The following is a 57,671-nucleotide window of genomic DNA, read 5'->3' as shown; positions in this document are numbered from 1 at the left end:
ATTTAAGCGGTCCACTTTATCTTGAATATCTTCAGTTAAGCGGTTAGCTTTGTGAAGTAAGTCTGTTGATTCACGAGTAATCCCTTGTACTTGACCTTCGATTCCGTCAAGAGTTTTAGCAACATAGTCTAAATTTTTCTTAACAGATACTAAGACTAGCACAATTCCGATTACTAAAACTAAAAATGCTAAAGCTGCAATTAGACCTGCTACAGGTAAAATCCAGTCCATTAAAAACGCCTCCTAAATAGCTTATGTCTTATTTTTTTAAAATACCCAAAGCAAAAATAGTATAAACATTTTAAAATTCATTTGTTACGCCATTTTGCTCCATATAAGCGCGTTCGATTTTTTGAATATCTCCAGCACCCATAAATAAAATAACAGCATTATCAAATTCATTCAATATATTTACATTTTTTTCGCCGATTAATTGAGCCCCTGGAATGCGGTCAATTAAATCTTGGATAGTCAAGCTGCCATCATGTTCTCTGATAGAACCAAAGATATCACATAAGAAGACACGATCAGCTTTGCTCAAGCTGTCTGCAAATTCTTCTAAGAAAGCTTTAGTTCTTGAAAAAGTATGAGGTTGAAAAACAGCAATGACTTCTTTGTTTGGATATTTTTTTCTTGCTGTCTCAATTGTAGCATTAATTTCACGTGGATGGTGGGCATAATCGTCAACTAATACTTGATTATGTAACTTTGTTTCATTGAAGCGTCTTTTTACCCCTCCAAATGTTTCTAATGCTTCTTTGATATTCTCAATATCGAGTCCTTCTAAGTGACATACCATGATAACTGCTAAAGTATTTAAGATATTATGGTCTCCGTATTGAGGTGATAAGAACTGATCAAAATATTTACCATCAATATATACATCAAATTGTGTTCCATTTTCTGTAATTTGAATATTATCTGCATAAATATCTTCATCTTTTTCTAAACCATAGTAATAAATCGGAACATCTGCTTTAATTTTACGTAAATGCTCATCTTTACCCCAAGCTACTATACCTTTTTTCACATTGTGCGCCATCTCTTGAAAGGCACTTGTCACATCATCTACATCTTTAAAGTAGTCAGGATGATCAAAGTCAATATTAGTCATAATTGCGTAATCAGGATGATAGCTTAAGAAATGACGTCGATATTCACAAGCTTCAAAGGCAAAAAATTCACTTTGCGGAATTCCTAATCCTGTGCCATCTCCGATTAAGAAAGAAGTTCTTTTATCACCATTCATTACATGAGATAACAGACCAGTCGTAGATGTCTTGCCATGCGCCCCTGTAACGGCGATTGAAATGTATTGTTCAATAACGTGGCCTAAGAATGTTGGATAATCAATCACTTCCAATCCTAACTCATGAGCACGAACAATCTCTTCATGTGTATCTGAAAAGGCATTCCCTTGAATTACAGTCATCCCTTTTTCTATATTATCAGGGTTAAATGATAATATTTTTATTCCTTTATTTCTTAATGCTTTTTCTGTGAACACATATTGGTCTATGTCGGAACCTTGTACTTCATGACCCAAATCATGCATAATCTGAGCCAAAGAACTCATTCCGGAACCTTTAATTCCGACAAAATGATAGTGTGTCATATTAACATTCCTTCTTTCTTATTCCTCATTTAATTCAGCTGAGGTTAAATAAACCTCTCTTGGTTTAGAACCGTTAGAGCCTGAAATATATCCCAATTCTTCTAATTGGTCAACAATTCTTGCTGCTCTGTTATACCCAATTTGGAAATGACGTTGAATTAATGATGTTGAAATATTTCCTTCTGACACCATAAATCTGCATACTTCATCAAACAAATCATCTTTCGATTGAGCTTTTGTTTGTTTCAATAACTCTTTTTCTTCAAACAAATATTCTGGCTGACGCTGTGCTTTAATATAATCTACTACTGCATCGATTTCATCATCCGATACAAAGCTGCCTTGAACGCGAATTGGTTTATTCATACCATTACCTAGGTACAACATATCCCCGTAACCTAATAAGCGCTCTGCACCGCCACTGTCAAGAATTGTTCTCGAATCCACACTCGATGATACCATAAATGCAATACGCGTAGGAATATTTGCTTTAATTAATCCTGTAATTACATTTACAGATGGTCTTTGTGTAGCGACTAGCATATGAATACCGCAAGCACGGGCTTTTTGAGCTATACGTGCAATAGATTGTTCTACTTCTTGAGGTGCCATCATCATTAAATCGGCTAACTCATCGATTACGATAACAATTTTAGGTAAGCGTTGATCATAAGCTGCTTTTTTATTAAAGGCTGTAATATTACGCACATGATATTGAGCAAATAGTTTATAACGTTTTTCCATTTCGTCTACTGCCCATTTTAAACTTTGAGTGGCAGCTTTGACATCTGTAATCACGGGTGATACAAGATGCGGTAATCCATTATAAGGCGCTAATTCTACCATCTTCGGATCAATCAACAGCAATTTCAACTCTTCTGGGTGATTTTTATATAACAATGAAAGCAACATGCTGTTGATAGCCACAGATTTACCTGAACCAGTCGCTCCGGCAATTAAGGCATGCGGTGTTTTAGCTATATCCATTAGTAATGGTTCGTTATTAATTCTGTTACCCATTGCGACAGTCAATTTAGATTCTGCATTTTTGAATTTAGGACTTTCAATAATGGATCGTAAGTTAACTTTAGTAGGCGACACATTAGGCACTTCAATTCCGACTAAACTTGTTCCTGGTATTGGCGCTTCGATTCTTATATCTTTCGCAGCTAATGCCATTTTCAAGTCATCTTGCAAGGCTGTGATACGAGAAACTTTGACACCTTTTTCTACAGATAATTCAAAGCGCGTTACACTTGGTCCTTCAGTCACATTTTTAACTTCTGCGGGTACATTGAAATAATAAAATGCATCATTCAATTCTTGTTTTTTCTCTTCAATCCATTCTTCATCTATTTCATGAACTTCTGGAGTATCTAATAAATCAATACTTGGCAATTTCAAGTTAGGACCTTTTCTAATGCCCTCTTGCGGCGAATGAGTATCTTTTTCAGTATTACGAGTATTTTTAGCATCTGAAACTTGCGATTGATTGGATGCTTGCGACTCTGTCGCAGTTTCATTAGATTTATTCTGACTCATATGCAATTGATTTACATTTTGTGTGATGTGGCCCGCTTCATTTTGAGTTTCTTGTTCATTTGTTGAAGGGCTGTCATTATTTTCAGGATTAGCGTGACTTTCTGTGCCGACACTTTGCGCATATGCTTGAGTATTATCTGCTTCACTGCTTGTAAGATTCTGAGTTGTTTTATTCTTTTCAACCGCCGTATTTTGCACAGGTTGATTTACTTTTTCAGAATCAGTTTTAGTTGCAGAGATGGCTTTATTTTTTTGTGCTTTTTGCATTCTTCTCTTATCAGAAGGCGTCATCATTACGTTAACGGGCTTAGCACCTTTACGAATAGGACGTTTCTTCTCAGGTTCTGCTTCCGCTTTGACCGGACTCGCTTCTTTATTTTCTTTGTTGTCTTGCAACTCAGCAGGTTCAGTTTCAGATGATGATTGGTCTGATAAGTCATTTGGTGCCCAAGTTTCTTCTTTTTCCTCAGCCGACGATGCTGTTGAATTATTTTCAGGCGTCAGTTTCGGCTCTAAAGACTGTTTGCTTACATCGTGTTTCTCAGATGTTGTTGTTGAATCTGACTTTTCATTCACCTTCGAATCTGTTTCAGAAGTAGGTTCTAACTTCGGTTCCAATGATTCAGAATGAATTTTGAATGCGCTGCTGATTGACTCTGTTTCTGATGCAGTTTTGTCATCTGCAAAGTTTTCAGATTGCGTCTCTGGTGTTAGTTGAGGTTCCTCTACTGAATTCTGCGTTTGACTAGTTTCAAGATTACTATCAGTATGCTCATCTACATTCACAGGTTCTGCTGGTGCTTCTTCCTCGTTATAATCCGACGTTTCGTTGCTCTCTTCTTTTTCTGAATCATCTGTTTGAACTTCAGTATACTGCGCTTCACTTATTTCCGTTTCAGCGTGTTTCAATGGTTCATCAGTATGTTCAATCGATTCAGTATGATTATTCGTATTTTCTACACTGGAAGCAGCTTCGTCTTCTTGTGAAGATGTATAATCATTTACGATTTCCACGTCTTTGTTATTCACTGATTGTACTTGTTGAACGTCATCTAAATTGATTTCTTCATAATCAAATTCTGAATTTAAATCAGGTTCAGCTTCATAATCATTTTTGCTGGCTGCTTCTTCAGTAGTATCTTGTGCCTTGTCTGAATCAACGTGTTCATCCATATCTTCACTTGCTTCCACTGGAGACGCTTCATGAAAGACAGGTTCTTCTACATATTGCTTGGCTTGTTTAGCATACATGTCATCGATGGCCTGTTGAATGGATCCAGTGTCTTCTTGCTCACGTTTTTGTTGCAGTGCTTCTTTGAATTTCTTACGCTTCAAGAACTTGCGTTCACGTTCTCTGCGAATTTCTTCGACAATTTGTGATGCATAAATATTATTAATATTAATTGTATTATCCGTAGATGAATAATTAGGTGTTTCTTTCATCGTATGTTTTATTTCATCTGGCTTTTCAGAATGAGAAGTTTCACTATCTTCATTTTGAGAAGATGATGGTTGTGATGTTGTATTTAATTTATCTTGTTTTCGTGCTCCATTTAACGGATCAGTCGGAATACGTTCTTGTCTTTCATCCGCTTCCTCATTTTTAATAGTACCGTCGCTTTTAATCACGCCATTCTCTAATGGATGGCGTTTCTTAGTTCCAAAGATTGCAGAAGGTACTTCTTCTGCCTTGAATTCACCGCTTCTATAATAGATATCTTTCGTATCATAGGAAGAAGTATAATTTTGAACACGACGCTTTGATGATGTATAAGATGTTTCCTTTGGTGAATGATGATGCTGATCATTATTTTGTTTTCGCGTGCTGCGAGATGAGCGAAAGGCATTTTCATCTTGATTGCTGCTCGTATCAAAGTTGCGACGTCTTCTATGGCGTCTATTATCTTGTTGTTGGTTCACAGCATATGCCTTTTCATCTGCATGAGAAATTTGTGAGTCAGAGTCAGCTGAGTCAAAGTCATCTTCGGCCTTTTCTGTATTATTCACATGCATTGGAAAGCGAAAATTACCTTTCGGACGATTATATATATCATTATTTTCAGGAAGTAATGATTGACGATGACGTTCTTTTTCTTCTAATTTTTGTCGACGTTGACTATATTTCCGCTGATATACCTCTTCGTCATCTCCATCACTAAATAGTTTATCGAACCAGCTCATAAATTCACTTCCTTCCCAAATTTAATTATTCTTCAAAAAATGGTTGTCCAACTTGATATTCATCAGATAAAACTAAAATGCCTTTTTCTTTTGGTGCGTTTGGTAAATTCAATTCTTTCATTGAGCAGACCATACCGCTAGAAGGTACGCCTCTTAATTCAGCATCTTTGATTACCATTCCGCTCGGCATTACAGCGCCTACTTTAGCAACCACTACTTTTTGTCCAGCTTCAACATTTGGTGCGCCACAAACAATTTGTAAAGTATCGTTACCGACGTCAACTTTCAGCACACTTAGTTTATCAGCATTCTGATGTTTTTCTTTAGATTCAACATACCCTACTACAAACTTAGGGGATAAGTCAGAATCTAATTTATCATCAATACCCGCTTCATTGATAGTTTGTTGCAGTTGTTCTACCAATTCAGGTGTTAGTTTAATATGGCCGTTACCATCTAAAGATAAATGTTGTGAAGCGTTGAAAATATTATAGCCGGTAACTTCATTATCTTGAGTAATTCTTACGACGTCGCCGAATTGATGATAGTCAAATTCACCTTCTGCAGGATCTAATTGTAAAAATGCGACATCTCCGACACCATTTTTATTATAAAATAAATTCATTTTTATTTCTCCTTACTTTTTGTCGTTTTTATTGTTTTTATTCTTTTTCACAGCACTTAGTTCTTGCACTACGTTAGGGCTATTTTCTTGCTTAGCTTTATTATTTTTGGCCAAGATAAAGATAGGTTCAAAGTGCCCTTTATCATATGCAAATGATAAAGATGTAATCGGAACAAGTCCATTTGTAAAGAACTCCATTGTAAGATGTGCCATCACATCATATCCTGTTTTATTACGGATATCTGCAATAATCAACACATCTTGATGGGGAATGGCTACTAACATTTCACCTTCACACTGTTCTTCAAATTGGTTGAGAAGCGGTGTATTTAATATTCTGCTGGCATCGTAACCATCATTAGTATTGATGAAATAAAAAATGTTCCCTTTTACTTCGTCAGTTTTATATGCTGTATCTAGCTTACGAACATTAAATAACGCCATTTCTTTGACTTGTTGTGCAGTAGCATTCATTTGTTTCAACATAGATTCATCTATCAGACGATAAGACTTACCTAAGTCTAATGCATAATAAATATTAGTTTCTGCAGTATGTTGATCTATCACAAATTTATGCCCTTCTTTGGTTTCTTTTTCGAAACTTGCTGCACGCATGACAGGCATAATTTTTAAATTCTGAATATCCTCTTGCGCTTGGTCGCTCATTTGTGCAATCGTTTCGTTGACATAATATACGATTTCATCAACAATTGTTTCTTTTTTATCATTATATTTAGCTACAATCGGTGTTAATCTGATTGTTACGCCTTTACCATTATCTTTTCTGGCAATACGCAACGTATCTTCATCACGATTAAATGAAAAATTCACATTTAAATGATTTAAACGTTCTTTTAATTTATCTCTCATTTGAAAGACATTCATATTTAACACTCCTAATTACATACCTTTATATAGTTTACCGTAAAAATACCCTTAGGAACAGAAAAAATGCGTAATTTCCTAAGGGTATTTTGATTTAAATATTATTGATAAATTCATCTATTTGTTCTATCGTTTTGCGGTCTTTACTGACATAACTGCCTACTTGTTCTCCATTTTTATAAACTAGGAAACTTGGAATCCCCATAATGCCGAGTTCCACACATAAATCAATAAATTTATCTCTATCAACTGAGACGAAGTTATATTCTTTATGTTTTTCTTCTAATTCAGGCAATCTCGGTTTAATAAAACGACAATCTACACACCAATCAGCTGTAAACATAAAAATAGTATCATCTTGTTTTAATTCGTTAAATTCTTCTACAGATTTTAATTCTCTCATTACTTTCACTTCTTTCTTGATATTATGAGTATTGCAAATGCTCTATTTGTTTATCATCAAGTGCTTGAATCGACTCGAACAACAACTGACGCGCAGCATAGTAATCACGGATATCAAATACAGAATCTGAACTATGAATATAGCGAGCACAAACGCCAATCACCGCTGTTGGTATGCCACTGTTGGCTTTGTGAATTTCTCCGCCATCTGTGCCTCCAGGTGAAATATAGTATTGATGCTTGATATCATGTTGATTACACAATTCTAAAAGATAATCTCTGAAAGCAGGTTTCAATAACATCGTTCCATCTTTAATACGTATTAAAGTTCCTTCGCCCAGTTGTCCTGAAAGTTGTTGAGCGCCTTTCATATCGTTAGCTGGTGAACAATCAACGACGAAAGCGACATCAGGATCTATTTGCTCAGCTGCTGCTCTTGCGCCACGTAAACCGACTTCTTCTTGCACATTTGCACCCACATAAAGTTCGACATCTAATTGCTTATCTTTAAATAATTTTAAGATTTCTATAGCTAATAAACAACCGTAACGATTATCCCAAGCTTTCCCAGCAAATCGTTGTTCAGAAAGTTGGATAAATTCAGTATCAGGAACAATTGAGTCACCTATTTCAATACCGCGTGCACGTACTTCTGCTGCAGATGCACTGCCAATATCTAACATTAAGTCTTTAATTTCAGGCAAACCTTCATTTCCTGTTCTAAAATGTTTCGGTATACTTGCCACCACTCCAGTGATAACTTCATTATTACGATTTTTTACTTTTAATCTTTGACCTTGCCAAATATCTGCTGCTACTCCACCTAGGTTAGTAAATTGAATCATACCATTATCAGCAATATGTGTAATCATAAATCCAACTTCATCCATATGCGCTGCAACCATTACTTTCTTCGCATTAGGATTCTTTGAATGTTTAACTGCGTAAAAACCGCCCATTCGATTATAAATAAAATCATCAGCATAAGGTTCCATTTCACTTTTTATGTATGCCTTTAAATCACTTTCAAATCCAGGAGCACTATGAAACTCAGTTAGTGCTTTCATGTGCTTTAAAGTTTCTTTTTTAGTCAAATCCATTTAGGGTTCCTCCTTAATTATTCATTAATGCCCTTCACTTATGATAGAATATTAATATAACTTAAGTGGAGGTATTAATTGAGATGTCTCGAAAAAAAATTTGGTTATTGTTAGTTTTACCAATCACACTTTTGGTGAGTGGTGTATTAGTTTACCTCACTATTCTCAGCACTAAAAAGTACGACCCGTTCAAACTCATTGAAGAGGTGAAAAGTTACTTTATGAATGTAACAGGGTCATACATCGTCTCAGAGCCTCAGCCTTTTGAACAAGACGGTATCGCGTATGAAGTATATCGCGGCGGGGTAACGACTGAAAACCATGGTAAAGTCAGCAACTATGAATTTGTGGCTGATGCAACGAATGGTAAAATTATTAATATTAAAGAAGTTTAATATGAGTGCTTAATTTCAAAATAATTTGCGATACTTCCGTTTGAGGAAGTATCGTTTTTTATTATCTTTTTATAGCTGACTGAATTGTTTTTTGCTGTGAATCATATTTAATCGCAAAGTAATCTGCATCATGATAAAACAAGAACCAAAAATCATTATAAATGAAATAAGGTATCAGTCTTTCTTTTTCACGAATACTTTGCATCGGATAATCATCATAAGCTGTGACCCATAAAGGGTTGAAATGTGCATGTGATGGGAAGATATCAGCCATATGCACTGCACGTTCTCCATTGCTTTCAATAGTAATGATACTGTGACCGTAACTATGGCCACCTGTATGTTGCATTTTGATGCCAGGGTAAGGTTCAATTTCATTTTCAAACAAAATCATGTGTTCTTGATAATCGCCTTGATTTTGAGGCCAGTAGGTCGCTTTGCTGCGAAGATTAGGTGCCAGAAATTCCTGCCATTCGTCTTGTTGAATGTAATGGACTGCATTAGGAAATTGAGCATGTCCATCGTTGTCTGCTAAACCTGCTGCATGATCAAAATGCATATGCGTCATCAATACGATATCAATATCTTCAGGTGTAAGATTATAAGCAGCAAGATTTTCTTTCACATAACTTTCATTCTCGACTCCTGAATGTTGTTTTTGTTTATCAGTTAATTTACCCATTCCTAATCCTGAGTCAATTAAAATATTTTTATCCTTTGCAATAATCAAGATAGGATGTGTCGACATTCTCACTTGATTCTTATCATTAGGTTTCAATTTGCGTGACCATAAGACTTTTGGCACTGGACCAAACATTGTCCCGCCATCCATATTTGTCATTCCACCATCAAGATAATAAATTTTTAAATCCCCTAAATTCATTCTACCCCTCCATTTCAGTGCTTAATAATTAGTATAGGTCTTGTCAGAATGAATATCAAATCAACCTCTATTAAAAAAACCGCATTCCTATGAATGCAGTTTCTTCTCTTAATGGAACTTTGCTTCCATGCGATAAATGCGTGAACCTTTATCAGCAAATTTCCGTTCGTATTCAGTTTCAATATTATCTTCATCATCTTCATCATGAAGGTTTAAATTGATTTTTGTAAAATACATTCCAAACTGCGACATGCTTTCTAAGCTATACGCAAAGAGACCACGATTATCTGTTTTAAAATGTATTTCCCCTTCTTCTTTTAAAATCGCTTTATATAAGGCTAAAAAAGAATGATACGTTAAGCGACGTTTCGCATGTCTGTTCTTTGGCCACGGATCTGAGAAATTTAAATAAACACGATCTACTTCACCATCTTCAAAGTAATCGGTTAATTCCATTGCATCATTACAAATCAACTTGATATTCTGCAATTGTTTCTCCAATACCTTGTCCAATACGCGAATCATAACATTCTTATCTCTTTCTAAAGCAACAAAATTAACTTCAGGATGTCGGCTTGCAAGTTCTGTAATAAACTGTCCCATGCCTGATCCAACTTCTATATAAATAGGCTGAGTTTTATCAAACCACTCAGACATTTTTTTAGCATGAGTGCCATCAATGTCTACAACTGTATCATGTTTTCGCAAATAATCCTCTGCCCAAGGTTTATTTCTTAATCTCATTTGATATTTCTCCTCAAATAAATACGTTGCTGTTCATAACTTCATTTAAGAATTTCAGCCAAATATTCATATCTTTATAGCGTTTTTGTTCTTCATTCCACTCTACTAATCCGATTGCTTGAATGACTGTATACCATTTCATACGTTTGCTCAAATCTAAAGATTCTTTCGCACCGTACTTTTCAAGCCATTCAGACCATTCGTTTTGAGGAACGTAATTGTAAAGCAGCATTCCGATATCAATTGCTGGATCTGCCAACATCGCACCTTCCCAATCTACAAGGTATAACTCGTCATGATCAGATAGCAACCAATTATTATGATTCACATCACCATGAACGACAGTATAAAAGCGAGGATCCAATTCAGGTTTGTGTTCTTCAAGATAAGTCAATGCTTTACGCACCACATGATGTGTCAACACTTGTCTGGAAAGCGATGTATTTATTTTTTGATATAATATATCCGGAGTAATGGGTTCCATTTCCATGCGCTTCAACATCGTCAAAAGTGTTTTAGAGCTATGAATCTTTTTGAGCAATTTTGCTACTCTTGTTTGATTCATCTCTTCAAAAGTAAGTTCTCTGCCATTTTTCCAATGTTGCGCGGTTACAACCTCTCCGGTTTCAATACGCTTTGTCCACACTAATTTAGGGACAATACCTTCTGCAGATAATGCTGCAATAAAAGGATTTGAGTTTCTTTTTAGAAATAATTTTTGACCATCTTGCTCAGCCATATAAGCTTCACCCGATGCACCGCCAGCAGAATCCAATGTCCACCCTAACTGATAAAACTGCTCCAACACGTTCACCTCGCTTTCAATTAGAAAATGGCTCAAGAATAGTGTTTCAAGAGCCATATTTTACATTTTGTTAATTACTTTTTAAACGCTTCACGCCTTTAGCACTCATTGTTAATTTTATAGTTTTTAAAAGCTTATTTCAACCAAAAATGAGAAACTAAAAGACACATTTTACCTTCTGAGAGACTATCTTTTCAAAGGCTATTTTATGTTTAAACAGCGTTTTAAAACTGTTTTAATTTCGATACGCACTCATAAATAATCATTATCTTAAGTGCAGCGACAATTTAAAATTATAACACAGTTTAGGTGTTAAAGTTGGATATTATGTGCATTTATTAAAAATTTATTTATTGTGACTTTCTTCAATTTTCTGACTAAATCCTTCTTGCAACTTACGTGTTATTGAGCCGACTTTACCGTCTCCTACCGCTTCACCATCTAACTTGATCACAGGCATGACTTCCACAGATGTACTAGAAACGATAATTTCATCTGCATTTTTTAAGAAGTCTACAGTGAATGTCTCTTCTTTGAATGGAATGTCCGCTTCTTCTGCCACATTCTTAATAACCTGACGTGTAATACCGTTAAGAATATAGTTATTAATCGGATGTGTATAGATTACTCCGTCTTTAATTGCATATACGTTACTTGATGCCCCTTCTGTGACAGTTTCACCACGGTGTTGAATCGCTTCAGCCGCATTATATTTCACAGCATATTCTTTCGCTAATACATTTCCTAATAAATTCAAGCTTTTGATATCACAGCGTAACCAACGAATATCTTCAACAGTTACGGCATAAATACCGTTTTCTAATTCTTCAAACGGTCTGTCATAGCTTTTTGTGAATGCCATAATCTGCGGTTTAACGTCTGGACCTGGAAATGCATGGTCTCTTGGTGAAGCCCCTCTAGTTGCTTGAATATAAATACCGCCATTTTGAACATCATTCTCATCAATTAAAGATTGAACTGTCTGCGTTAGAGATTCAACGGTTTCCTCTAAATCGATATCGATTTCTGCAGCACTGCGCAAAAATCTTTCGAAATGTTCTTTAACAGTAAACAAGGTTCCGTCATATACACGAATATATTCATATACGCCGTCTCCGAAGTTATATCCTCTGTCATTATATGGAATCTTTGCGTCTTTTTCGTCTACAAACTGGCCGTTCAATAACACTTTATTTGTCATAGTCATTCCTCCACACATAATGCGTATAGCGCTTCTAAATAGATGCTAGTTGCATTAAATAATTGTTTTTTAGTGATGTATTCATTTCTTTGATGCATTAAGTCCTCTGAGTCGCTGAACATCGCTCCGAATGCTACTCCTTTGTCTAGATTACGTGCATATGTGCCTCCGCCGATAGTATACGGTTCTGTCATGTCTCCTGTTTGATTACGATATGCTTGTACGAGTGTTTGTACAAACGGATCATTTTTATCAACATAATGCGGACGTTGCACTTTACCTAAATCTAATTCAAATCCCAATTCTTGAACTTCATTTGTAAAACGTTTAATTGCATCGTCAAATTCAAAGCCTTCCGGATATCGTAAGTTAATACCATATTCTCCCCCGTTTGCTTTTGAATAAGCAATAATACCGATATTAGTAGTTAAATCTCCCATTTTATCAGTATGGAACTTCATTCCCATCTTCTCACCAAAGTGTGATTCAAATAAATATCTTTCGCTTAAGTCTGTAAATTTAGCGGCTTGCTTATCTAAATTTAATTCGCTTAAGAAATGGATTAGGAATAATCCCGCATTTAAACCAATAGATGGGTCCATACCGTGTACTGCTTTCCCTTTCAAACGCAATACCAAAGTATCTTCGTCTAATTCGCTTGTACCATTTAAATCATGTGCTTCTAAGTAATTTTGGTATAACTCAGTCACATCGAGATTTTCGTCTTTTACAGTCAGATGTGCTACCGCTTCATCCGGTACCATATTATAACGTTGACCGGATTCAAATGATTCCAATACAACTGCTGCTTCTTTTTCATCCGCAGATTTATTTTCTTGTTTGATATCGAATGTAGTAATTCCTTTTTCACCGTGAATAGCAGGGAATTCAGCATCTGGAGCAAATCCTAATGCCGGCATTTCTTCAGATTCAAAGTATCGATTCACTCCGATCCAATCTGATTCTTCATCAGTACCTACAATGATATGCACACGTTTCTTCCAGTCTACGTTCATATCATTTAAAATTTTTACTGCATAATAAGCTGCAATAGTCGGCCCTTTATCATCTAAAGTTCCTCTCGCAATAATTGCATCATCTGTTACAGTTGGTTCGAATGGCGGAGTATCCCAGCCTTCTCCGGCAGGTACCACGTCAACATGGCAAAGAATGCCGAATAAGTCTTTGCCTTTGCCTACTTCGATTCTTCCAGCAACATGATCTACATCATGTGTGGCAAATCCATCACGTTCTGCGAGTTGATACATATAATCAAGCGCAGCTTTAGGTCCTGGTCCGAGCGGTGCATCCGATGTAGCTTTACTATCATCTCTGACACTTTCGATTGATAGTAAACCGCTTAAATCAGCTATAATTTGATCTTCATATTCTTGCACTTTTTCTTTCCACATTCGTGATCAACTTCCTTCTCAATTTTTAGTTCATGTTCTATTTTACCCTAACTATTTATGAAACAACAGTAGTAACCCTATAAATTTTCTGTCAATTTTGTTCATTATTGATATGACAGGGCGGATAAATTTAAATTTAATTCTCACTATGTAAAAAAGGCGGGACAGAAATAGCATCAATGAAAAAATCATTTCTCCCTGCCGACCCCTCATAACTGTCTGAATTCAAAAGCATCTTTCTCTTCAGCTAGCTAATGTCAGTTTAGAAAACAGGAGCTGAAACACAATAATGTCTCAGCTCCTGTATATAATAATTATTATTTATTATCTTTATTAGATTGATTTTGATTAGAAGATTCGTTTCCATTTTGTTTCAAATCTTCATCAGTTACAATTCTGATATTATGTTGAGGTTCATCAGATTGTTTAGCATCATCTAAAGTTGGAGCTGCAGCATCTTGATTATTGTTGCTGAAACGCTCTTTTTGTTCTTGGACAAAAGCTTTCGGATCTTGTTTTACTTTATCCGCATAACCTTTAGGGTCTTGCTTCACTTCGTTAAAAGTTTGAGAAGCATTTGAAGCAATTTGAGAAGCTAAATCTTTAGCATTTTGCTTATATGATTCTGGATTCTCTTTGTATTTATCATATTCATTTTTTAATTTATCTCTACTATCTTTTCTAGTTAATAAAACTGCTGCAGCTGCTGCACCGATACCTACAACTGCTCTTAATAAATTACCTGATTTTGCCATAATTATCACCTTCACTTTTTTATTGTTGAACTAATTCTATTTCTTCTGTCGTCAATTCTCGATAGTCGCCTTCCGAAAGACTAGAATCTAGCTGTAGTTGTCCAATTTGAACCCGCTTTAATTTCAGTACCTCATTATCAATGGCATGAAACATCCTTTTTACTTGATGGAATCGACCTTCTTGGATAGTAACGTATACAGTCTTGCTCTCTTCTGTACATTTTAATTCTGCAGGTTGCGCTTTACCATCAGATAACTCAACTCCGTCAGCAAATATTTCAATATCCTGTTGACTTACGGCTTTCTCCGCTTCGACACGATATATCTTGGAAACATGCTTATTGGGACTCATAATGTCGTGGTTAAACTGGCCATCGTTAGTTAACAATATCAATCCTGTAGTATCTTTGTCTAATCTCCCGACTGGAAAAATATTTAAATTTTGAAAGTCATCAATTAAATCAAGGACTGTCGAATGTTCATTATCTTCAGTCGCCGAAATGTATCCAGCTGGTTTATTTAACATTATATAGACTTTGTCGACATATCTTATAAAATCGCCATTAACAGTAACTGTATCTTCTTCTGGATTAATTTGAGCTTTACTTTGTTTTTCATTTTTACCATTAACTTGTACTTGATTTTTCTTTAATAGCTGTTTGACCTCACTTCTAGTACCGACGCCCATATTAGCTAAAAACTTATCCAGTCTCATTATGAGATTCTCAACTTTCTACGGATTTTGCCAGGCAAGTCTCCTAAAAATTGATCAGCTAATCTTGTTTTCAAAGTAATACCTCCATAAATTACTACACCGACAAGTACTCCAACTACAACAATAATTAAGCTGCCGACTTTTGAGGCCGGTGAGATAACCATTTGCATTAACCAGAATGATAATTCAACGCCTACCATCATAATGAAACCATAAATGAATATTTTAGCAAATTGAATAAATGTTTCAGTAAATGTAAATTTCGCATATTTTTTCAAAATGAAGAAGTTACAAATATTTGCAACCAACAAGGCAATTGCCGTACTTAAAATTGCTCCTGCTGTATGGAATGCTACTATTAAAGGAATGTTTAATACTACTTTCAAAGCAACTGCAGCAACAATTACAAAGACTGTTAATTTCTGTTTATCAATACCTTGCAGCATCGAAGCTGTAATACTTAATAACGAAATTAAAATCGCCACTGGTGCATAATAGAACAATAACATACTGCCGTCACCGTTATAGCTGTAGAACACTGTGTATAACGGAGATGATAAGGCCATTATTCCTAAACTGGCAGGTACAGTAATAAACATCAATACACCTAAAGATGTTTGAATTTGTCTGTGCATTTCATGTAATTCACCTGATTCATATGTCTTAGTGATATAAGGAATCAAGCTGACTGCAAAGCCTGCAGCTAATGAAGTCGGAATCATTACAATTTTATTCGTTGTCATATTAAGTATAGTAAAGAAATAATCGTGTAGTTGTTGTGGTACACCCGCTATATCCAACGCGTTGTTATGTGTAAGTTGGTCAACAATATTAAATAATGGGAAATTCAAACTTACAATTACGAATGGAATACTATAAGAAATAATTTCTTTATACATTTTAGTATATGAAACATCGATACCTGTATGGTCTGATGCAGTCATTTCATCCATAAACGGCTTTCTTTTTCTCCAATAGTACCAAAGAGTTAAAATACCTGCTATTGCGCCCACCGCTGCAGCAAATGTGGCTACACCGTTTGCTAACAATACAGAGCCGTGGAATACATTCAATACAAGATAACTGCCGGCCAAAATAAAGATAATACGGGCTATTTGCTCTGTTACTTCGGAAACTGCAGTAGGTCCCATTGATTTATACCCTTGGAACACCCCACGCCATGTAGCGAGTAATGGGATAAAAATAACTACCATACTGATAATTCTGATGATCCAAGTAATATCATCAATGGTCCAGCCGCCTTTAGCATTAGATTCATGTGCTAACGTTACTGTGGCAATCATTGGTGATAAAGCATACAAGATAATAAATCCTAAAACACCTGTAATACTCATTACGATAAAGCTAGAGCGATACAATTTCTGACTGACGTGATATGCACCTATGGCATTATATTTAGCAACATATTTAGAGGCCGCTAAAGGAACACCTGCTGTCGCTACTGCGATAGCAATATTATATGGCGCATAAGCATAGTTGAATGGGGCCAAATTCTCTTCTCCGCCGATTATTGCATAAAACGGAATTATGAAGAGCACACCAAGTACTTTAGTAATCAGTATACTTAGTGTTAATAGAAAGGTCCCTCTTACAAGTTCTTGACTTTCATTCATGACAATCTTCCTATCTGATATTAAAATTTAAGTATATTTTACCACCAACAATTGTTGGCAACTACTTTTTTTCATTAGTATTATAGCCTAAAATAGCCTTAACAGAAATGAAATTTCAAAGATTTAAACAACAGTTTTGACTATGCCATAATATTACAGTAAAGTAAATCAATTATACATTTGAAAATTTACGTTAACGCACTTTTACAAGAAAAATCAAACTTTAAGGAGGAAATATGCACATAATCAACGTTTTACAGAAAATGTGCATTAACTAAACATGTACCAAACTATAGTTATCGGCGGCGGGCCTAGCGGATTGATGTCTGCTGCTGCAGCCAGCCAATATTCTGATAAAGTATTATTAATTGAAAAGAAAAAGGGTCTGGGCAGAAAATTAAAAATTTCTGGCGGTGGCCGCTGTAATGTAACCAATCGACTGCCTTATGATGAAATTATCCGTCACATTCCGGGTAATGGCAAGTTTCTCTACAGCCCTTTTTCCGTATTTGATAATGAATCTATTATTGAATTTTTTGAAACACGCGGTGTGAAGTTAAAAGAAGAAGATCATGGAAGAATGTTTCCAGTTTCAAATCGGTCTCAAGATGTTGTAGATGCACTGATTAAAGAATTGGCAGTTAATCATGTTGAAGTAAAAGAAGAAACTGCTGTCCAAAACATTCAAAGAAATTCAGATCATTTCATAATTACAGATGCAGAGGGCAATGAATATAATTCTAAAACAGTAGTTATTGCGACAGGAGGCACGAGTGTCCCACAAACCGGTTCCACTGGAGATGGTTATCCCTTCGCGGAAAAATTCGGTCATACTATTACTGAACTTTTCCCGACTGAGGTGCCTATCACTTCAAAAGAACCATTTATTATTCGTAAAACACTTAAAGGATTAAGTTTGAAAGATGTGTCTTTATCTGTTTTGAGAAAAAATGGAAAGCCGCGCATCACACACCGTATGGACATGTTATTTACACACTTTGGTATCAGCGGTCCTGGAGCTTTGAGATGCAGCCAATTTGTGTATAAAGAACAAAAATCTCAAAAGAAACAAGAAATTCTAATGAAACTGGATGTTTTTCCCGATGAAAAAGAAAATGAATTACAACAAAGAATTAAACAACAAATTCATGCTGCACCTGATAAATACATTAAGAATAGTTTGCGCGGTATGATAGAAGAACGTTACCTTAACTTTATATTAGAACAAGCAGGTGTAAGTGAAGAAACAACGGGACACCATATTTCAAACCAACAGATATTAGAAATCACTCGTTTGTTTAAAGGTTTCATCTTTACTGTCAATGGCACTTTATCAATTGAAAAAGCATTTGTAACGGGCGGCGGTGTTTCAATCAAAGAGATAGAGCCACATACGATGATGTCAAAAATTACTCCTGGATTATTTTTCTGTGGAGAAGTTTTAGATATTCATGGATATACAGGTGGCTATAATATTACGAGTGCCTTAGTTACTGGACGGGTGTCAGGCATGAATGCTGGTATCTATCAAAATTAAAAAGCATATAAAAATGAGCCGGGTCAGCTGTTAACTGACTCGGCTCAAATTTCAATTATATACTATCTATTTCTAAACCTTCGTCTCCCCATGCATTCATGCCGCCTTCGACATTTACTGCATGCACTTCAGGTTTATGTTGATTGAGATATTCTACTACTCTGCCGCTTCGAACACCAGCTGCACAAACAAAATAATACGTATCATTTTCGTTAAATTCATTTAAATTATCTGGAATTTGATCCATAGGAATTGTAGTGGCATCTGGAATAATACCAGTTGCAGTTTCTTCATCTGTTCTGACATCAACAATGTGTACAGGAGAATGATCTAGAATTTTCTTTTTTAATTCATCCGTTGTAATAGATTCCATAGTAATTTCACCTTCCTTTATTATTTCGCAACAATATTGACTAATTTTTGAGGAACGGCGATGACTTTCTTGATGTCTTTATCCCCAATATCTAATTTAACATTTTCATTTGTCAATGCAATCTCTTCCATTTGTTCTTTTGAAGCATCTTTAGGGATAAATGCTTTTGCTCTAACTTTACCATTAACTTGGATAACAATTTCCACTTCATCGTCCACAAGGAAAGCTTCATCATAATCTGGCCATGGTTGATACGTAATTGTTTCATCATGACCAAGTTTAGACCATAATTCTTCTCCTAAATGCGGTGCAATCGGTGCAAGCATTTTTACAAATCCTTCTACGTATGGTTTGTAGAGCTGCTCAGCTTTATATCCTTCATTTATAAATACCATCAATTGGCTGATTGCTGTATTGAAGTTTAAGGTATCAAAGTCTTCAGTTACTTTTTTAACTGTTTGGTTGTATACTTTTTGCAATGATTTATCATCAGTTTCTACAACTTTAGATGTTAACGTGCCGTCTTCATTAATCAGTAATCTCCATACACGATCTAAGAAACGGCGAGAACCGTCTAAACCTTTCTCACTCCATGCAATCGCTGCATCAAGCGGTCCCATAAACATTTCATATAATCTTAAAGTATCTGCACCATGTGAACGCACGATATCATCAGGGTTAACGACGTTACCGCGAGATTTACTCATTTTTTCATTACCTTCACCCAAAATCATGCCTTGGTTGAATAGTTTTTGGAATGGTTCTTTCGTTGGAACAACACCCATATCATACAATACTTTATGCCAGAATCTTGCATACAATAAATGTAGTACGGCGTGTTCCACACCACCGATATATAAATCAACTGGCAACCAATGTTTTAATTTTTCAGGATCTGCAAGCATTTCATCATTATGCGGATCGATATAACGTAAATAATACCAGCAGCTGCCTGCCCATTGTGGCATTGTATTTGTTTCACGACGACCTTTCATGCCAGTTTCAGGATCCACAACATTTACAAATTCATCGATATTCGCTAAAGGTGATTCACCTGTGCCTGAAGGTTCAATTGAATCTGTTTCAGGAAGCAATAATGGCAATTCGTCAGTCGGTACAGTAGTCATTGTACCGTCTTCCCAATGAATAATCGGAATTGGTTCACCCCAATAACGTTGGCGGCTGAATAACCAATCACGCAATTTATAGTTGACTTTCTTTTCACCTGCGCCTTTTTCTTCAAGTAATTGAATAGCGCGTACAATAGCTTCGTCATTGTACAGACCGTCTAAATCCCCAGAGTTCACATGAGGACCGTCTCCAGTGTAGGCTTCTTTAGAAATATCTCCGCCTTCAATAACTTCTTTGATTGGCAAATCAAATTTTTGAGCAAATTCATAGTCACGTTCATCATGTGCTGGAACAGCCATAACCGCGCCTGTACCATATGAAGAAAGTACGTAATCAGCAATCCAGATTGGCAATTTCTCACCTGATAAAGGATTGATAGCATAGGCGCCTGTAAATACACCTGATTTATCTTTAGCTAAATCTGTACGTTCCAAATCAGATTTCATCGACGCCTCTTTTTGATATGCTTGGACTTCTTCTTGATGTTCGGGAGTCGTAATTTCGTTTACTAAATCATGTTCTGGACTCAACACGGCAAATGATGCACCATAGATTGTGTCTGGACGAGTTGTGAACACTTCAATTTTTTCATCACTATTTTCAATATTGAAAGTGACTTTAGCACCTTCTGAACGACCAATCCAGTTACGTTGCATATCTTTGATAGACTCAGGCCAATCTAAATCATCTAAATCTTCTAACAAACGGTCTGCATAATCAGTAATCTTAAGCACCCATTGACGCATTGGTCTGCGATATACTGGATAACCGCCACGTTCTGAAACGCCATCCACTACTTCTTCATTAGAAAGTACAGCTTTCAATTCAGGACACCAGTTTACCGCCACTTCATCTACATATGCTAATCCTTTGTTATATAGTTGGATAAAAATCCATTGTGTCCATTTATAGTAATCAGGATCAGTCGTATTCACTTCTCTGTCCCAATCATAACTGAAACCTAATTCTTGAATTTGGCGTTTAAATGTTTGAATATTTTGGTTCGTAAATTCACGTGGATTGTTGCCTGTGTTTAAAGCATACTGTTCTGCAGGCAAACCAAATGCATCCCACCCCATCGGATGCAATACATTATATCCTTGCATACGTTTATAACGCGAAATAATATCTGTCGCTGTATAGCCCTCTGGATGCCCTACATGCAATCCTGCTCCTGATGGATATGGAAACATATCTAAAGCATAAAATTTCTTTTGACCTAGATTATCATTCGTTTTAAAAGTTTTGTGTTCTGCCCAATAATCTTGCCATTTCTTTTCAATTTCTTGATGATTAAAACTCACTTTGCTTTCCTCCTAATCAATAAAAAATACAACTCAAACTATTATGATTTTGTCTTATGAAGGACGACAAGTGCCGCGGTACCACCCTCATTCGTATTTCTACGCACCTCATACATAATAGCTCGAGCTGTATTATTCATAAATTTATTCGCTGGTAAGTTCACCTAAAATACTCAACTGGTTCGCACCGACCACCAGCTCTCTTAGCGAGTCCTTTAGATTACTACTCCATATACATCTATTACTATATTTTATTATTAGTCTAAATGCAAGTTCTAGACGCTGTAATTTAAAGCATATACCTTCTTTTTAATGGTTCATTTCATGTTTCTTGAGGTTTTTATCATAGGTAAACAAGAAAACAATAGAAACAACTAATAATCCCATCATTGTTAAGAACATGGCTTGCATATTAAAGGTATCTACTAATATACCGCCAATTAGCGGTCCAAATGCTTTTCCGACAGTCGAAGCGGAATTTACAATTCCTTGATAGGAGCCTTGACGACCTTCTGGTGCAAGTTGATTTGCAATTGTCGGTACAGCAGGCCAAACAAACATTTCACCTAGTGTCAGAATAATCATACCGACCATGAATATTGAAAACTGCTCGGCAAAACTTGTGACAAAGAAAGATAATATAAAGATTAAAATTCCAACTAACATCTGCAACTTCAAGTTGCCTTTCAATAGTCTGATAATCGGATAAATTAACGGTTGTGCTACGAGAATCATGATGCCGTTTACTGTCCAAAGCAAACTGTATTGTCCCATAGTGATATTTAATTCTTGTGTAAACGAAGCAATCGTACTTTCCCATTGAATGTAGGCAATCCAACAAATCGCAAACATAACACACAATAATAATAGTGCAATGAATCTTTTGCGGTACTTCTTAGCCGCCCATTCATTTGTATCTGGAATTTTGACTTTCCCTTTATACTTAATATTGAATTGAGTTACAGCGACAAAGAAGAAAGCAACGTACATTAATAAATTAGCAATAAAGATATAATTAAAGCTTAATTCTGCAACAAAACCTCCCATTGCCGCGCCGAAAGCTACTCCGATATTTTGCGCAAGATAAATTGCATTAAAAGTTTGTCTTCCCCCATTCGGCCATACGACACCTGCCATCGCGTAAATCGCAGGAATAATAATACCGCCGCCGAAACCAAGCATTACTAACCAAACAGCATACCAAGGCCATCCATGAAAGAAGTTAAGCAATGTCGTCGCACATAAACATGTGATAGTGCCTAACATAATAGTTCTGAATCCACCTAATTTATCAAACAAAGTTCCGCCTAATAAGTTTCCGATGACCATTCCTAATGAATTAATCATCAAAACGATTCCGGCAGTCGTTAAGCTTTTGTGCAGTTCATGACTCATATAGATAGTGTTTAACGGCCATAAAAAAACTTGCTCCAGTAATATTAATTGCCATACCGATGACCAGCCACCAGACCTCTTTCGGCATATTCATTGTGCAACACCCGCTTTCTCTCTATTTTTTATTTTCAAAGTCTATTTTCTTTAAACCAAATAAAATTTCCGCAACCCTTTAGTCAGAGCGGCGAAAATTTTAAACGAAAATAGCATGATATGAATTTTTGCAACTAGTAAATAATACTACACTTACTATAGGATTTAAACCCATAAAAATAAAACTATAGAAACATAACTGTTTAAATTATGGTAAAATCTTACAATGGATTAATTTTAGAAAGGAAAATGTCATATGGGTCAATATTTTACGTATGCATTTGAAGATAAACGATATCATACATGGAATTACCATTTAAAAAATAAATTTGGTCATAAAATTTTCAAAGTAGCTTTAGATGGCGGTTTTGACTGTCCAAATCGTGACGGAACAGTTGCTCATGGAGGCTGTACATTTTGTTCGGCAGCAGGAAGCGGTGATTTTGCTGGGAACAGAGCTGATCCGATTGATGTGCAATTTAAAGAAATCAAAGAAAAAATGCATGAAAAATGGCACGAAGGACAATATATCGCCTATTTCCAAGCCTTTACAAATACACATGCTCCAGTAGAAGTATTAAAAGAAAAATTTGAACCTGTCCTTAAAGAACCCGGAGTAGTCGGATTATCTATCGGTACTCGACCGGATTGTCTACCTGACGATGTAGTAGAATATTTAGCAGATTTAAATCAGCGCACATATTTATGGGTGGAACTTGGACTGCAAACCGTTCACCAAGAAACTTCAGACTTGATTAACCGCGCTCATGATATGCAAACTTATTATGAAGGTGTAGAAAAATTAAGAAAACATAATATTAATGTATGTTCTCATATTATTAACGGATTGCCTGGCGAAGATTATGACATGATGATGGAAACAGCGAAAACAGTAGCTCAAATGGATGTGCAAGGTTTGAAAATTCATTTATTGCATCTATTAAAAGGTACACCAATGGTCAAGCAATATGAAAAAGGTATGCTGAATTTCATGTCTCAAGAAGAATATGTCAATTTAGTATGTGATCAATTAGAAATCCTGCCTCCAGAAATGATTATTCACCGTATTACCGGAGACGGCCCTATTGATTTAATGGTAGGTCCTATGTGGAGTGTTAATAAATGGGAAGTTTTGAATGCAATCGATGCCGAATTAGCAAGACGTCATTCTGCTCAAGGCCAACACTACAAGAAAGAACAGGAAGTCAATTAATCAAATGAAAGTAGAACGTATTTTACCTTTTGCTAAGTCGCTTATACTTTCTCATATCGATGAAAAGAGTACAGTAATCGATGCAACATGCGGTAACGGCCATGATACTTTGTTTCTAGCCGAACATGTGCCAAATGGGAAAGTTTACGGATTTGATATTCAAGAAGACGCAATTGAAGCTGCACGTGAGAAAGTTAAAGATTGTCAGAATACCATTTTGATTCATGATGGCCATCAAAATGTAAAGCAGTATGTCGAAGCCGCTGATTGCCCTATTGATGCAGCGATTTTTAATTTGGGTTATTTACCTAAAGGTGATAAACATATTGTGACTGAAGCTGCTACAACTATTCAAGCAATTGAAAATATCTTTGAAATGCTTGCACCAGAAGGCATTATTGTGCTTGTAATTTATCCAGGGCATCCTGAAGGGAAAATCGAAAGCGAAACAGTTTATCACTATCTAGAAAATTTTGATCAGCAACAAGCACACATTTTACAATACGGCTTTATTAATCAACGCAACAATCCACCATATATTTGCGCTATTGAAAAAAGATAAATAAATGCAAGAGCTTCTGCTAGTAAGATTATAATGAGCTGAGACATTAATGCCCCAGCTCATTTTTTTATTTTAATTATTGAAATAATTTATCTACACTTTTAGTAATATCTTTTAATACTTCAACTGAGTGATTAAACTCTTGAGTTTCTTTTTCATTTAATGGAGTTTCATAAATTTTTACAGCGCCAGCACGGTTTACAAGTGTTGGAACACCAATGTATACATCTTCATTGCCGTATTCGCCTTCTAAATAACTTGAAACAGTCAATACAAGATTTTGGTTGCGCAAAATAGCTTTGGTAATATGCAATAATCCCATAGCGATTCCATAGTATGTTGCACCTTTGGCTTGAATAATATCATAAGCTGCATCACGAGTATTCAAGAAGATTTCTTCGATGCGTTTTTCTCTTGCAGGATCTTCTTTTAAAATATCGTATAAATTTTGACCTGCAATACTAGCTTGAGACCATACTGCTAACTCAGAGTCACCATGTTCTCCGATAATACTTGCGTTCACACTTTCAGGCGCTACTCCGAACTCTGCACCTAATTCATATTTGAAACGGGCTGTATCTAAAATTGTACCTGAACCGATAACGCGTTCTTTTGGCAATCCAGAAACTTTTTTAGTTACATAAGTTAACACGTCTACTGGGTTGGCAGCGATTAAGAAGATACCGTCAAATCCACTGTCCATGATTTGTCCTACGATAGATTTAAAGATTTTAGTATTCTTTTCTACTAAGTCTAATCTAGTTTCACCTGGTTTTTGGGGAGCACCAGCTGTAATAACTACTAGATCTGCATTAGAACAATCAGCGTATGACCCAGCTTTAACAATCGATGGTGATTCGCCGTATGGCATCCCATGATTCAAGTCTAAAACGTCACCTTTAACTTTTTCTTCTGCTATGTCTACGATGTAAAATTCATCTGCAACCCCTTGAGCGACCATCGCAAATGCGTAGCTTGAACCAACAGCTCCATCGCCTACTAATACTACTTTGTTTGCTTTAACATTATTCATATACTTACCCTTCCTTTTTAAAAAATCACTTTCCTTATGTGATTAATTTCACATATTCAAGATAACAGGTTATCACTGAAAAAGCAATGCTTTTTTACCTAATTTAACAGTAATTATAAAAGTCTTAAATTTGTAAAAGCAAATAAAAAAGGGGTTGGAAAAACAGCAGATTTATAAAGCAAACCTCTAATATTGAAATTTGCGCGTTCAATATTAGAGGTCTGCTTTTTTATACTTATTAAATTTCAATTTGATCATCAACATCATTAGGAATAAATCCTAATGCATTCACTTTATTATTCAAATAACTTAATATATAACGCATCACTAAAGGACGTTCTGGTTCGTTATGAATTTCGTGATATAAACCGTCCCAAGCTTTAAAATAAAGTTCATCCGTTTTGACGCGTTTTTTTATTTCTAAGATGGCATCAGTATCTAAAATTTTATCGTCTTTTCCATACATAAGACACATTGGAATTTCTTGAATATCCTCTAAGTGTTCCATAGTCTTTCTCATCACATTAACCACTTCTTTGTACCAATGGTAAGAAACTTTCTTCAACATCAATCCATCTTGTTTAGTTTCTTCAATAACTTCTTCATTTCTAGTTAAATGTTCTGGTTCAATTCCTAAATTAAAGCGCATATCTTTTACCCCTGCGCCTATATTTGAAGTCAGCATGTTTTTACGTGTTTTATTATTTTTTTGAAATGCTGTTAATGGAGATAAAAGTATAATTCCTTCAATTGGCAGTTCCGTTCTTTCTAACAGATTCAATGTAATCAGACCGCCTAGACCTATTCCCATCAGAAATGTCGGTAATTTATACTCACTGGCTATTCTTAACCATTCTAAGATATGTTCGTGATAGACTTCAAAGTTGTCAATCTGTCCTTTATTAGAACGAGAGGTTTGACCTTGACCAGGCAAGTCTCCCATGATCACATGATATCCATTTCTTCTTAATGAAGTGATAACATAGGCATATCTACCCGTATGTTCTAATAAATTATGTGCAATGACAATGACACCTTTTGCTTCACTTTCTGTTTCCCACTTCCACATATCAACGACTACCCTTCTACTCTTATTATTTAAGTTTATTGTATCAAAATAAAGTCCTCAAAATCTATCTTGAACTCATTTCCTCTTTTTATAACGCAGTATTATTTAAATCATTTCATGAAAAATTAATCTAACATTATTTACAGTTTTTGTAATATGATATAATATCGTGTATTTTTATATATTGTTAACGTTTTCATACATTATTGAAACATGATACACTAATTTCAATATAGTTGTATGGGAGGAATATCTATGTCACTAGTTAAAGATTTTTTCATCGGTTTGTCCAATAATACATTTTTAAATAACTCAGCAAAGAAATACGGACCAGTATTAGGGGCAAGCAAAGTTGTAGTCGGCAACTCCTTAGATGATTTAATTGAAAAAATCCGTGAACTTAACGATAAGGGAATTACAGTTACTGTGGATTGTTTGGGTGAGTTTGTCGGAACAAAAGAAGAAAGCTTAATCGAAAAGGATATCATCTTAAAAGTTCTGCAAGCAATGCATGACAATGATGTTAAAGCACATCTATCTGTTAAAATCAGTCAGTTGGGCGCTGAATTTGATTTAGACTTAGCTGAGAAAAATCTTAGAGAAATTGTAGCTAAAGCTAAAGAATTAGATAACAGACATGTAAATATTGATACTGAAAAATTTGCAGGCTTAGATGATATCTTACATGTATTAGATGATATTTCTAAAGAATATGATAATGTAGGCACGGTTATTCAAGCCTATCTGTATACTGCTGAAGATATGGTTGAAAAATATCCACATATCAGATTAAGACTAGTAAAGGGTGCATATAAAGAAAATGCATCGATTGCTTATCAAAATAAAGAAGATATTGATACGAATTACATTTCTTTGATTGAAAAAAGACTGAAAAATGCGAAGAATTTTACATCTATCGCTACACATGATGATAAAATCATCGATCATGTGAAAAAATTTGTAGAAGATAATAATATTGATAGAGATAGCTTCGAATTCCAAATGTTATTTGGCTTCAGAACTGATTTAGCTTACGCAATTGCTGACGATAATTACAATTTCTGTATTTATGTACCTTTCGGCGATGATTGGTTCGGTTATTTCATGAGACGTTTAGCAGAACGCCCACAAAACTTGAATTTAGCAGCCAAAGAATTCGTTAAGCCAAAAACACTAGCTATTACAGCGGGCGTCATTGCTGCATTAATCGGATTATCATCTGCCACAACTGCTTTAATTAAGAAAAAATAAAATAAATAAAAGGAAGAAACTTTGGCAGTTAAGCTAAAAGTTTCTTCCTTTTTTTGAATTTTAAAATTATTTGATTGATTTAAGCAAGTTTGCCATTTCAATGGCTGCCATTGCAGCTTCTGCTCCCTTATTTCCAGCTTTTGTTCCAGCGCGTTCCACTGCTTGTTCTATAGTTTCAGTTGTTAACACACCGAAAATAACAGGTAAGCCACTTGTATCACTGACTTTAGAAACACCTTTCGCCACTTCATTACATACGTAGTCATAATGGGAAGTTGCGCCGCGAATGACACAGCCCAAAGTAATTACTGCATCATATTTTCCAGTCTCTGCAAGTTTTTTTGCAGCTAAAGGAATTTCAAATGCACCTGGCACATAAGCAACATCAATTTGATTGCTGTCTACTTCATGTCTTACCAGTACATCTTTCGCGCCTTCTAATAAGCGTCCTGTAATAAAGTCATTGAAACGTGAAACTACGATTCCGATTTTTAAATCTTGTCCTAATAGTTTTCCTTCAAAATTCATTCTGATTTCCTCCAATTTATTGATAATAATTTTTACAGCATGTGTCCCATTTTTTCTTTTTTAGTTTGCAAATAATCATGGTTGTGCTCGCATTCTGGAACAATTAATTCAATTCTATCTGCGACATCAATTCCATAGTATTGCATTCCTTTAAATTTTTCTGGATTATTACTTAATAAATTTATCTTTTCTATACCGAAATGTTTAAGGATTTCCGCAGCATGATAATAATCGCGAAGATCCTCCTCAAATCCTAAAGCAAGGTTGGCTGTTACTGTATCATAGCCTTGTTCAATCAGCTCATAGGCTTTCAATTTATTAATCAAACCTATGCCACGGCCTTCTTGTGGTAAATAAATAATCATACCGTCATTTTGATCAATATATTCCATTGCCGCTTCTAATTGTGCCCCACAATCACATCTTTGGCTGTGGAAAATATCACCTGTTAAACATGAGGAGTGAATACGCACATTTTCCACTTTTTTAATATCGCCTTTAACAATAGCTACAATTTCATCATGAGAATAGTCAGATTCGAACCCATACATGTCAAATGTACCGAAATCTGTCGGTAATTTCACTTTTGCTTTAGCATGCATATGTTGTTCATGTGTTCTGCGGTAGTGTACGAGTGCTTCAATAGAAATCATTTTCAGCTGGTGTGCTTCTTTGAATTGTTGTAACTGATCTCCTTTTGCCATTGTGCCGTCTGCATTCATAATTTCACAAATCAAACCAGCCGGCTTAGCACCTGTCATTGCAGCCAAATCAACTGCCGCTTCTGTGTGTCCATTTCTGACCAATACTCCTCCAGTTCTAGCAATAAGTGGGAATAGATGACCTGGACGGTTGAAATCTTCTGGCTTCGCTTCATTTGAAATTAATGCTTTAGCCGTCATCATTCGTTCATTTGCACTAATACCAGTTGTAGTATCTACATGATCCACACTTTCGGTAAAAGCAGTACCGAATGCATCGCTGTTATCTTTAACCATAGGCGTCAAATTAAGTCGCTCAGCAAGTGATGGTGCAAGCGGCGCGCAAATTAAACCGCGTCCTTCTTGTGCCATGAAATTGACGGTATTATCACTCATAAACTCTGTAACAGCTACTAAATCACCTTCATTTTCTCGGTCTTCATTATCTACTACAATAATACTTTCTCCTGCTTTCAATGCTTCCACAGCAGATTCTATACTATCGAATTTCATCTCAATCCACTCCTATCAAAATCCAAACTGACTCAATTTATCCCTAGTCAATCCAGATTCATCTTTTGAAAGTGCTTTTTGAACGTATTTAAATAACATATCCGCTTCCAAATGCACTTTATCTCCTACTTTTTTCGAACTTAAAATCGTCGCACGCTTCGTTTCAGGTATTAAATGAATATCAAATTGACCATCATCTAAACGGAAAATAGTTAAACTGACACCATCTACCGTAATGGAACCTTGCTGTACCATTTGAGAAGTCAGTGATGTCGGACATTGAATCGTGACAATATTGGAATTAGCTGATGGTTGAATTCGACGTATCGTTCCGACGTCATCAACATGACCCAATACAAAATGGCCGCCAAATCTTCCTTGACTGGACATCGCACGTTCTAAATTAACCGCACTGCCTTTACGTAATTCAGAGAGATATGTTTTATTTTCAGTACCTTTAATCACTTGAACATCAAAGGTTTGGTTATTAAAAGAAATTACAGTTAAGCAAGCGCCATTGACACTGATAGAATCACCGATATGAATGTCTTGCAAGATTGTGTGACATTCAATCGTCAACTTCATGACATTTTGTTCTGAAGCAGTCTGGACGACTGTACCGACTTCTTCAACTATACCGGTAAACATATAAGATCACTTCTTTCTTAGTGAAACTTTAATATTTTGATCGATGATTTCAGAGTTGGCAATTTCAAATTGAGGAATTTTATCCAAGGAAAGTACATTGTCAGTTTGATAAAACTGATATTTCCCTGAACCTCCAATAACTTTCGGGGCATAATAAATGATGAGTGTTTGGACACACTCTGATTGGAGAAATTGAGAAGATACATTAGGTCCAGCTTCTACATAAAGCGAACCAATACCATTATGATATAAATCTTGTAAAATATTTTTAATAGAACAATCTTCTAACAGTATGATTTTAACTTGATTAGAATGTTCTTTATTCAGCATTTCTTTATTTTCTGTATACAACCAGACTGGCGTTTGCTGGTCATGAAAAATCTGTTGTTGCAGGTTTAATCGGCCGCTTCTATCTAATATTACTCTAACGGGCTGTCGTTCGCCTTCTAGTCTGACCGTTAAACTCGGATTATCCGCTTGAACTGTTCCAGCACCTGTCAACAAAGCGTCATGACGTGCACGGTGTTTAAAGACATCTTGTTTAACACCTGGATTAGTAATCCATTGACTCTGCCCTGTATCTGTCGCTTGTTTGCCATCTAAACTCACACTGACTTTCAATGTGACTTCTGGTATATTTTCAGATTTCGCTTTAAAAAAGTCTTTATACATGAGCTCAGCTTGGGCTTGATGCTGATATTCCACTTCAATACCTGCAGATTGCAAAATGTCATCTCCGGGTGAATCGAGCGAAATATCTTTCATGGCATACACTACTTTTTTAATACCTGCTTCAATAATTTTATTGACGCAAGGCGGTGTAGAACCGAAGTGTGTGCATGGTTCTAAGGATACATAAATCGTAGCGCCTTGAGCTTGGTCACCAGCCATATCTAAAGCTTGCACTTCAGCATGACGTTCACCTTGCTTGAGATGTGCGCCAAGACCTACTATCCAACCATCCTTTACGACTACTGAGCCAACTGCTGGATTCACACCTGTCTGACCTTCTGCCATTTTTGCCAGTTGTATTGCATTTTGTAAAAATCGATTCAAACAATCACCTCATTAAAAAACCGTTGTCCAATAAAATTGAGCAACGGGAAATAGAATTTATCATCATTTATCTTTGAAAATAAAAAATTTAGTATAAAGGCATACTTAAATAAGACCACTTAAACTAAAACTTTTTAAATCAAATAGATAATTAAGTTTCACATTTAATGATGTTCTTCATTCTTTCTCCCATCCAGACTATACTGTCGGCTCTAGATTTCCACTAGATCAGCCATATTCAAAAAAGAATACAGGTCGCAGGCTTTAATTTACTGCCGGTTGGGAATTTCACCCTGCCCCGAAAGAATTTTTATGAAATTGTTTCTGAATCAATAAGAGTTATTCAAAATCTTAACTCATGAATTAATCATATCTTATTTTTATCAATCTTACAATAACAAAAGCTTATCTAGCGTATTTGTTCGTGAAAATCATATAAGCTTTTGACTGCTTGCACAGATTGACGCACAATCATGTTTACACCATTGCGTGCCTGATTAATGCCGTTGGTAATTTGTCCGATAGCAATAAGATGAGGCAGCGTACCATGTCGAGGGCTGATTACCTGATTGGTTTCAGGGACAATTTGAATACCGCCCATTGGGTGAGGTTGTACAATTTGTCTATTAGCGATATCTATAATAAAAGCATCGTCATCATCTAAATCTTTCAATTGTGTTTTAGGACCAGTGGCATTAATTACAACATTGAAATAATCAGGCTCAACTTGATTATGATATTTAAAAATGTACGTTTCATTTTTATATTGTACATCTGCTAAATCTTTTTTAATTACCACATGTCCAGCAGAAATTTCTTCAATCAACAATCGTGCTGTACGCGGAGGCATCGGGTTTGAATTGGCTTTTAAAATCGGCATATACTTTTTCATGAAAACTTCTTGATCTTGCAGGCTCAAACTATTCCATATCCAGTTCATATTTTCCTTGATGGTTTCAAGTATACTTTGGAAAACTCCTAATATTTCAGGGTGAGCTAAATCATATTTCAAGTCTTTAATCGGGTCCCCTACTTTACGATTAATCAACTCTTGTAATGGAATATTATAATCTTCACATTCTTGTTTAAATAACCGGATCATAGATTCTAGAGGAACTACTCCAAAGTGCGAACGTAATATACTTTCGAAATTCTCTTTAGTAATATGACGCAGAGTAATATCAATCATATTTCCACGCACACTCGGAAGCTCTCCATGTCTGCTCGTAGCTGTAATCGGCAAATTAGGATGATGTTTAACCACATAACGTATTACATCTAAACTCGATAAGCCTGTACCGATAATCGCAATATCGTCTGTGCTGTCCACTTCATTCAGCGTTTCATAAGTCGGATAAGGTGATGGAATATAACCCTTCAGACCTTTTAAATGGTAAGGATCATGATAAGCCATCGTACCTACTGTCAAGAAGACATAATCATACTGTCTGCATGCTTCTTGTTGATGATTGGTACATACAAAATATTGAATTCTGGCATTTTCCTCATAACCTTGTTCTAAATACATCTCAGTGGCCTTTTCCGTAATTAAATGAATGTTACTGTATTGTTGATTGAATTTTTCTAAATAGCTTTTCATATAATGACCGAATACAAATCTCGGTAAATATGTAGCATTATCAAATTTAAATTGATTTTGAGTTTCATACCAATTGAAAAATTCTGAGGCATCGTGAGCATTCAGCGACATGTCTTTACTTGGTAAATTAATAAGTAATTGCGCACTGTCATTTTGAAAAGGCACTCCTTGCCCCATATTTTGAGGATCATCATACACATCAATGTCTAGTTCACTAAAATATGAATGAGCTTCTAATTGACGTAAAATACTGACACCTGCCGTACCCATTCCAATAATTGCGACCCGCATTTTATTTCCTCCTCTTTATTTCCGATTCACTCTATAGTTTCATTACCTATTATGCAATAAAAACAAATAAAGCGAAACAATTAAAACTGTTTCGTTTTAATTCTTCCGCTTTATGAAAAAGTTTAAATTTATTTATTGATGTTGTTTATCATCTTTATAGACAAATAACTTGAAGTATTTACCCTCAGTATTGATTTTCTTATAGAAATCGGCAATTAAGGACGCATTACTTTCTGCCCATTTAATATCTGTTGCATATTGATGTTCCCCTGGATTTTTTGGATTCCATCTCATGCTATAAAGTGTATTTTGATCTGGGTTGGATAAGAAATGAGAGTGAATAAAATCAGCTCCTCCATCTATTGCTTTTTCAGGTGTATCCCAATTATGTTTCTTAGCATATTCTGCGCCCGTTTTAATAGGATCTTTATCTAATGCACCTACACCATAAAAGTTATAATATTTCTTACCGTCTATTTCGACACCTTTGGATAAATCACTCTTCACAGCACCTGTTTCTAAAATTGCATGTGAAATTAAGTATACTTCATTAACATGACGTTTCTTGGCTGCTTTCATAAAGTCATCAGTATGTGCCAATAATGTAGGACGATCTGCTAACATGCGTTTGATACGGTTTTTTTCAATGCCTTGGTATTTAGATAAATCTAGGAATTGATAGCGTTGAACTTTATCATTGATAAAATTCTTACTATTCATAGCATTTTTAATTTCAGTACCTGTCGCGTCATGCCATCTATCATTCTTATCAGATACTTGCTGACTCGTATAGTTATCAATTTGCTTTTTAGCAGCTTTGTCTAAAGTGACGTTAAGATGTTCCACTGTTTCTACTTTCTTTACATGTTTAAAGAATATTTGGTCAGAAATCATAGAAAAGAACAGCGCTCCTGCTGCCGCTAAAATAACAAGTAGCCCTATAATAGCTATAATAGAGCCCTTCTTATGTTTCGTCATAATTACACCTCTTAGGTCAAGTTGAATTATAAAATTATAAATTCGGATATTAAACTATATCACTTTTTAAGTATAAAAAGCCATTTTGACTCTCCACCCATTATCTTATCATATCTTTGAAGCTGTCACGGCTTTGAAGTCAGAATGTAATATTGTTGTATTCTTTAGCTAATATTTTGATACTTTCAGTAATATTTATAAGTAATTTTTCCTTTCAAAAATAAAATAACCTGTTGAATCCAACAAAAAACTGCATTCAACAGGTAAAATTCCACTATTTAAACAGTGTCAACGAATTATCGTGACTTCAACGCTTATTCAGGACGTTTATAATCCATCATGATAAAGCTTGCTGCTTCTGATTTATTTTTATAATAGTAACGATTTAAATCGATAGTCCCTTCGATTGTGCCATCGCGATACATCATTTCATTAGTCATATTATTAATCATTACAAAATCCGAGCAATCTTTAATCATATCTAATTCGTCATGACGTGCAAAAAAGTGTTCTAAGTTCAAATGTGCGTAATCCATAGAATCCTCCCGTCTTATTTTTTCAATTGTTGCTGAATTTTATTAATTAGTCATATTTAGCTTTAAGTCTTTAAAATAAATTGATTTCTGTTCTTCTATTTAACACCTATTTTGCTTATTAAGCAAATGAAACTCACTTATAAATTAAGTAAGATAGAAAACACCAGAAATAATATAATATGTGTCTACCCAAAAGGAGGTATAACTTGTGAATATTGAGCATCAAATCAGTCGCAATAAAGGCATCATCTACTCGCTGCTGCATAAATACAATATTCGATATGACAGCGAAGAATATGCACAATTATTAACAATTAAAATGTGGGAATTGATACGTCAATTTGACATGTCCATCCATAATAGCATGAGCCGTTATTTATTTCAAAGACTTCATTTTTATCTCGTCGATTTATTTAGAAGTAAAGGGAGACAACCAGAAATAAGTACAATTGATCTGGAAAACTCTGAATTAAATCATTCACTTCAAGCGAATGCTTCAAATATCTTGCCGCTCATGACTGCAGATTACTATCACTTGTTGAATGAGCACGAGCGTTTATGGTTGAATCTCAAATTATTTGGTTATAAACAATTTGAAATTCAGAAATTAATGGATAAATCAGCCACATCCATTCGTAAATATCAGCAACGAGCACGTTTAAAATTAGAACCGCTTCGTCAGTTTTTAAAAGGAGGTCTATAATTGGGCAAGACTAGACAGCACCTTGTCATTATTTATATGAAATCTTATCCGCATCAATGTTTCCAAGTTGAATGTGTCTACAATATTTTTCGTAAATTGACCAAACACTCTATAAAAAAGTATTTAGACTTATTAATACGTATGCATCCGTTGCCAAAAAATGTTTTTTCATCAGATTTAAAGCAATTACTGAATATACGTAAACATCTGCCCTTAATCGTGGATTCAATGACGATACTGTTTCCTATCAAACACCCGCAAACCGACTTGCAGTATTTTATCAACGGAATGCAGATTGCGAGTATTAAACCAGAACAGCAACATACACGTTTGACCTTTTCAAATGGTCAGCAACTCGTCATTCACGCGCCTTACCCATTCATTCATCACAAATGGTTAGAATGTATTTTCTTACATCATTTCATGTTTGTTGCACACGATTAAAACGATACTCTAATAATTTTTTGGTGAAATAGCCTGTCACTACTTTAATAAAGTAGCAAGCTATAATCATAGCTAATATCCCACCAATTAAAAGTAAGACGAGTTGAAGAGTGGATAGATTCGTCTGTGGCTGCACGAAGTAATTTACCACATTCAGACTGGTCAATAATCCAAACAGAAAGAGTCCTAATAACAAAGCATTCGCAAGTAACATCAACACGATTATAATAAATAAGAAACTAGACCCGTGTGTTTTATTAGAAAAAACATATTGTTTTAGAAATAAATTTGAAAATCTAATCGGTTGATTTAATATTTTCGAATTTGCTTGGTTCGTTTGCGCTTCTGTCATAAATTGATTTAATTTTATTTTTTCTTTTTTATTCAAGAACCAAAGTTGCTTTTTAACTTTGGATTCAAATTCTTCTTTTTTCATACACCTATACACCTGCCCTTGCAATACAATAAAAAAGAGGCAGAAATAGTTTAAAGATACACAAACTATTTCTGCCTTTATTTTAATATATTCCTAATTAAAGAGATACACTTTTTTTATTATAGGATTGAAAGTCCTGATTTTTGAATGTCTTTTGCAAATCCTTTAACAGTATCTACTGATAATTCATTAACATCGCGACCGATATTAGGGATTTTGCTGATTACGCCTGCAGGACATGTAATGATGTCTGCACCGATTTCATCTGCTTGAATGACATTGAATAATTCACGGCAGCTTGCCCATAATAATTTGATGCCTTCTTTTGAATGCGCAATTTCCACTGATTCTTTCATGAGTGGAAGCGGATCTACACCAGTATCTGCAATACGTCCAGCAAATACTGAGATATAAGTTGGAACACCTTCAGTTACTGCTTCTGTAATAGCTTTAACTTGATCTAAAGTATAAACAGCAGTCACATTCAAATGCACGTTGTCTGCTGATAATTTCTTGATTAATGGAATTGTTGATTCACCATTAGTTGTAACAATAGGAATTTTAACAAATACATTTTTACCGTATTGTTTTAAAATTTCTGCTTCTTTAGCCATTGTATCTAAATCATCTGCAAATACTTCAAATGAAATTGAAGCATCTGGAATTTCACGTACCGCTTCTTCCGCAAATGTTTTATAATCCGTCACACCTGCTTTAGCCATTAAGCTTGGGTTAGTTGTGAAACCATCCACTTCATTATTTTTGTATGCTGCTTTCATTTCTTCGATATCCGCACCATCTGCGAATACTTCTACGTTTAAATCTGCTTTTACCATAGAATGAGTTCCTCCTATCATTACTACAACTTTCATTCCTTTAGAATAACTAAATTATAACACGCACTATTCTAAAACGCGATTGTGCAAACTCAAAACATTTAACAAATAGAGAGTTTTGTAAAGGAATGGTTTATGGCTATTCCAATATGATAATATGTAAGAATGAATAGAAATGGAGGTCGCCATGGCAAAATCTAAACTTTATTTTTATATTACTCTCGTCTTGGTAGTTATCAGTTTTTACTTCAATATGCGTAATCCGATTTTTAATGCGCAATTTGAATCTATCGTCAAAAAAATAATCATTAGCAGTGTCGTCAATGCAATTATCTTAATCATAGCAATTATTTTCGCAGATAAATCTATGAAACTTTCAAAAGAAAGAACAGATTGGATTCGTCCTGCAAGTAAATTCTTACCTTATATTTTATTAATAACAATTCTTCTGCATATCGCTGCTTCTTTAGTCTCATTCGGACTTCTAAAATAATCCCTTGAATTTGACAATTACATTCAGCGGTACCACAATTTACTTATTAAAAATAAAAGAGGCGGTATAGTGCAGTACTTATATGTATTTATTGGTGGCGCTTTTGGTGCACTAATAAGATTTTTATTATCACAATTGAATCATAGCGATGGATTTCCAACGGGAACCTTTCTTGCTAACTTAGCAGGTGCTTTCCTGATGGGATTCTTTACAGCTTTGATTTTAAAGTTATTTCAAAACAACCCTTTATTTAAAAAAGGAATTACCACTGGATTCTTAGGGGCGCTAACGACTTTCTCTTCTTTTCAGTTTGAACTCGTACATATGTTAGAACAGCATCATTATCTATTACTTGGTATCTATGCTGTCACAAGTTACATCTTGGGTATTCTGCTTTGTTACCTTGGCGGTAAATTAGGGGGTGCGCTCAGTCATGATTAAATTGTTGTTGATTATGCTTGGCGGCGGTTTAGGTGCGGTCGTTAGAGCTGCTGTTACACAAGCATGCAGCCGTATCCCTTCTGAAATGCCGATAGCTACGTTAATAGTTAACCTAGCAGGAAGTTTTGCAATTAGTTTGTTGAGCGGTTTTGCACTCTCTTATCAATGGGCATCCCCATTATTGATTGTAGGTTTTTTAGGTGGATTGACAACATTTTCCACTCTATCTTTAGAATTGAAAAATCTATTAACAGAACAAACAAAACCGGCGTTATTTATTTTATATAGTGCATTGCAATATATACTTTGCTTTGCAGCATGTTGGCTTGGTTTTCTCATTGCACAATAAAGAGAGCTACTGCAAGTATATAAGAAAGGTGCTGGAACGAATCCCAGCACCTTTTTCATGTTATTATAAACTTTGAAATAATAGGTTCAAACTTCTCTTTACTTACTAAATTTTCAATCCATGTATCCGGAACAGCTTGAACACCATATAATAAACCGGCAATGCTTCCAGTTATCGAGCCTACCGTATCTGTATCGTCACCTAAATTAACTGCTTTAAGCACAGCATCTTTGAAATTATCGGAATTGCCGATACACCATAAAACAGCTTCTAAAGTATCTACTACGTATCCAGAGGATCGAATATAACTTTGAGGAAGTTGATAGAATTCTGGTTGAAATATTTTCTCGAAAAAATTTTTGTATTCATCAAATAGGATAGCATCCTGCTTCAAATTTATACTTAATTCTTTTTCAGTATTCTCCACACTCATCTTAAAGGAATGCCCTGCAGCAATGTTTCGCAATATCTCTACATAAATAATAGATGCTACGAGGGCACGCGGATGGCCATGTGTAATACGTGTATAGGCAATTACTATATCGGCGACTTGCTTGAACGCCATCTCTTCAGGTAAACATTTGATTAACGGAGCAATTCTCATCAAAGCACCATTCCCATTATTATATTCTGATGTGCCTCCGCATTGTTCAGCTGGCGTCCCCTCTTCGTATCTTCTAATTGACTGCGTTGTAGAATTACCCACACCAAATGCAGCACCGAATGGCGTCAAATAGCCATCATTCAAATAACGCACAAATTTTTGCATTAAACTGTCTAGATTGCCATGCGCGTTAATATTTTCTGCCAAACACAAGGTGAGAGAACTGTCATCCGACCATGTTCCAGGTGGTTGGTTACATGTACCATAACCAATCATGCTCTCAACATTAAAACTGCCTCTATTTTCAAATTCGACAGGCACTCCTAAAGCATCTCCTACCATCGCTCCATATAACATTCCTTTATAATCAGCCATTCAAATCACCTATTTATGATGTCCAGAATAATTATCAGGATCAGGACCTACACGTTTATCTTCGTTTAAATTATCTAATTGCGTCATTTGTGAATCGGACAGTTCGAAATCAAACACTTCTAAATTCTCTTTAATACGTGAAGGTGTCACTGACTTCGGAATTACAACGACATCATGTTGAATATTCCAACGAATAATGACTTGAGCCGGCGACTTGCCTACCTCTTCGGCTATTGATTTAACAACTTCGTCATCTAAGATTTGCGCATTCATCAATGGAGACCAGGATTCCATTTGAATACGCTGTGCATTTAGATATGTACGCAAATCTTCTTGAATTAAATACGGATGGAATTCCACTTGATCAATCACTGGTTTAATTGATGCATGAGATAATAAAGCTTCAAAGTGATGTGATTTAAAGTTGCTGACCCCAATATTTTTCACCTTATTATCTTTCAGTAAATCTTCCATTCCTTTCCAAGTTTCAATCATCACATCTTCATCCATGCCCGGCCAGTGCATTAAATATAAATCTAAATAATCAAGATCTAATTTGTTAAGAGAAGTTTGATAAGCTTCAGCCACATTTTCTCTGCCATAATCTTCCAACCATAATTTCGACGTAATAAATAAGTCCGAACGTTTTAAGCCAGTAGATTCTAATCCAGCCTTAATCCCTTCACCGACCTTTTCTTCATTGCCATAAATCATAGCGGTATCAATACTTCTGTAACCATTTTCAATCGCAACTTGAACCGCTTCCTTAGCCTGCTCATCATTTTCCACACGAAAAGTACCTAAACCGACAATCGGCATACGGTTACCATTATAAAATTCCACATATTCCATTCTTATCTCTCTCCTTGTCATTGATATCTCTACTATACCTTAAACTTTACCGGCCATGCATTCACTCAAACTTCCTTTTCAGGAAAAAGAAAAGCACTGTGAGAGCTGTAACAACTCAAACAGTGCCTCAAACCTTAATTAAAAGATTCAATTTCTTCCATAATACGCGCCAAATCTTCAACATTATATTGAATACGGCCATGGAAAACAAATTTATTAAAGTATTCATCCAATTGTTCAGCACCAACAAGTACTTTAGTATTGGTATTTTGTGCATAATTCGAAATTGTCACAGCACCTTCATTTTTAGGATTGAAATAAAGTAGTGCCATTGGCGTATATTTCAAATTCAACTGACGTTGCAACGCATCCGCTAATTGTTCAACATAATGCAGTTGTTTCGAGTAATTCACAAACGTTGCAGATTGTTGATCGTCATTTTCATCTAATACTAAAGTTTGCGGTGTACGCTGATCTAAATTCAAGACATTGAAAACTTGTTCAATGGTAGGTAATTCAGCAAACTGTTTGCCGCTGATACCATTATAAACGTGCCCTTTTAAAAGTTGCGAGTCTATAATGTATAAACCTGTACGTGTTAACACTAAATGGCTGATACGTTCGATATCATTCATATCATTTTTCGGCAAGAAGATGTTTGCCATAATATGCATATCTTCAGGGCGAATACGTTTTTCTTTCACTAAGCGTTCTCTTATACCGATAAGACGCATATCAGTGATGTATTCGCTATGGTTTTTTGAAAACAGCTTCAATGCATCAATTTCACGATCTTTCGAATCGACTGTGGCATCAAAATCAGCACGTTGTTTTGTTACTGTTTTCTTATGTTCTACACGTTCTTTTTCAAGCTCATCTTCGTAATTATCTTTCAAGCTTTTTTCTTTTGCTTCATATTGTTCTTCTGCTTGCTGTTGTGCTTTCTTTTTACTGTTTAATGCAGTTAAGAATAATATTAAGAATATAACAGCTATGACTATCGCTGCTACTAAACCAATTTCCAATGGTCCCATACATATTCCGCTCCTTTACTTGTCTTACGTTTCATTATAAAGGAAAGTTTCGATTCTATCGATAATAATCCTGAATTTCATGCAAAAATCGCAGAATTATGCTTGGACCGCTTCTTTCAATACATCCACTTTATCTACACGTTCCCAAGGCAATGCAATGTCTGTACGGCCGAAATGACCATAAGCTGCAGTTTGTTTGTATATCGGGCGTTTTAAATCCAACATTTTAATAATACCTGCTGGACGTAAATCGAAATTATCACGTACCGCTTCTACTAATTTGCCTTCAGAAACTTTTCCAGTTCCAAATGTATCGATGGAAATTGAAACAGGTTCTGCTACACCGATAGCATAAGCAAGTTGGACTTCACATTTATCAGCTAATCCTGCCGCTACAATATTTTTAGCTACATAGCGTGCTGCATAAGCTGCTGAACGGTCTACTTTTGTTGGATCTTTACCGCTGAAGCATCCGCCGCCATGACGCGCAAAGCCGCCATAAGTATCAACGATAATTTTACGACCAGTCAAGCCTGCATCACCTTGTGGCCCGCCGATTACAAAACGGCCTGTCGGATTGATGAAGAACTTAGTTTCATCATCTAATAATGATGAAGGTACAATTGGGTCGATAACATGTTTACGGATATCCTCTTGAATTTGATCTAATGTTATTTCTTCAGCATGTTGTGTTGAAATTACAATTGTATCAATACGAACTGGTTTATCATTTTCATCATATTCTACTGTAACTTGCACTTTTCCGTCAGGACGCAAGTATTTTAAAGTACCATCTTTACGTACATCTGATAAACGTTTCGCAAGTTGATGCGAGAAGAAAATCGGTGTCGGCATATACGTATCAGTCTCGTTGGTAGCGTATCCGAACATTAAACCTTGGTCCCCTGCACCTGTAGCTTCAATTTCTTCTTCGCTGATTTCATTTCTATATTCTAAAGCGCGGTCCACTGCTTGCGCAATATCAGGAGATTGTTCATCAATCGCTGACATCACTGCCATTGTTTGGTTGTCATAGCCGTATTTCGCTCTTGTATAACCGATTTCTTCAACTGTATCTCGTACTACTTTTGGAAAATCCACATAAGTGGAAGTAGAAATTTCCCCGACAATCATAGCCATTCCCGTAGTGACTACTGTCTCACATGCCACCCTTGCATCTGGATCTTTCTTTAATAATTCATCCAAAATAGCATCTGAAATTTGGTCTGCTATTTTATCAGGATGTCCTTCTGTAACAGATTCTGACGTAAATAATCTTCTATTATTCGACATAACTGACTCCTTTTGATTTTAATTACGAAAATTCTCTATCTATGAGCTCAAATTAAAAAGGGCTTTCCACTATATATACATAGAGAGAAAGCCCTTTGACGTCCTTTCGCTCTTATCGTTCAAACGTCTTATATGACATTTGCAAACGGTTTGGCACCTTTCTCCAATAAGGAGAGGTTGCTGGGCTTCGTTGGGTCCATGTCCCTCCGCCACTCAGGATAAGAGAATCCGTTACAAATAATACTACCCAAACAAAATAAAATTGTCAATTACACGAATTGTTTTTTCATAAATCCGATGTGGAATAATGGATATAGTATGTTATACTATAAAAATGTAAAGGCTTACAATTACATTAATACTTACGCGCTGGAGGGGTTTTTAAAAATGGCAGTAGATGCACAAACAAATTTAAAAAAGTTGAATCATTTGATTGAAAAACCATCATCATTATTTCAACTTACAAAAACGCAACTTTACAACAAGATTTTAGACAATAATGAAGGCGAACTCACAGAACTAGGAGCAATCAATCAATTGACTGGCCAATACACAGGTCGTTCTCCTAAAGATAAATTTATTGTAAACGAACCTTCTTACAGAGATGCAATTGACTGGGGCTCAGTAAACCAACCTATCGAAGAAGAAAAATTCCTTAGATTGTATGATAAAGTTCTAGATTACTTAGACCAAAAAGATGAACTCTACGTCTTCAACGGTTACGCAGGAAGTGACCAAGATACTCAATTACGTTTAACTGTAGTTAACGAAATGGCTTGGCACAATTTATTCGCACATAACATGTTTATCCGCCCTTCTTCTAAAGATGAAGCAGAAAAAATTAAAGCGAACTTTACAATTGTTTCTGCGCCTCACTTCAAAGCAAACCCTGAAGTAGATGGCACAGCTTCTGAAACTTTCGTTATCATTTCTTTCAAACACCGTATTATCCTTATCGGCGGAACAGAATATGCGGGTGAAATGAAGAAAGGTATCTTCTCAGTAATGAACTATTTATTACCTCAACAAGATATCATGAGTATGCATTGCTCAGCTAACGTGGGTGAAAAAGGCGACGTTGCATTATTCTTCGGATTATCTGGAACAGGTAAAACAACTTTATCAGCAGCTCCAGATCGTAAATTAATCGGTGATGATGAACACGGCTGGAATAAAAATGGTATTTTCAACATTGAAGGCGGCTGCTATGCGAAAGCTATCAATCTCTCAAAAGAAAAAGAACCTCAAATTTATAATGCAATCCGTTATGGTACAATTTTAGAAAATGTTGTAGTCGAAGAAGATGGTAACGTTGATTTCGATGACAATAAATATACTGAAAACACACGTGCAGCATATCCTATCGACTATATCGATAATATTGCTAAACCATCAAAAGCAGCGCATCCGAATACAATCGTATTCTTAACAGCTGATGCATTCGGCGTATTGCCTCCAATTTCTAAATTAACAAAAGAACAAGCATTGTATCATTTCTTAAGTGGTTTCACTTCTAAATTAGCAGGTACTGAACGTGGTATCACTGAGCCTGTACCATCATTCTCTACATGCTTCGGTGCACCATTCTTGCCATTAAACCCTAAGAAATATGCTGAATTGCTTGGACAATTAATTGATAAACATGAAGTTGAAGTATATTTAGTAAACACAGGCTGGACTGGCGGAAAATACGGCGTAGGTCGTCGTATCAGCTTAAAATATACTCGTCGCATGGTTGATGCAGCTATTAAAGGCGAATTGAAAAATGCTGAATTTGAACAAGATGAAGTATTCGGTTTAAATGTTCCTAAAGACATTAAAGATGTACCGAAATCTATCTTACAACCAATTAATGCATGGAGTAATCAAGATGCTTACCGCGAACAAGCACAAGATTTAATTTCTCGTTTCGTAGAAAACTTCAAAAAATTCGGTGAGGATAGTCAAGAAATCGCTGAAAAAGGCGGCTTTAAAGCTTAATACTAGTTATAAAGGAGCTAAGACAGTTTTGTCTTAGCTCCGCTTTTTGGTTGGACGGATTAATTGTGGTGTGCATTGGAGGGAAACTGTCGAAGCGTGATTCGTCCGCCTATACAGTTTAGGGCCAAAGTGTCGAGGCTCAACTCGTCCGCCTATACAATTTAGGTCCAAAGTGTCGAGGCTCAACTTGTCCGCCTCTACAGATTACGACCAAAGTGTTAAAGCTCGACTCGCCCGCCTATACAGATTACGCCCAAACTGTCGAGGCTCGACTCGCCTGCCTATACAGATTACGCCCAAAGTGTTAAGGCTCGACTCGCCTGCCTATACAGATTACCCCCGCCTTCCTTTTAAAATCTCCCTAAACAAAAGTAGAAGCTAGGACATTATATGCCCCAGCCCAATTAACCTACTTATTATTTTCAATACAATCCATCCACTTATGAATAACTTCTAAAACTTCTTTCAACGCTTCTGGTCTTGGAACATGCCCTTCTTGCATTTGATAAAAGGTTTCATAGCGATGGCCGATGCGTTCTAAATATTCCGCTAAATAATAACCTTGATGGATACCTACTTGTTTATCTTTACCTCCATGTATGATTAAGATTGGAGGACTATTTTCGTCAATATATTGTAAGGCCTCTCTTTTTTCATATGCATCTAAATTCTTCTTAGGATGCCCTACCATTCTGCGTAACATTCCGCGTAAGTCTACGCGTTCTTCATACATTAAGTGTAAATCAGAGACGCCGCCCCAAATGATATAGCTGTCAGCTGGCAAATATTGAAATGTAAGCAAGCCTTGTAAGCCACCTCTAGAGAAACCGACGAGATGGACATAAGCCTCTGGGTAGAGATATTTCAATATATCCATAGCTTGAGTGACATCATGCAAATCATTTCCTGAGAATTCATCGCGGCCTTCGCTGCCATTATTTCCTCTATAGTAAGGTCCGAATACTAACGTATGAGGATCTGAAAATTGTAACAGACGTCCAGTACGAACGCGTCCGACTTTCCCTTTACCGCCGCGCAAATAAATAACGATACGTTGCACTTTTTCTTTAGGGCTCAACATTAAACCTTTTACTTTGAGATGATCGACCTCATAAGTTACTTCTTCTCCAATATGCGAAGCCAAATCAATCGGCATACGTTTTCTATTGATAAAGTCCAAGCGCACTCACTCTTTCTGCACATTTTAATATTACTTCATCAGTCAGTAAGAAACTTTTATCCTCAGCTGCAATATCGTTTAAGTTTCTACATATTACAGGTCCAGCGGTTTCTAAATAGTTCTCTTTGAGTTGTATACTTTTTACTTTTGCGGCAAATACATCTTTTGTAAACCAGCGTTCTCTATTAGGATAATACACTGTATATTGAGCAATATATTGCATCTGTTGAATAATAGCGCCAGTCTCTTCAAATAGTTCACGCTCTGCTGCAGCTTCGCTCGTTTCTCCCGCTTCTATTTTCCCTCCAGGAAACTCTATGCCACGCTTCTTGTGTCGAGTCAGTACAAATTCATCTTGATAAAAAGGAATTACCAGAACGTGTTCGCCATTTGCGGTATCTGTGGAATTCTTGTAATGCATCTCTATTTGATTATTAAATTGGTCATGAGTAATCACGTTCTACCACACTCCTTTGAATAATATGCTAAAATATAAATCGTTATGAGTTGGATTTACATTTATTTCTAAGAGTTGGAGGGATTATTTTGAAAAAACTCTTTCTAGGCATTATTTGGGTGTATCAACATTTTATTTCGCCACTTACACCCCCAACTTGTCGCTTCTATCCTACTTGTTCTAATTATACAAAAGAAGCCATTGAAGTTCACGGTGCGCTAAAAGGTTCCTGGTTAGGAATCAAACGTATCTCTAAGTGTCACCCTTTTCATAAAGGTGGCTTCGATCCAGTACCGTTGAAACATAACCATGAACATTGCGAACATCATCATTCATAAGGTGTTAATTTATTTTTATCTATTTTAGGGGGCATAAATTCAATGCGCCCCTCTTTTAATATGCCATTTTCTGCTGTAAATTCTTCTGAAAAATAATAACCATATGGTGTGATATCACCAGGATAATCGCCTAATCGACTTAAATAAGCTGTAAAATATCGGCTTAGCCCATATTCGTACATTCCACCGATGACGACTTTAATATTTTTCTGTTGTAAAATTTTAATAGCTTCCAACATGCGATCAATACCGCCTAAACGAAACGGCTTTAATACGACCGTGTCAATTTTATAATTTTCAATATAACATACAATAGAATCTGTATCTGATGCTTTTTCATCTAACGCGATAGGAGGAATTGTTTCCTTCTCTATATTATTTATATCACGTATATCTTTGAAAGGTTCTTCAATATATAAAATATTGAAACGGTTATTAATCGTTTCTAGTTTTGTTACATCATCTGTGCTCAGTGATTCATTGGCATCTAAAACTAGTGCGGGTTGTGAGGATAGCTGACTCAACTGTTCCAAATCCTCTTCCACTGATTCCGACCATTTTAATTTAACACGTCGAGGTTGCTTATCCTGTAAAACACTCAATTGCGCATCTGATAATCCGCTTACCGTTGCTCCATAATCAACTGAAAAGGCTTCTAATTTATAAAATACTTGATAGAGAGCCATTGCTGCCGTACTGCGTGCAGCCGGTTGTGCAGATAAACGGTCTAAAGCAGTTTGAGCCGTCTCAAAATCAGCAATTTCCTTTCCAGAGATTTCTTTTTCAAACCAGGTCTTTAAGGTGTGATAAACGGTGTCAATGGTTTCGTCATCGTACCAATTGGTTTCGAATGCATTGCATTCTCCAAAATAACTGTTTCCTTCTTGATTAATGATTTCTATTATTAAAACTTTGCGTGCATGCATTTCAATTTTAGGTGTATGAATTGGTGTTTTAAATGGAGCTTGATAAGTGTAAAAATTTATCGTTTTAAATTTCATTTCTTATTCCTCTATCGGACCGCGCTTCAACTTACCTGTAGAAGTGTAAGGCAAGGTATACACGCGTTGATACGTTTTCGGCACTTTATATTTTGCTAATGCTTGGCGTAAAAATTGCTGAAGATCCTTATCATTAATTTCAGCTTTACTTACATAATATAATTTCGGCACTTGACCCCATTCTTCATCTGATACTCCAATACACATGGCGTCTTCTATTTCAGGATGGCGTTTGGCCGCTGTCTCGATTTCGAATGGATAGATGTTTTCTCCCCCGCTGATGATCAAATCTTTGCGGCGATCATAAATCATGACGTTGCCTTCTATATCGATTTTAGCGATATCTCCTGTTTTGAAATAACCTTTTTCAAAAGTGTCCGTGAGGTTTTTAGGATATAAATAACCGTTAATAACGTTATCGCCTTTTATGAGCAATTCTCCGTGGCCTTCATGATTGGGTTCTGTAATTTTAACATCTACGTTCGGACTTGGTTTACCGACAGTGTCAGGATTGTATTTGAGCATGAAGGGAGAAGCGGTTAAGAATTGCGAGCATGTTTCAGTCATTCCGAATGAATTATAGATAGGCAACTGATAGCTCAAAGCTTTATCGATTAAGGTATGTGAAAGTTTAGCGCCGCCCAACAAAATTTTCTCTAAGTGATGCGGTTCAGTAAGTCCTTCATCTATTAACCATTTTAATGTTTGGGGAACAAGTGAAATATGCGAAATCTGTTCTTGTTGAATGATTTCTAAGATTTTTGATGCATCAAATTTATTGACGATCCTTACTGAAAAACCTTCTATTATACTGCGTAAAAGGATGCTTAACCCTGAAATATGATAAATCGGCAATACTGATAACCATTTAGTATTTTGATCAAAGCCAAGACTTTCTTTACACCCCATCGCACTAGCTAAATGATTATTAAATGTTTGCGGCACTGCTTTTTGAGGCCCTGTCGTTCCTGAAGTAAACATGATTGAAGCAATGCGGTCTAACTCTAGAGGTTCTTCATATGTTTTAGTACTGCGTTGCGCTTCGATTTCAGACCAGTTAATTATATTAAATCCTTTTAATTCTAAAGGTAAAATGGCCACAATTGTATCTGTTTCTACGGAATTTAATTGTGCAGTTATTTCATTTTCAGTGAGTCTGGTATTAATCATTACCGCTTCTATTCCAGCTAACCAAGCACCATAAATAATCAATGCTGAGTCAATGCGGTTATCTAAATAAAATGCAATACGTTTTCGCTTTTGTTGATGCAGTACATATGCATATTGTAAGGCTGTTTCGTATAAATTCGCGTATGTAAGCTTTGTTGTTTTATCTTCTAGTGCTATATTTTCCGGTATTTTCTCTGCATTTTGTTTTAACCATAAATCCATTGTTCCGTCCTCCTTATATCTCTACATTTTCTATTTTATCAAAGAATATATACTTACGATGCTTTTCTGTTTTAAAACAGAATAAATCCGAGAGTTAACACTCCCGGATTTACAATTTAATTGAATAATTGATTCAATTTATCTTTAATACTTTGCAATTTGCTGTCGATATCATTTAATAAGCCGTCAACTTTAGATTGATTTTCACCATTTTGTTGTGCTTGATTGGCTTGTTTCAACTTGTCTACTGCATTTTGATATTGATCCGTCAATTTATTATCGCCGTTATTCGTTGCTTTATCTTTTAATTGATTGACTTCATTTTGAGCCGAATCAATCGCATTTTGGCTGTTTTGACCGTTTTGAATATTGTTTTTAGCGTTTTCAATTTTCTCTTTAATGACTGTTTCTTTTTCTTTAATTATTTCTTTGTAATTATTCGTCACTTTTGGTTGATTTTGATTCTTAGATTGATCATTGGATTGCTGTGTCTGCTCTGATTGCTGATTCTGATTTGCAGTTTGGTCATCATTTTTCGGCTGCATCATATTCCTTACAATAAAGATAGCTACTACAATTAATAAAATCACTACTATCGCAGCCAACCATTTTTTACCTTTGTTGCTTTTGCGATTTTCCTCTTCTAACATACGTTCTCTGCGATAATCGCGCTCGTTATAATAACGGCCATCTTCATCTGAGCGACGACGGTATTCATCTTCTCTCAAATCTTCAGGACGTCTGCGATAATCTTCATCTCGATAATCATCTTGACGTCTACGATAATCTTCATCACGGCGGTGTTCTCTGCCCTCGTCATAGTCACGATTATTTCGGTCGGATCTTCTCATGTGTAATCACCTTGTTTCCATTTTTATTTAGTAAAGTAATTGTTAGTTATTACATTAATTATACCATTTCTGAAAAAAATAAACCTCGTAAAAAAGTCTGATGTGTCCTTAACCAACTGCATTGTCATGCAACTTAATTTATAGGATAATTAAAAAATAACTTTCGTGAAATGAGGAAATCCAATTGCGTTCTAATCAATCTAAACCGTTTACATATTATTTGAAGTATGTGATAACTTGTCTTCTCGTCTTTATTATCGTTTATTTTCTTTATATTAACTATGGCACCAACTTATTTAAATTAGATGTACCGAAAAATTCTTCCATGTATTATCTTATTCATTTAGATTGGAAAGGTTATGCCAATGCTTATGTTGCTACGTTAACAACTATTATTATTCCATTATTGTTAATAGGCTTGGTATTATTTTTATTATCAAGACTTATGAGAGGAAGAATCAAGAAAATTCTTTTGAAAATTTTACCTATTGTAATCTTTTCAGCACTATTTGCATTAATTTTCATACCATTATTATTTGTACTGAATGTAACACATTTTTCTTTCATCGCAACGTTCTTATCTTTTTTAGCTTTATCAAAACCGGCTATGGTAAAAATGTATCATTTCAGCCAAAGAAGTGTGAGTGAGATTAATCAACCTATTTCAATAGGTGAACTTGAGGAAAAAGAATCTAGTAATCACAAATAAAGTAAGAAACCACAGCGGTGTAAACTTTCATACTACTGTGGTTTCTTATTCAAAGCACTTGTTTTAATTTCGAGACAGCTTGATAAATTTCAACTAACTCATCATAACTGAATTGTTCTTTATATTTTTGATAGACACTATCATAATACCGTTCCATTTCTTTTTTATACTGTTGGCCTTTTTCATTAAGTTTTATACCATATGAACGCTTATCTTCTTCTAGTCTATACCGTTTTATAAATCCTTTAGACTCTAGCTTTACCAACTGTTGACTAATTGCACTTTTAGATATGTTCATAATTTTAGCAATTTCACTCGGTTTATATTCAGGATTTTGAATGATTAATGTTAGAATAACGTATTGTTGGTTATTCAAATCGAAATTTTGATATTTTCTTTCTTCTTTTTCGAAATGAATATATAAATCTTCGCCTATTTTATTAATTGCTCTGGTCAATTCTTTGAAGCTTAACGACTCTTTTAATTCTTGATTATTCGTTATACTCGTCTTTTCCATTCGTTTTTTCACTTCCTTTTTTCTTAAACCAATTTTTAGGATTCAATTTACTTTTATATTTATTCACGGCTTCTTTTCCTAATAATATTATAGCAAGTAACATGGATGATTCCGCAACAATAATTGTTCCACCTATAATCATCCCTTTTACCTTCAAACCAATTGGTAAGAATGTTGTTAAACCTGCTACCGCATATAATGCAAAACAAGCAATTACAGCACCAATTCCTACTTTAAACTTCTTACTTTTATTACCTTTATGCTTAACTTCTGTAACTTTTTCAGACAAGTTAGTCACCTCTTTTAGTTTAGTTAACTAAACTAAATTATATAAGAATTCCTGCTGTTTGTAAAATATTAGGCGTGATAATTTTCTGATTAAAAATGAGCAAATATTTTAAAATTCCTAATAGACACAACCTTTTTTGTTCGAATTTTCTATTATTTATTTTTCAAAAATAGTTTTCTTTTTGAAGTTAAGGGGTAGTTTTGTAACTACAAAAGGAGTGATTATCAATGAAAGCAGTTACTTATCAAGGTCATAAAAATATGGAAGTTCGCAAAGTCGAAGATCCTAAGATAGAAGCATCAACTGATGCAATTATTAAAATAACAGCATCAGGTATATGTGGTTCTGATTTACATCTATATCACCAAGGTGATTTGTTTATGGATCCTGGATTTGTTATAGGTCATGAGCCAATGGGTATCGTCGAAGAAGTTGGTAAAGATGTTAAAACGTTGAAAAAAGGAGACAGAGTAGTCATTCCTTTCAATATTGGCTGCGGTGAATGTTTCTATTGTAAGAATGAAATGGAATCCCAATGTGATAATTCAAATCCTTCCCCTGCCAGTTGGAAAATGGATAATGGCGGACTATTTGGATTTGGGAACATTATGCACGGAAATCATTGGGGCGGTCAAGCAGAGTATTTAAAAGTACCTTTTGCCGATTTCTCATCTTTCAAAGTACCTGATAGTGATTTAAAAGATGAGCAAGTATTATTTTTATCTGACGTTGCACCAACTGCATACTGGAGTGTTGAACATGCAGGCGTCAAATCCGGAGATACTGTAATTGTTTTAGGTTGCGGACCAATTGGACTTATGGCGCAAAAATTCGCTAAATTAAAAGGTGCTAAGCGTGTGATCGGTATCGACAATGTAGAACATAGATTAAATCACGCTAAACAATATAATGGTGCTGAAGTTTACAATTTTTCAAAAGAAGATAATATAGGCAAACTCTTACATGAAACAACATGCGGTGGCGCTGATGTTGTTATAGACTGTGTAGGAATGGATGGACAAGCTATTCAAGAAGATTCCAAACCAGGACCTAACTCAAATGAAAGAGGTAACATCAGCCCTATTATTACAGCTGCTGAGTCAGTAAGAAAATTCGGTACAATTCAACTTACAGGTATTTATGGAACTCCGGCAGACAATTATCCTTTAGACTTAATTTTCAATCGAAATGTTCAAGTGAAAAGCGGTCAAGCACCAGTTATTCACCTCATGCCGAAATTGTATGACATGATAAAAGACGAAGTTTTTGATCCAACTGAAATCATCACTCATACAATGCCGCTAGAAGATGTTAAAGAAGCTTATGAAATTTTCGATAAAAAGAAAGATAATAACATCAAAGTAGTTCTTAAACCGTAAAAACAAAAAATAACTATTTTAGAGGATAGCAGGACAGAAATAATTTTAATCAAAATTTATTTGGTCGTTCTGCCCCGATAAGGCTAACTCGAATAGAAAAAAGCTTGGAACAAGCACATTTTCTATTCAGATAGCTACTGTCGGTTAAAAAAGAGGGATTGGACAAAATTATGTCCAATCCCTTTATTTTTTTAACGAAATTACGTATTATTAATAATTTTGAATATGGAGTTGTGTTAGTGAATGTTTACATTTGGGTTTTGATAGCTTTTTCTAGACACTTCTCCAATTCTTGTGTCTAGATTATACCCTTTTCTAGACACTTCCCGAAATCTTGTGTCTAGATTACGTCCTATTCCAATTCCTTCACACTTAATAAACGTCAACATCGGCCGAAAAAATGTAAACTCACTCTATCACTGCATATCCACTATAAATCTCTACAACACTAATGATTTAATATCCTATTCAAAAAGCACCCATGCTCTCATGTTACAAACATTGAAAGCAAAGGTGCTTAAATTTAACGGAGAGTGAGGGATTCGAACCCTCGAGACGCTTGTGGCGCCTACACACTTTCCAGGCGTGCTCCTTCGGCCAGCTCGGACAACTCTCCATACATAATATATGTAATTAAATAAAAAATCAGAAACGATACTTCGTTTCTGATTGAATGACTCCTACGGGACTCGAACCCGTGTTACCGCCGTGAAAGGGCGGTGTCTTAACCGCTTGACCAAGGAGCCGTGGCTCCACAGGTAGGACTCGAACCTACGACCGATCGGTTAACAGCCGATAGCTCTACCACTGAGCTACTGTGGAATAATCAAATAATGGAGCGGGTGATGGGAATCGAACCCACAACATCAGCTTGGAAGGCTGAGGTTTTGCCATTAAACTACACCCGCATTAACGATTATGGGGCGGTTGATGGGAATCGAACCCACGAATGTCGGAACCACAATCCGATGTGTTAACCACTTCACCACAACCGCCAGACAAAGTTTAAAAGAATGGTTCAGGACAGAGTCGAACTGCCGACACATGGAGCTTCAATCCATTGCTCTACCAACTGAGCTACTGAACCGTATTATTAAAATGGCGGTCTCGACGGGAATCGAACCCGCGATCTCCTGCGTGACAGGCAGGCGTGTTAACCGCTACACTACGAGACCTAAGAAAAAATATGTATTGCGGGAGGCGGATTTGAACCACCGACCTTCGGGTTATGAGCCCGACGAGCTACCGAACTGCTCCATCCCGCGATAATAGTATTAGTAAATTTGACTACCTATTTAATATACCATACATTGTTAAGCAATGTCAAATCTTTTTAAACAAAATGTGAATTTTGTTTTGTTGGTTTGAAACTTGTTAATTTCTTTTTTCAAGACAATAACTAGTATATTAACTTTCCCTTCTTGCGTCAAGCACATTCTAAAAGAAATTAGTGTAATAAATATATAATTACTATAAATCTTTATTTTTAGTGAGCAAATGACAATAAATTAAGCCGTTTTTCGTCTGTAATTCATTTAAAAAACATTATCATTTTAATTTTACATCAACAATTTACTTACTAAATTAAAGAAAGGGATTGAAACATCGTCAATAGTGTTCCCATCCCTTACGAATTAATATGATTCATTTTTTATTTTGAAATTGTAGCTAACCATGCAAATTTATTTTTTTGTACCATTTCTAAATTGAGACCTAAATCTTTTACTATGGCTTTCAAATCTTCAATATACGTATAATATTCTGTTTGTAAATCCTCAGTTAAATTGAAGTATTCTTTGTTGTTATAGTAATGAATTAAATCTTGCTTATATTTCTCGCTTTCAAACATTGTATCTAGAATCAACAACTTACCATCCGCTGTTAAAGCATTCATCATATTTTGGATTGCTCCTGCCTTTTCTTCAGGTTTCACATGATGAAATGCGAATGAAGTTACAATATAGTTAAATGATTCATCAAATGGTATGTCGAAGAAATGACCATACTGCACATTTAAATGCTTAGTTTCATTGGCAACTGCACGCATATCCTCAGACGGATCAATTGCTGATACCTCATTGCCTTTATCTTTCAACATCAAAGTCAGATTTCCAGTACCTGCCCCGATTTCAAGTACTTTACCTTCTGCTGTGCTTGCCAATTCATTCAACATTTCTGAATAATTGATAAAAACATCTCTGTATTCTTCGTTCTCTCCACTTACAGTAGCATCATATTCTGGTGCCCACTTCTTAAATATATCCATAAATTCCATTTCCCGATAACACCTCAATTCCGAGTATTTCGATATATATTATATATCATTAGTATTTCGAAAACAAAGTAAATTACCTACAATATAAAAGTTTTAATACTCTGAATTTAAATGCAATTCAGTTATTTTATTATGAACTTGAGCATACCAAACCATAAATAAACACCCCTATAGTTGAATTTTCCAGGTTCAACTTTAGGGGTGCAGTACACAGTCACTTATTATTTAGTTGGTTCTTCTGTCCCTACAATAAATCCTTGCCTTTCTAAATCTTCAACTGCATTTTCAAGAATTTTTTCAGTATCAGCAGAAAGTGTATGCAGATGAATTCCATCTGTCAACTGTGCTAACATCGTTCCTTTAAATTTCGTCATTTCTTCAATAAACACTTGAATATCTTCAGGTGTTTCTATCATGAGTTCAGCCCGGATGTTGCCGTATACTGGATGTTCCACTGATACGTCATCAATCATAGCGCCATTTTCAACTATGATAGAAAGTTCCGCTTCCATCTCATCAAAATCATGTTGACACATCACTAATCGTTTATGTGTCTTCCCCTGCGGTTCAATATTTAAAAAGTATCCTTTACTCGTTGACTTAATTGCATAATCTCTCGTTTTCAAGTGTGAAATATCTTTCACGATAATTTGACGAGAGACTCCGAATCGTTGACTCAATTCGGACCCTTTAATCGGTTCATTTGTCATTTTAAGCAGTTCAACAATTTCTGCTCTTCTTTCATCAGCTTGGCTCATCCAAGGCCACCCCTTTTAGTATAGTCTCTATTTGTTCAAAGCACTGATCTATTTCATTAATCTGTGTATTTTTTGAAAATGAAATTCTGATATATTGATCTGCTTCTTGGTGTTCATCATTTATTTTATGCATTAATCCATCACTTAGCAATAAACCATGACCGCATGCCGTACCAGTTGAGATACAAATATTACGGCTTGATAGTGTCTGCATAATATATTGCCCTTCAAAATGCGGCGTTAATAAGCCAATAATATGAGGTGCATGATGATTATATTTTAGAACTGTAAAATTTGCATCTACTGCACGTGTTAATGCATGTTGATAAATTTTTTCCAAATGCGCAATGTCCGCATCTAAAGAGAGTGCCTTCGTCATCGCCAATATACTAGGTACATCTAATGTCCCATTTCTAGTACCTTCTTCATGAAAATAGTGAATATTTGTCGGTCTTAAGGATTTATGATCAATCAATAAAGCAGCGCTTCCCTTTGTCCCATTAAATTTATGCCCTGAGAAAGTGTAAGAAGTAAAATCATCGATATGCATGTCTGCTATCTTATGTACAGCTTGAACACCGTCTACATGCACCGGAATATTTTGTTCCGCTCCCATAGCTGCTATTTCATGCACGGGTAAGATATACCCGGTTTCCGAACTCACATGCTGCGCGATTAATAGCACAGTTTCATCTGTAATTAATTCAGCTAAACCTGCTAAATCAATCTCTCCTTTTTGATTTAAAGGCATCTCAAGGATTTCAAATTGCTTTGAAAAAGGTTCTAGCGCCGCAGCTATAGATGGATGTTCATACGGAGATACAATTACTCTGCCTTCAGGTGCTTGTTGCAAATAAGTAGTGATGGCTATTTGGTTGGCATGTGAACCGCTCGTAGTAAAGAGCACTTCTTTTTTAGTATTAAATTTTTTCTGTATATACTTTCTGCTAGAATCCAAAGCTTCTCGCACCATTTCGCCACCAGCATGCAAACTCTCACTATTAAAAAATAGAGCCTTCTGTGCTTCTTGATAAATCTCTAACACTTCTTCTGCTGGTTTGGTTGTCGATGCATTATCTAAATAAATCATACTGCTTCCCCCACTTGCATTTATCTTAATTATATGACAAAATCATTGCATACATACATGTTAACATATTTGTATATACTAATGTAAATAGAGGTGTAAACATGAGACGGGTAATTGTTGTCGGAAGTGGAATTGCCGCCCTTTCATTCATTCGTCATTTAAATCATGATATTGAAGTCGTTTGCATAACTAAAGATCAACTTACTGAGAATAATAGTAACTTTGCGCAAGGCGGTATCTGTTTTTCTAAAAATGAAAGTGATAACGGCTTAGCTCATAGTATTGATACATTTAAAGCTGGTGCTGAGATGGGTGATTTTGAAGTGATTCAAGAAGTCATTACTAAAAGTTACCCTTTTATTCAGGAGTTAATTGATGAAGGTTTATCTTTTGATAAAAACTCCAAATCAGGAGAACTCGATTATGCAATGGAAGGAGCACATTGTAAACCTAGAATCTTGCATGCTGGCGGAGATCAGACAGGTAAATTCATCGCTCAACATATGGTCGCACATTTAGACCATCCAAACTTATCTATTATTGAAGAAACAGAAGTTATCGATTTATTAACTAACACAGCAAATGAGATTTGCGGTGTTTTAACTTTAGATTGTAATAATAATTTAGAAAGTATCGAAGCAGATGCTGTGGTTTTAGCGACTGGCGGAATTAATAATGTGTTTACAACTAATTCCAATATTCCCCACTCATTAGCATCAGGCCCTATCTTGGCCTTACATCACGGGTTGACACTAGAAAGTATGGAAATGATTCAATTTCACCCTACCTTGCTCGGGAAGCCTAAAGAAGCATTCAGTTTAGTTTCTGAAGCTGTTCGAGGTGCAGGTGCAATATTGGTAAACGAAACTGGCAAACAATTTATGGATGA

General features: G+C 35.6%; 57 protein-coding genes, 8 tRNA genes, 1 pseudogene and 2 riboswitches (2 of these 68 only partly in view). Of the genes and pseudogenes, 15 read left to right on the top strand and 51 right to left on the bottom strand.

Annotated features, from left to right (window positions below; genetic code table 11):
* From CKV71_RS05905 to CKV71_RS05875, 7 genes are all read right to left on the bottom strand, one after another.
* A protein-coding gene (locus CKV71_RS05905; protein WP_015900590.1) for a DUF948 domain-containing protein crosses the window boundary here: on the bottom strand, positions 1-231 show its 5' portion. It extends 210 nt beyond the left edge of the window; only the first 231 of its 441 coding nucleotides appear in the window; it begins with the start codon at positions 229-231; its stop codon lies off the left edge, out of view.
* 70 nt (positions 232-301) lie between these two features.
* Positions 302-1,615, bottom strand: coding sequence for a UDP-N-acetylmuramate--L-alanine ligase (gene murC, locus CKV71_RS05900; protein ID WP_095104729.1), 1,314 nt, complete (start codon positions 1,613-1,615; stop codon positions 302-304).
* Positions 1,616-1,633: 18 nt separating this feature from the next.
* On the bottom strand, positions 1,634-5,338 hold the full coding sequence (locus tag CKV71_RS05895; RefSeq protein ID WP_095104727.1) for a DNA translocase FtsK: 3,705 nt from the start codon (positions 5,336-5,338) through the stop codon (positions 1,634-1,636).
* Positions 5,339-5,363: 25 nt separating this feature from the next.
* The gene (gene ytpR, locus CKV71_RS05890; RefSeq protein ID WP_095104725.1) at positions 5,364-5,963 is read right to left on the bottom strand and encodes a YtpR family tRNA-binding protein; all 600 of its coding nucleotides are present in this window, start codon (positions 5,961-5,963) and stop codon (positions 5,364-5,366) included.
* Positions 5,964-5,975: 12 nt separating this feature from the next.
* The gene (locus CKV71_RS05885) at positions 5,976-6,848 is read right to left on the bottom strand and encodes a DUF1444 domain-containing protein (protein WP_095104723.1); all 873 of its coding nucleotides are present in this window, start codon (positions 6,846-6,848) and stop codon (positions 5,976-5,978) included.
* Positions 6,849-6,942: 94 nt separating this feature from the next.
* Positions 6,943-7,251 (bottom strand): thioredoxin family protein, encoded by a 309-nt coding sequence (locus CKV71_RS05880; RefSeq protein ID WP_095104721.1) that lies wholly within the window; start codon positions 7,249-7,251, stop codon positions 6,943-6,945.
* 22 nt (positions 7,252-7,273) lie between these two features.
* Positions 7,274-8,350: a M42 family metallopeptidase gene (locus CKV71_RS05875; RefSeq protein WP_095104719.1), complete on the bottom strand. Its 1,077-nt coding sequence runs from the start codon at positions 8,348-8,350 to the stop codon at positions 7,274-7,276.
* Positions 8,351-8,433: 83 nt separating this feature from the next.
* On the opposite strand from CKV71_RS05875, the gene CKV71_RS05870 reads away from it, so the two are divergent.
* Positions 8,434-8,745 carry a hypothetical protein gene (locus tag CKV71_RS05870; RefSeq protein ID WP_095104717.1) on the top strand — a complete coding sequence of 104 codons (312 nt, stop codon included), beginning with the start codon at positions 8,434-8,436 and terminating at the stop codon, positions 8,743-8,745.
* 61 nt (positions 8,746-8,806) lie between these two features.
* Here the strand turns inward: CKV71_RS05870 and CKV71_RS05865 are convergent, their stop codons facing one another.
* The 8 genes from CKV71_RS05865 to CKV71_RS05830 form a co-directional block, all read right to left on the bottom strand.
* A complete protein-coding gene (locus CKV71_RS05865) occupies positions 8,807-9,628 on the bottom strand; it encodes a YtnP family quorum-quenching lactonase (RefSeq protein WP_095104715.1) in 822 nt (273 codons plus the stop codon).
* A 108-nt stretch (positions 9,629-9,736) separates the two neighbouring features.
* Positions 9,737-10,372 (bottom strand): tRNA (guanosine(46)-N7)-methyltransferase TrmB, encoded by a 636-nt coding sequence (gene trmB / locus CKV71_RS05860; protein ID WP_095104713.1) that lies wholly within the window; start codon positions 10,370-10,372, stop codon positions 9,737-9,739.
* A gap of 13 nt (positions 10,373-10,385) precedes the next feature.
* Positions 10,386-11,177, bottom strand: coding sequence for a phosphotransferase family protein (locus CKV71_RS05855; RefSeq protein WP_095104711.1), 792 nt, complete (start codon positions 11,175-11,177; stop codon positions 10,386-10,388).
* A 346-nt stretch (positions 11,178-11,523) separates the two neighbouring features.
* Positions 11,524-12,378 (bottom strand): D-amino-acid transaminase, encoded by an 855-nt coding sequence (dat, locus tag CKV71_RS05850; protein ID WP_095104709.1) that lies wholly within the window; start codon positions 12,376-12,378, stop codon positions 11,524-11,526.
* 2 nt (positions 12,379-12,380) lie between these two features.
* On the bottom strand, positions 12,381-13,790 hold the full coding sequence (gene pepV / locus CKV71_RS05845) for a dipeptidase PepV (RefSeq protein WP_095104707.1): 1,410 nt from the start codon (positions 13,788-13,790) through the stop codon (positions 12,381-12,383).
* Positions 13,791-14,107: 317 nt separating this feature from the next.
* Positions 14,108-14,545: a YtxH domain-containing protein gene (locus CKV71_RS05840; RefSeq protein ID WP_095104705.1), complete on the bottom strand. Its 438-nt coding sequence runs from the start codon at positions 14,543-14,545 to the stop codon at positions 14,108-14,110.
* A gap of 19 nt (positions 14,546-14,564) precedes the next feature.
* The gene (locus tag CKV71_RS05835) at positions 14,565-15,260 is read right to left on the bottom strand and encodes a pseudouridine synthase (RefSeq protein WP_095104703.1); all 696 of its coding nucleotides are present in this window, start codon (positions 15,258-15,260) and stop codon (positions 14,565-14,567) included.
* Positions 15,260-16,894: a putative polysaccharide biosynthesis protein gene (locus tag CKV71_RS05830; protein WP_095104701.1), complete on the bottom strand. Its 1,635-nt coding sequence runs from the start codon at positions 16,892-16,894 to the stop codon at positions 15,260-15,262. The genes CKV71_RS05835 and CKV71_RS05830 overlap by 1 nt, the downstream gene beginning before the upstream one ends.
* Positions 16,895-17,174: 280 nt before the next feature.
* On the opposite strand from CKV71_RS05830, the gene CKV71_RS05825 reads away from it, so the two are divergent.
* Positions 17,175-18,431: a BaiN/RdsA family NAD(P)/FAD-dependent oxidoreductase gene (locus tag CKV71_RS05825; RefSeq protein ID WP_095104699.1), complete on the top strand. Its 1,257-nt coding sequence runs from the start codon at positions 17,175-17,177 to the stop codon at positions 18,429-18,431.
* Positions 18,432-18,486: 55 nt separating this feature from the next.
* On the opposite strand, the gene CKV71_RS05820 is transcribed toward CKV71_RS05825, so the two are convergent.
* The 3 genes and pseudogenes from CKV71_RS05820 to CKV71_RS05810 all read right to left on the bottom strand — a co-directional run bounded on the left by CKV71_RS05820 (position 18,487) and on the right by CKV71_RS05810 (position 22,728).
* Positions 18,487-18,804, bottom strand: coding sequence for a rhodanese-like domain-containing protein (locus CKV71_RS05820; protein WP_095104697.1), 318 nt, complete (start codon positions 18,802-18,804; stop codon positions 18,487-18,489).
* A gap of 20 nt (positions 18,805-18,824) precedes the next feature.
* The gene (leuS, locus tag CKV71_RS05815) at positions 18,825-21,239 is read right to left on the bottom strand and encodes a leucine--tRNA ligase (RefSeq protein WP_095104695.1); all 2,415 of its coding nucleotides are present in this window, start codon (positions 21,237-21,239) and stop codon (positions 18,825-18,827) included.
* Between the two features lie 309 nt (positions 21,240-21,548).
* Positions 21,549-22,728 (bottom strand): annotated as a pseudogene (locus tag CKV71_RS05810) (MDR family MFS transporter).
* Between the two features lie 255 nt (positions 22,729-22,983).
* Between CKV71_RS05810 and CKV71_RS05805 the strand changes: the two are divergent.
* Together CKV71_RS05805 and CKV71_RS05800 are read left to right on the top strand one after the other, a co-directional pair.
* Positions 22,984-23,940, top strand: coding sequence for a tRNA modification radical SAM protein MnmL/YtqA (locus CKV71_RS05805; RefSeq protein ID WP_095104693.1), 957 nt, complete (start codon positions 22,984-22,986; stop codon positions 23,938-23,940).
* Between the two features lie 4 nt (positions 23,941-23,944).
* The gene (locus tag CKV71_RS05800; protein WP_095104691.1) at positions 23,945-24,502 is read left to right on the top strand and encodes a tRNA 5-(aminomethyl)-2-thiouridylate-methyltransferase MnmM; all 558 of its coding nucleotides are present in this window, start codon (positions 23,945-23,947) and stop codon (positions 24,500-24,502) included.
* Positions 24,503-24,578: 76 nt separating this feature from the next.
* Here CKV71_RS05800 and CKV71_RS05795 read toward each other — a convergent pair whose 3' ends face one another.
* Complete coding sequence (locus CKV71_RS05795) at positions 24,579-25,535, bottom strand: L-lactate dehydrogenase (RefSeq protein WP_095104689.1); 957 nt, start codon at positions 25,533-25,535, stop codon at positions 24,579-24,581.
* Between the two features lie 238 nt (positions 25,536-25,773).
* Positions 25,774-26,604, bottom strand: coding sequence for an alpha/beta fold hydrolase (locus CKV71_RS05790; RefSeq protein ID WP_095104687.1), 831 nt, complete (start codon positions 26,602-26,604; stop codon positions 25,774-25,776).
* Between the two features lie 255 nt (positions 26,605-26,859).
* Between CKV71_RS05790 and CKV71_RS05785 the strand changes: the two genes are divergently transcribed.
* Positions 26,860-27,855, top strand: a complete 996-nt coding sequence (locus CKV71_RS05785; RefSeq protein WP_095104685.1) for a proline dehydrogenase family protein — start codon at positions 26,860-26,862, stop codon at positions 27,853-27,855.
* Between the two features lie 66 nt (positions 27,856-27,921).
* On the opposite strand, the gene ribH is transcribed toward CKV71_RS05785, so the two are convergent.
* The 7 genes from ribH to CKV71_RS05750 all read right to left on the bottom strand — a co-directional run bounded on the left by ribH (position 27,922) and on the right by CKV71_RS05750 (position 34,706).
* The gene (gene ribH, locus CKV71_RS05780; RefSeq protein ID WP_095104683.1) at positions 27,922-28,383 is read right to left on the bottom strand and encodes a 6,7-dimethyl-8-ribityllumazine synthase; all 462 of its coding nucleotides are present in this window, start codon (positions 28,381-28,383) and stop codon (positions 27,922-27,924) included.
* Positions 28,384-28,415: 32 nt separating this feature from the next.
* The gene (gene ribA / locus CKV71_RS05775; protein ID WP_095104681.1) at positions 28,416-29,597 is read right to left on the bottom strand and encodes a GTP cyclohydrolase II; all 1,182 of its coding nucleotides are present in this window, start codon (positions 29,595-29,597) and stop codon (positions 28,416-28,418) included.
* 15 nt (positions 29,598-29,612) lie between these two features.
* Positions 29,613-30,245 carry a riboflavin synthase gene (locus CKV71_RS05770; protein WP_095104679.1) on the bottom strand — a complete coding sequence of 211 codons (633 nt, stop codon included), beginning with the start codon at positions 30,243-30,245 and terminating at the stop codon, positions 29,613-29,615.
* Between the two features lie 6 nt (positions 30,246-30,251).
* On the bottom strand, positions 30,252-31,301 hold the full coding sequence (ribD, locus tag CKV71_RS05765) for a bifunctional diaminohydroxyphosphoribosylaminopyrimidine deaminase/5-amino-6-(5-phosphoribosylamino)uracil reductase RibD (protein ID WP_095104677.1): 1,050 nt from the start codon (positions 31,299-31,301) through the stop codon (positions 30,252-30,254).
* Positions 31,302-31,478: 177 nt separating this feature from the next.
* A riboswitch (FMN riboswitch) is annotated at positions 31,479-31,611 on the bottom strand.
* A gap of 99 nt (positions 31,612-31,710) precedes the next feature.
* Positions 31,711-33,192 carry an FAD/NAD(P)-binding protein gene (locus CKV71_RS05760; protein ID WP_095104675.1) on the bottom strand — a complete coding sequence of 494 codons (1,482 nt, stop codon included), beginning with the start codon at positions 33,190-33,192 and terminating at the stop codon, positions 31,711-31,713.
* Between the two features lie 132 nt (positions 33,193-33,324).
* Complete coding sequence (locus CKV71_RS05755) at positions 33,325-34,170, bottom strand: peptidoglycan release complex glucosaminidase SagB (RefSeq protein ID WP_095104673.1); 846 nt, start codon at positions 34,168-34,170, stop codon at positions 33,325-33,327.
* A gap of 314 nt (positions 34,171-34,484) precedes the next feature.
* The gene (locus CKV71_RS05750) at positions 34,485-34,706 is read right to left on the bottom strand and encodes a hypothetical protein (protein WP_015900622.1); all 222 of its coding nucleotides are present in this window, start codon (positions 34,704-34,706) and stop codon (positions 34,485-34,487) included.
* Between the two features lie 208 nt (positions 34,707-34,914).
* On the opposite strand from CKV71_RS05750, the gene CKV71_RS05745 reads away from it, so the two are divergent.
* A complete protein-coding gene (locus CKV71_RS05745) occupies positions 34,915-35,409 on the top strand; it encodes a sigma-70 family RNA polymerase sigma factor (protein WP_095104670.1) in 495 nt (164 codons plus the stop codon).
* Positions 35,410-35,853, top strand: a complete 444-nt coding sequence (locus tag CKV71_RS05740) for a competence protein ComK (RefSeq protein WP_095104668.1) — start codon at positions 35,410-35,412, stop codon at positions 35,851-35,853.
* Here CKV71_RS05740 and CKV71_RS05735 read toward each other — a convergent pair.
* Both CKV71_RS05735 and CKV71_RS05730 read right to left on the bottom strand, forming a co-directional pair.
* Positions 35,831-36,289 (bottom strand): hypothetical protein, encoded by a 459-nt coding sequence (locus CKV71_RS05735; RefSeq protein WP_095104666.1) that lies wholly within the window; start codon positions 36,287-36,289, stop codon positions 35,831-35,833. The genes CKV71_RS05740 and CKV71_RS05735 overlap by 23 nt on opposite strands.
* Positions 36,290-36,408: 119 nt before the next feature.
* Positions 36,409-37,125: a transaldolase gene (locus tag CKV71_RS05730; protein ID WP_095104664.1), complete on the bottom strand. Its 717-nt coding sequence runs from the start codon at positions 37,123-37,125 to the stop codon at positions 36,409-36,411.
* Between the two features lie 187 nt (positions 37,126-37,312).
* Here CKV71_RS05730 and CKV71_RS05725 point away from each other — a divergent pair, with 187 nt between their 5' ends.
* From CKV71_RS05725 to CKV71_RS05715, 3 genes are all read left to right on the top strand, one after another.
* Positions 37,313-37,618: a hypothetical protein gene (locus CKV71_RS05725; RefSeq protein ID WP_095104662.1), complete on the top strand. Its 306-nt coding sequence runs from the start codon at positions 37,313-37,315 to the stop codon at positions 37,616-37,618.
* Positions 37,619-37,687: 69 nt separating this feature from the next.
* A complete protein-coding gene (gene crcB / locus CKV71_RS05720; RefSeq protein ID WP_095104660.1) occupies positions 37,688-38,059 on the top strand; it encodes a fluoride efflux transporter CrcB in 372 nt (123 codons plus the stop codon).
* A complete protein-coding gene (locus CKV71_RS05715) occupies positions 38,052-38,408 on the top strand; it encodes a fluoride efflux transporter FluC (protein ID WP_167376366.1) in 357 nt (118 codons plus the stop codon). The genes crcB and CKV71_RS05715 overlap by 8 nt, the downstream gene beginning before the upstream one ends.
* A gap of 55 nt (positions 38,409-38,463) precedes the next feature.
* Here the strand turns inward: CKV71_RS05715 and CKV71_RS05710 are convergent, their stop codons facing one another.
* The 4 genes from CKV71_RS05710 to metK all read right to left on the bottom strand — a co-directional run bounded on the left by CKV71_RS05710 (position 38,464) and on the right by metK (position 42,566).
* Entirely contained in the window at positions 38,464-39,387 is a 924-nt protein-coding gene (locus CKV71_RS05710) for an ADP-ribosylglycohydrolase family protein (protein WP_095104658.1), read from the bottom strand.
* 9 nt (positions 39,388-39,396) lie between these two features.
* On the bottom strand, positions 39,397-40,239 hold the full coding sequence (locus CKV71_RS05705) for an aldo/keto reductase (protein ID WP_095104656.1): 843 nt from the start codon (positions 40,237-40,239) through the stop codon (positions 39,397-39,399).
* Between the two features lie 134 nt (positions 40,240-40,373).
* A complete protein-coding gene (locus CKV71_RS05700) occupies positions 40,374-41,273 on the bottom strand; it encodes a nuclease-related domain-containing protein (RefSeq protein ID WP_095104654.1) in 900 nt (299 codons plus the stop codon).
* Between the two features lie 96 nt (positions 41,274-41,369).
* The gene (gene metK / locus CKV71_RS05695; RefSeq protein WP_095104652.1) at positions 41,370-42,566 is read right to left on the bottom strand and encodes a methionine adenosyltransferase; all 1,197 of its coding nucleotides are present in this window, start codon (positions 42,564-42,566) and stop codon (positions 41,370-41,372) included.
* Positions 42,567-42,675: 109 nt separating this feature from the next.
* A riboswitch (SAM riboswitch) is annotated at positions 42,676-42,791 on the bottom strand.
* A 162-nt stretch (positions 42,792-42,953) separates the two neighbouring features.
* Between metK and pckA the strand changes: the two genes are divergently transcribed.
* Positions 42,954-44,546: a phosphoenolpyruvate carboxykinase (ATP) gene (pckA, locus tag CKV71_RS05690; protein WP_095104650.1), complete on the top strand. Its 1,593-nt coding sequence runs from the start codon at positions 42,954-42,956 to the stop codon at positions 44,544-44,546.
* Between the two features lie 409 nt (positions 44,547-44,955).
* On the opposite strand, the gene CKV71_RS05685 is transcribed toward pckA, so the two are convergent.
* Positions 44,956-45,726 carry an alpha/beta hydrolase family protein gene (locus CKV71_RS05685; protein ID WP_186824443.1) on the bottom strand — a complete coding sequence of 257 codons (771 nt, stop codon included), beginning with the start codon at positions 45,724-45,726 and terminating at the stop codon, positions 44,956-44,958.
* Positions 45,710-46,183: an RNA deprotection pyrophosphohydrolase gene (gene ytkD / locus CKV71_RS05680; protein WP_095104648.1), complete on the bottom strand. Its 474-nt coding sequence runs from the start codon at positions 46,181-46,183 to the stop codon at positions 45,710-45,712. Before ytkD ends, CKV71_RS05685 begins: the two co-directional genes overlap by 17 nt.
* A gap of 89 nt (positions 46,184-46,272) precedes the next feature.
* Here ytkD and yidD point away from each other — a divergent pair, with 89 nt between their 5' ends.
* Positions 46,273-46,521: a membrane protein insertion efficiency factor YidD gene (gene yidD / locus CKV71_RS05675; protein WP_095104646.1), complete on the top strand. Its 249-nt coding sequence runs from the start codon at positions 46,273-46,275 to the stop codon at positions 46,519-46,521.
* Here the strand turns inward: yidD and menC are convergent.
* The 3 genes from menC to CKV71_RS05660 form a co-directional block, all read right to left on the bottom strand.
* Positions 46,512-47,522, bottom strand: a complete 1,011-nt coding sequence (gene menC / locus CKV71_RS05670) for an o-succinylbenzoate synthase (protein ID WP_095104644.1) — start codon at positions 47,520-47,522, stop codon at positions 46,512-46,514. The genes yidD and menC overlap by 10 nt on opposite strands.
* Before the next feature lie 3 nt (positions 47,523-47,525).
* Positions 47,526-48,914, bottom strand: coding sequence for an o-succinylbenzoate--CoA ligase (gene menE / locus CKV71_RS05665; RefSeq protein ID WP_095104642.1), 1,389 nt, complete (start codon positions 48,912-48,914; stop codon positions 47,526-47,528).
* 116 nt (positions 48,915-49,030) lie between these two features.
* Entirely contained in the window at positions 49,031-49,765 is a 735-nt protein-coding gene (locus CKV71_RS05660) for a hypothetical protein (protein WP_095104640.1), read from the bottom strand.
* Between the two features lie 184 nt (positions 49,766-49,949).
* On the opposite strand from CKV71_RS05660, the gene CKV71_RS05655 reads away from it, so the two are divergent.
* Positions 49,950-50,474, top strand: coding sequence for a hypothetical protein (locus CKV71_RS05655; RefSeq protein ID WP_095104638.1), 525 nt, complete (start codon positions 49,950-49,952; stop codon positions 50,472-50,474).
* A 49-nt stretch (positions 50,475-50,523) separates the two neighbouring features.
* Here CKV71_RS05655 and CKV71_RS05650 read toward each other — a convergent pair whose 3' ends face one another.
* Both CKV71_RS05650 and CKV71_RS05645 read right to left on the bottom strand, forming a co-directional pair.
* Complete coding sequence (locus tag CKV71_RS05650) at positions 50,524-50,991, bottom strand: MarR family transcriptional regulator (RefSeq protein ID WP_095104636.1); 468 nt, start codon at positions 50,989-50,991, stop codon at positions 50,524-50,526.
* Positions 50,966-51,280, bottom strand: a complete 315-nt coding sequence (locus tag CKV71_RS05645; RefSeq protein ID WP_095104634.1) for a transporter suffix domain-containing protein — start codon at positions 51,278-51,280, stop codon at positions 50,966-50,968. The genes CKV71_RS05650 and CKV71_RS05645 overlap by 26 nt, the downstream gene beginning before the upstream one ends.
* A 227-nt stretch (positions 51,281-51,507) precedes the next feature.
* Here CKV71_RS05645 and CKV71_RS05640 point away from each other — a divergent pair, with 227 nt between their 5' ends.
* The gene (locus CKV71_RS05640) at positions 51,508-52,659 is read left to right on the top strand and encodes an alcohol dehydrogenase catalytic domain-containing protein (RefSeq protein ID WP_095104632.1); all 1,152 of its coding nucleotides are present in this window, start codon (positions 51,508-51,510) and stop codon (positions 52,657-52,659) included.
* 527 nt (positions 52,660-53,186) lie between these two features.
* On the opposite strand, the gene CKV71_RS05635 is transcribed toward CKV71_RS05640, so the two are convergent.
* From CKV71_RS05635 to CKV71_RS05585, 11 genes are all read right to left on the bottom strand, one after another.
* Positions 53,187-53,275: transfer RNA gene (locus tag CKV71_RS05635), tRNA-Ser, on the bottom strand.
* Positions 53,276-53,333: 58 nt separating this feature from the next.
* Positions 53,334-53,405, bottom strand: a tRNA-Glu gene (locus CKV71_RS05630).
* A gap of 1 nt (position 53,406) precedes the next feature.
* Positions 53,407-53,481 (bottom strand) — tRNA-Asn (locus CKV71_RS05625).
* Between the two features lie 12 nt (positions 53,482-53,493).
* Positions 53,494-53,567 (bottom strand) — tRNA-Gly (locus tag CKV71_RS05620).
* Positions 53,568-53,578: 11 nt separating this feature from the next.
* Positions 53,579-53,654 (bottom strand) — tRNA-His (locus CKV71_RS05615).
* Positions 53,655-53,673: 19 nt separating this feature from the next.
* Positions 53,674-53,746, bottom strand: a tRNA-Phe gene (locus CKV71_RS05610).
* 12 nt (positions 53,747-53,758) lie between these two features.
* Positions 53,759-53,834: transfer RNA gene (locus tag CKV71_RS05605), tRNA-Asp, on the bottom strand.
* 16 nt (positions 53,835-53,850) lie between these two features.
* Positions 53,851-53,924 (bottom strand) — tRNA-Met (locus tag CKV71_RS05600).
* Between the two features lie 386 nt (positions 53,925-54,310).
* Positions 54,311-54,934 (bottom strand): class I SAM-dependent methyltransferase, encoded by a 624-nt coding sequence (locus tag CKV71_RS05595; RefSeq protein WP_095104630.1) that lies wholly within the window; start codon positions 54,932-54,934, stop codon positions 54,311-54,313.
* A gap of 221 nt (positions 54,935-55,155) precedes the next feature.
* A complete protein-coding gene (locus CKV71_RS05590) occupies positions 55,156-55,692 on the bottom strand; it encodes a transcription repressor NadR (RefSeq protein WP_095104628.1) in 537 nt (178 codons plus the stop codon).
* Positions 55,679-56,782 carry a cysteine desulfurase family protein gene (locus tag CKV71_RS05585; RefSeq protein ID WP_095104626.1) on the bottom strand — a complete coding sequence of 368 codons (1,104 nt, stop codon included), beginning with the start codon at positions 56,780-56,782 and terminating at the stop codon, positions 55,679-55,681. Before CKV71_RS05585 ends, CKV71_RS05590 begins: the two co-directional genes overlap by 14 nt.
* A gap of 101 nt (positions 56,783-56,883) precedes the next feature.
* Between CKV71_RS05585 and CKV71_RS05580 the strand changes: the two genes are divergently transcribed.
* Positions 56,884-57,671, top strand: partial view of an L-aspartate oxidase gene (locus CKV71_RS05580; protein WP_095104624.1) — the 5' portion only. Its footprint extends 787 nt past the window's final position; 788 of the gene's 1,575 nt are visible here — the first part of the coding sequence; it begins with the start codon at positions 56,884-56,886; its stop codon lies off the right edge, out of view.

This window comes from Staphylococcus piscifermentans (assembly GCF_900186985.1).
Taxonomy (GTDB): Bacteria; Bacillota; Bacilli; order Staphylococcales; family Staphylococcaceae; genus Staphylococcus; species Staphylococcus piscifermentans.
This window is presented reverse-complemented; position numbering and strand designations above follow the sequence as displayed.

Coding starts and splice junctions, on each gene's coding strand:
- CKV71_RS05875 (WP_095104719.1), bottom strand. CDS start 8,350: ATGGATTTGACTAAAAAAGAAACTTTAAAGCACATGAAAGCACTAACT.
- CKV71_RS05840 (WP_095104705.1), bottom strand. CDS start 14,545: ATGGCAAAATCAGGTAATTTATTAAGAGCAGTTGTAGGTATCGGTGCA.
- CKV71_RS05650 (WP_095104636.1), bottom strand. CDS start 50,991: ATGGAAAAGACGAGTATAACGAATAATCAAGAATTAAAAGAGTCGTTA.
- CKV71_RS05760 (WP_095104675.1), bottom strand. CDS start 33,192: ATGCGGGTCGCAATTATTGGAATGGGTACGGCAGGTGTCAGTATTTTA.
- metK (WP_095104652.1), bottom strand. CDS start 42,566: ATGTCGAATAATAGAAGATTATTTACGTCAGAATCTGTTACAGAAGGA.
- CKV71_RS05825 (WP_095104699.1), top strand. CDS start 17,175: ATGTACCAAACTATAGTTATCGGCGGCGGGCCTAGCGGATTGATGTCT.
- CKV71_RS05835 (WP_095104703.1), bottom strand. CDS start 15,260: ATGAGACTGGATAAGTTTTTAGCTAATATGGGCGTCGGTACTAGAAGT.
- ribA (WP_095104681.1), bottom strand. CDS start 29,597: ATGAAATTCGATAGTATAGAATCTGCTGTGGAAGCATTGAAAGCAGGA.
- CKV71_RS05800 (WP_095104691.1), top strand. CDS start 23,945: ATGAAAGTAGAACGTATTTTACCTTTTGCTAAGTCGCTTATACTTTCT.
- CKV71_RS05590 (WP_095104628.1), bottom strand. CDS start 55,692: ATGAGCCAAGCTGATGAAAGAAGAGCAGAAATTGTTGAACTGCTTAAA.
- CKV71_RS05895 (WP_095104727.1), bottom strand. CDS start 5,338: ATGAGCTGGTTCGATAAACTATTTAGTGATGGAGATGACGAAGAGGTA.
- CKV71_RS05730 (WP_095104664.1), bottom strand. CDS start 37,125: ATGGTAAAAGCAGATTTAAACGTAGAAGTATTCGCAGATGGTGCGGAT.
- CKV71_RS05785 (WP_095104685.1), top strand. CDS start 26,860: ATGTCACTAGTTAAAGATTTTTTCATCGGTTTGTCCAATAATACATTT.
- pepV (WP_095104707.1), bottom strand. CDS start 13,790: ATGTGGAAAGAAAAAGTGCAAGAATATGAAGATCAAATTATAGCTGAT.
- CKV71_RS05585 (WP_095104626.1), bottom strand. CDS start 56,782: ATGATTTATTTAGATAATGCATCGACAACCAAACCAGCAGAAGAAGTG.
- CKV71_RS05640 (WP_095104632.1), top strand. CDS start 51,508: ATGAAAGCAGTTACTTATCAAGGTCATAAAAATATGGAAGTTCGCAAA.
- CKV71_RS05865 (WP_095104715.1), bottom strand. CDS start 9,628: ATGAATTTAGGGGATTTAAAAATTTATTATCTTGATGGTGGAATGACA.
- CKV71_RS05820 (WP_095104697.1), bottom strand. CDS start 18,804: ATGGAATCTATTACAACGGATGAATTAAAAAAGAAAATTCTAGATCAT.
- menC (WP_095104644.1), bottom strand. CDS start 47,522: ATGAAATTTAAAACGATAAATTTTTACACTTATCAAGCTCCATTTAAA.
- CKV71_RS05750 (WP_015900622.1), bottom strand. CDS start 34,706: ATGGATTACGCACATTTGAACTTAGAACACTTTTTTGCACGTCATGAC.
- murC (WP_095104729.1), bottom strand. CDS start 1,615: ATGACACACTATCATTTTGTCGGAATTAAAGGTTCCGGAATGAGTTCT.
- CKV71_RS05715 (WP_167376366.1), top strand. CDS start 38,052: ATGATTAAATTGTTGTTGATTATGCTTGGCGGCGGTTTAGGTGCGGTC.
- pckA (WP_095104650.1), top strand. CDS start 42,954: ATGGCAGTAGATGCACAAACAAATTTAAAAAAGTTGAATCATTTGATT.
- CKV71_RS05735 (WP_095104666.1), bottom strand. CDS start 36,289: ATGAAAAAAGAAGAATTTGAATCCAAAGTTAAAAAGCAACTTTGGTTC.
- CKV71_RS05595 (WP_095104630.1), bottom strand. CDS start 54,934: ATGGAATTTATGGATATATTTAAGAAGTGGGCACCAGAATATGATGCT.
- CKV71_RS05830 (WP_095104701.1), bottom strand. CDS start 16,894: ATGAATGAAAGTCAAGAACTTGTAAGAGGGACCTTTCTATTAACACTA.
- ytpR (WP_095104725.1), bottom strand. CDS start 5,963: ATGAATTTATTTTATAATAAAAATGGTGTCGGAGATGTCGCATTTTTA.
- CKV71_RS05795 (WP_095104689.1), bottom strand. CDS start 25,535: ATGAATAATGTTAAAGCAAACAAAGTAGTATTAGTAGGCGATGGAGCT.
- ribH (WP_095104683.1), bottom strand. CDS start 28,383: ATGAATTTTGAAGGAAAACTATTAGGACAAGATTTAAAAATCGGAATC.
- CKV71_RS05725 (WP_095104662.1), top strand. CDS start 37,313: ATGGCAAAATCTAAACTTTATTTTTATATTACTCTCGTCTTGGTAGTT.
- trmB (WP_095104713.1), bottom strand. CDS start 10,372: ATGAGATTAAGAAATAAACCTTGGGCAGAGGATTATTTGCGAAAACAT.
- CKV71_RS05885 (WP_095104723.1), bottom strand. CDS start 6,848: ATGAATGTCTTTCAAATGAGAGATAAATTAAAAGAACGTTTAAATCAT.
- CKV71_RS05700 (WP_095104654.1), bottom strand. CDS start 41,273: ATGGGACCATTGGAAATTGGTTTAGTAGCAGCGATAGTCATAGCTGTT.
- menE (WP_095104642.1), bottom strand. CDS start 48,914: ATGGATTTATGGTTAAAACAAAATGCAGAGAAAATACCGGAAAATATA.
- CKV71_RS05710 (WP_095104658.1), bottom strand. CDS start 39,387: ATGGCTGATTATAAAGGAATGTTATATGGAGCGATGGTAGGAGATGCT.
- dat (WP_095104709.1), bottom strand. CDS start 12,378: ATGACAAATAAAGTGTTATTGAACGGCCAGTTTGTAGACGAAAAAGAC.
- CKV71_RS05790 (WP_095104687.1), bottom strand. CDS start 26,604: ATGTGGAAGTGGGAAACAGAAAGTGAAGCAAAAGGTGTCATTGTCATT.
- CKV71_RS05770 (WP_095104679.1), bottom strand. CDS start 30,245: ATGTTTACCGGTATAGTTGAAGAAGTCGGTACAGTCGTCCAGACTGCT.
- CKV71_RS05705 (WP_095104656.1), bottom strand. CDS start 40,239: ATGGAATATGTGGAATTTTATAATGGTAACCGTATGCCGATTGTCGGT.
- CKV71_RS05880 (WP_095104721.1), bottom strand. CDS start 7,251: ATGAGAGAATTAAAATCTGTAGAAGAATTTAACGAATTAAAACAAGAT.
- CKV71_RS05870 (WP_095104717.1), top strand. CDS start 8,434: ATGTCTCGAAAAAAAATTTGGTTATTGTTAGTTTTACCAATCACACTT.
- CKV71_RS05755 (WP_095104673.1), bottom strand. CDS start 34,170: ATGACGAAACATAAGAAGGGCTCTATTATAGCTATTATAGGGCTACTT.
- CKV71_RS05805 (WP_095104693.1), top strand. CDS start 22,984: ATGGGTCAATATTTTACGTATGCATTTGAAGATAAACGATATCATACA.
- CKV71_RS05660 (WP_095104640.1), bottom strand. CDS start 49,765: ATGAGAAGATCCGACCGAAATAATCGTGACTATGACGAGGGCAGAGAA.